Raw genomic sequence first — 48,667 nt, 5'->3', positions numbered from 1 at the left:
CGCGGCCTCACCAACGAAGACTTCGTAGTCCTCGATCAATGGCTGCGGGCTACTTGAAGATCCCCACGGTGATCCACAGGAATTGACAATTGCTCGCCTGGGGTCTGTGGTACGAGCTGACCGGCAAGGACACCGTCTTGAATGAGGAGACGCTGGAGGAGACCACAGTGCCGGTCGGCGTCTGGCACTTCGGCCGACTCAACGCCGACGGCTCCTTCTCCTCCGTCGTCTCAGACGAAGTCGCCGCCGTGGACAGCCCGGTCCGGCTGACCGGCGTCCACGACTCGGTCGACGGGACGATCAGCCTCTACCTCGGCTACGGGCAGAACGGTGACGCCAAGGTGTATACCGCCAAGATCGGCAGTGGTGACTTCGCCGTCGGCAAGGGCTACACCGACGGATCGTGGAGGCACTATCTGCCCTCCCGCGTCTCTGAGGTGCGCCTGTGGGCCGGTGCGATGGCGAGCCCGGAGCAGGTCGAGGTCCGCGTGGGCGACTGACCTTCGCGGAGGGGCGGTGCGGCGCTGCCGTTTCCGCGCCGCACCGAAGCACCACAGCACATCACTTGTCGGCCATTCGCGGCTCTGTCGGCCTTTCATGACGCGGAACAACGGGGTGGGAACGGACAATCATGGCTTTTGGCATAGGCACAACAAGAAGAGCATGGGGCGGGAGAAGGCGGCGCGCCGGGACGATGGTGACGTTCCTGGCCCTGTCTCTGATGGTCCCCGCAGGGCCGACCCAGGCGGCACAGGCCGCCGACAAGGGACTCGGCCGACCGGACGTTCCCGATCAGCGGGTGAGCAAGGTCAGGGAAGTCGACGGGCCCGGCGCGAAGGAAGCCCGCGCGAAGGTCGCCAAGGACAAGAAGGCCAACGCCGAACGCGCACGGCAAGCCCGTGCGGAGCAGAAGGCGGCCTGGCCCGAGCAGGGTGACGCGAGCGTCGAACTGGACGCCGGCAAACGCGTTCAGGCGGAGCCCGGCGGCCTTCCCGTCAGCATCGCTGCGGCCGGAGGCAAGAACGGTGCCGAATCCGGCATTACCGCACGGATCACGGTCCTCGACCAGAAGGCCGCCCGGGAAGCCGGCATCACCGGTGTGCTGCTGACCGCCGAGGCGGACGAGGCAGGGCAGGCCGAACTCGACATCGACTACAGCGGCTTCGCCTCGGCGATCGGCGGCGGCTGGGCCTCCCTGCTGCGCCTGGTGCGCCTCCCCGGCTGCGTCCTGGACACTCCTGAGAAGGCCGCGTGCCGCACCGCCACCCCGGTCAAGTCCGACAACGACCTCGCCGGCCAGACCATCACCGCCTCTGTCCCGCTGGCCGAGACCAGTGACGGCCCCTCGGCACAGCTGGCCGACGCAGCCACTGCGGAGACGGCGGTGTTCGCCGTGACGGCGGCCGATCCCGGGTCGGGCGAATCCCCGTCGGGCACCGGCGACTACTCGGCCACCGAACTGTCGGAGTCCTCCTCCTGGGAGGCGGGCGACAACTCCGGTTCCTTCACCTGGAACCACGACTTCAACATGCCGCCCGCGGCGGCCGGCCCGACGCCGGAACTGTCCCTGTCCTACGACTCGGCAAGCGTCGACGGCCGCACGGCGACCACCAACAACCAGGGCAGCGCGGTCGGTGAGGGCTTCAGCCTGACCGAGTCCTACATCGAGCGGTCCTACGGCTCCTGCGACGACGACGGCCACGAGGACGTCTTCGACCACTGCTGGAAGTACGACAACGCGCAACTGGTCCTGAACGGAAAATCGACCCGCCTGGTGAAGGTGTCCGGCACCTGGGACAGCACCTGGCGGCTGGAGAACGACGACGCCTCGACCGTGACCCGCTCCACGGGAGCCGACAACGGCGACGGCAACGGCGAGTACTGGACCGTCATCACCGGCGACGGCACCAAGTACGTCTTCGGCCTGAACAAGCTCGACGGCGCCGCCGACCAGCGCACCAACTCCACCTGGACCGTCCCGGTCTTCGGCGACGACTCCGGCGAGCCCGGCTACGGCAACGGCGACTCCTTCGCCGACCGCTCCGTGACCCAGGCGTGGCGGTGGAACCTCGACTACGTCGAGGACACCCACGCCAACGCCTCCACGTACTGGTACGCCAAGGAGACCAACCACTACAAGAAGAACAAGGCCACCACGGCCAACGCCGCCTACACCCGCGGCGGCTACCTGACAGAGATCAAGTACGGCTTGCGCAAGGGCGCGCTGTTCACCGACGACGCCGACGCCAAGGTCACCTTCAGCCATGCCGAGCGCTGCACCGCCTCGGACTGCTCGTCACTGACCAAGGACACCGCTAGGAACTGGCCCGACGTGCCCTTCGACGCGATCTGCACCGACGGGGACGCGGACTGCCTGGCAACCGGCCCCTCGTTTTTCTCCCGCAAGCGGCTGACCGGCATCTCCACCTCCTCGTGGAACGCCGCCACCAGCGCCTACGATCCGGTGGACTCCTGGGCGCTCACCCAGGAGTACCTGGACGGCGGGGACATCGGCGACACCTCCGACCACGTCCTGACCCTGAAGTCGCTGAAGCGGACCGCCAAGGCCGGTGACAGTGACATCGCCCTCAACCCGGTCTCGTTCACCTACCAGTGGCGGGAGAACCGGGTCGACGGCACCGACGACATCCTGCCCCTGACCCGGCCCCGCATCTCCACGGTCACTTCGGAGACCGGCTCGATCACCACGGTGACTCTGTCCTCGCCGGAGTGCGTGCGCAGCGAGGTGACGGGCGCGGCCGAGGACACCAACACCCGCTCCTGCCACCCGCAGTACTGGAACATCAACGGTTCCTCCGAGGCATCGGTGGACTGGTTCCACAAGTACCGGGTCGAGGCCGTCGTCGTCACCGACCCGGCGGGCAACAACGACGCGGTCGAGTACGCCTACGACTACGGCGGCGCCGCCTGGCACCACAGCGACGACCCCTTCACCCCGAAGGCCGAGCGCACCTGGTCCGACTGGCGCGGCTACCGCCAGGTCACCGTCTACACGGGCGCCACGAGCACCACGCACTCCAAGACCGTCTCGCTCTACATGCAGGGCATGCACGGCGACAAGAAGAAGGACGGCACCACCCGCTCGGTCACCCTCAGCCCGCTGGCATCCCCGTCGATCGGGGTCGCGAGCATCACCGACAGCGACCAGTACGCGGGCACGCGCCGCGAGCACGTCACCTACAACGGCTCGACGCCGATCACCGTCGAGGTCACCGACCCATGGTCGAAGGAGACGGGACGCCAGAGTGTGCCCGACGCCGCCGACCACGTGGCCCGCTACGTCCGCACGGCCAAGACCACCACCCACCAGTACCTGACCGCCACGCAGACCTGGCGTGCCCGCGCGATCGCCACGACATACGACGACTACGGCATGCCCATCACCGTCGACGACTCCGGCGAGGTCGGCAAGGGCGGCGACCAGACCTGCACCCGCACCTGGTACGCCCGCAACGACGCGGCCGGCATCACCGACCTCGTCTCCCGCACCCGTACGATCGGCCAGTCCTGCTCGGTGGCCGACACAAGCCTGAGCCTGCCGGCGAACTCCGAGACGCGCGGCGACGTCCTGTCCGACACCGCCACCGTCTACGACAACCCCTCCGCCACCACATGGTCCGCTTCTCAGACACCCACCAAGGGCGCGGCCACCTGGACCGGCCGCGCCACCGGATACGCCGCCGCGGCGGGCACGGACGGGCTGCGCGCGGCCGCGGGCTGGCAGACGACCACGACCACCACGTACGACACCCTCGGCCGCCCCGTCGACGTCACCGACGCCCACGGCAACACCACCAACACGGCCTACACCCCCGTCTCAGCGGGTCCGCTGACCAAGACGATCGTCACCAATGCCGAGGGTCACAAGGTCACCAGCTTCCTGGACCCCAGGCACGGACAGCCCCTGCGCGTGTACGACGCCAACCTGAAAAAGACCGAGACCACCTACGACGCCCTCGGCCGACTGACCGCGGTCTGGCAGCCCAACCGCAACAAGGCCGCCGGCTACAGCGCGAACACCACCTTCAAGTACCAGATCAGCAGCACCGAGCCATCATGGGTGTCCACCGCGAGCCTGAAGAAGGACGGCGAGACCTACAACACCAGCTACGAGCTGTACGACTCGATGATGCGCCCGCTGCAGACCCAGTCCCCCACACCGCTCGGCGGCCGGGTGCTCACCGACACCCGCTACGACACCCGGGGACTGGCCTACGAGACGTACGAGGACATCTTTGACAGCACGGCCACACCGAACGGCACCTACACGCGAGAGGAGTACGGCGAGGCGCCCCAGCAGACCGAGACGGTCTACGACGGCGCGGAACGGGCGACCACCAACACCCTGTACGTGTACGGCGTGAAGAAGTGGTCGACCACCACCAGCTACACCGGTGACTCCACCGCCACCACCGCCGTCCAGGGCGGCTCGGCCAACCGCACGATCACCGACGCCCGCGGCCGGACTATCGAGACCCGCCAGTACGCGGGCACGAGCCCGGCCGACCCGGAATTCGGCGGCGGCACGGGCACGGCCTCGTACACCACCACCAAGTTCCAGTACACGCTGGACGATCGGCAGTCCCAGGTCACCGGCCCCGACGGCGCCAAGTGGGCGTCCGGCTACGACCTGTTCGGCCGCAAGACCAGCGCCGACGACCCCGACAAGGGCCTGACCGAGCTCGACTACAACAACCTCGACCAGCTCACCAAGACCACCGACTCCCGCGGCAAGAGCACCCTCACCGACTACGACGAACTCGGCCGCGTCACCGGTACCTGGACCGGTTCGAAGACCGACGCCAACCAGCTCACCGCCCTCACCTACGACACTCTGCTCAAGGGCCTGCCGGACGCGAGCACCCGATACACCGGAGGCAAGAGTGGCAAGGCGTATACCGAGACCGTCACCGCCTATGACAGCCTGTCCCGCCCCACCACCACCGAACTGACCCTGCCCAGCACCGACCCACTCGCCGCGGCGGGCGCGGCCACCCTGCAGTTCGAGAGCAACTACAACATCGACGGCACCCTCCAGAGCACCAAGGAGCCCGCTCTCGGCGGCCTGCCCTCGGAGATCGTCGACTACGGCTACACCGGCACCGGCCAGCTCACCTCCATCGGCGGCAGCACCGGCTACCTGCTCGACGCCGACTACTCCGCCCTCGGTGAGGACCAGCAGCTCGTCCTCGGAACCGCGAACACCGAGGAGCACAAGAAGGCGTACGTCACCAACACCTGGGAGGAGGGCACAGGGCGGCTTCTGGGCAGCCATGTCACGGACCAGACCCACCCGTACAAGCTGCAGAACTTCGTCTACGCCTACGACCAGGCGGGCAACGTCACCTCCATCGCCGACACCAGCACCCTCGGCGGCACCGCGGCGGCCGAGACCCAGTGCTTCACCTACGACGGCCACCGGCGCTTGGCCGAAGCGTGGACTCCGGGACCGCAGCAGTGCTCCGACACCCGCAGCGCGAGCAGCCTGGGTGGCCGCGTCCCGTACTGGACCGGCTACACCTACAACGACGCCGGCCAACGCACCACCGAGACCGAACACACCAGCACCGGCAACACCACCACAACCTACTGCTACGAAGAGGAGGACCAGCCCCACGCCCTGACCGGCACCAGCGCCAAGGCCGACTGCGCCGCCCCGGACCGCGCCTACGAGTTCGACAGCACAGGCAACACCACCAGGCGCCCGGACGGCACCACCACCCAGGACCTCGGCTGGTCCGACGAGGGCAAGCTGACAACCCTCACCGAGATCGGCAAAGCCACCGACTACCTGTACGGGGCCGACGGCACCCTCCTGATCCGCGCCACCGAGGGCGGGGAGCGTGTCCTGTACGCGGGGGCGACCGAGCTGCACCTGCGGGCGAACGGCAGCACCTGGGCCCAGCGCCACTACAGCTCGGGCGACCTGACCGTCGCCGTCCGATCCAACGAGAGCGGCAGCAACGAGCTGAGCTACCTGGCCACGGACCAGCACGGCACTGCCAGCCTCGCCATCGATGCCACGGACCAGACGTACTCCCGGCGCTACATGACTCCCTTCGGCGCACCCAGGGGCAGCACCACGGGGACCGCGTGGCCCGACGACAAGGGCTTCCTCGGCAAGACCACCGACACCGCCACAGGTCTCACCCACATCGGTGCCCGCCAGTACGACCCCGAGCTCGGCCAGTTCATCAGCGTCGACCCGCTCCTGCAGACCGGCGTGGGTCAGACCCTCAACGGCTACAGCTACGCCGTCCAGAACCCGGCAACCGTCGCCGACCCCTCCGGCCTCGGCGTCCCCGAATGCAACGAGCCGCAGAAGTACGGCATCACCTGCCGGGGCGGCATTCCCGTCAGCACCGGCAAGAAGAAGGCCAGCAACAGCGGCGAGGGCCCGGTCCGAGCCTGCCGCTGCGGAGGACGGCCCACGCTCGTCAAGGGCATGAAGCCCACCGGCCTCGGAGGCACCCCGGGCCGCCGCAACCTCACCCTGCCCTCAACACCGGCACCCAAGGGCTGGCTCAAGACGACACCCTCCGAATCAAAGCTCAAGAAGGGTCCCGGCCCGGTGGAGAACTTCGTCGGCGGTATCATCCACAAGGCCCTGTCGTCGAATAACGGGTTTGTGGGTGGCTTGCTTGCCGACTTGACGGGATACGACAGGACACAGGGCGTCTGTCTCAATGGCAGTGCGTCCGCCGGATTCGGGTTCTCGGGGCGCGGCTGCCTCATGGTGATGCAAACCTCCCAGGGATACGAGGTCGGCTTCGCCGGGTCGCTCGGTCCGTCGATCGGCAGCCCGGGAGCGGGCATCACCCTCGACCGCTACTGGAGCAACGCGGACGATTACGACAACCTGCGCGCGTGGGGAGCCGGCGCCGAGGTCAGCGTGGGCGCTCCTATCAGCGGACATGCCGCCTGGGGAACGGGCGGTGCCCGCACCGCAGACGGAACGTTGGTGGGAGAATTCGAGCTCGGAGTCGGCGCCGACGTCTTCGTAGCTGACGTGTCGGGCGGACCGGCCTATACGTGGATCGGTGAATGGTGATGCGCATCTCTCTGGAGGAAAAGTGACCGATCTCGCCAAGGAGGAGCTCCCGGTAGGGGGCCAGCTGCTCCTGCTCTTCAGTGCTGGGCTCTTCTTTCTCGCGGTCGGTGTCTGGTTCCTGACCAATGCGACAAAACCCGGTGTGGTGAACAAGATGCGCTCACTGTCAGGGTTTTCTCATCGCGGAGAGAGGGAGACGCGGATCCTGGCGCGCATTTTGGGCGTGGGATTCGTGATCGGCGGTGCTGCGGCATTCATCGGTGGCGGCGTAGTCGCGTTCCGCTGAGAAGAGCCAGGGCGGTGGCCGTGAAGACGGTCCTGTGATTCGGCAGATGTGGCGTGTCAGAGAGACTCCGGCACGGCGCGTCTGCCGATCCCTATAAGCAGCTGCTGGGGCAACGCTGGTGCACTGTCTGGCAGAGGGTGTTGAGCAATGATGCGGGAACAGCTTCAGGCCCAGGACCGACGGCGCGTTCTACGTCGTCGCTCCTGGGCCATCCTGAGCTGGAGCGGAATCGGCTTTCTCTGGGCACTGCACCTTCTGGGGCTACTGTCTTCTCTGGCTCACGAGAACTACCGTGATGCGCTACTCATGGCAGCGGTCATCTCGGCGATCACGGCCCTTTCCCGGAGGATCGGAAGCTGCCGGATAGTCCTCCTGGACGGCGCGATTCTGGTCGAGAATCCCATCATGGCCTATCTGGTTCCCTATCGGGATGTGCGCGGAGTGCACACGGCTTCTGGCGGTGGGCTGGAAATCGAGACCCGCCGAGAGGGGAGTGTCCGGCCCTTCGTCTTCGGTGGCTCGCTGGTCGACGCCTTCTTCAAGACCAGTCAACGAGCTGCGGCGGAGATCCAGGTCGAGTTCGCAAGAAAGAGGAATCCAGCGGATTCAGCAGCGGAAGAGAAGACGACTCGGAGTATTCGCCCTTGCCGGTCGGCGGATTCTCTGCTTGCTTTGGCACTGCTTCTGGCCGTAGGCGCGGTCTCGTTCACCTGACGTCGGACGCATCAGCTCGTGGTGTGCCGGAGGGACGCTGGCACACCAGGTCCGCTGACCGGTCACTGCGCGTGCCGCGGCAGTGATCCGGAGCCTGTTTGGTCGTCATGGAGAACGTCACCATCTATGGATACATGCGGATCCCCTCGCGGAACTGCCGGCGCCCGTCCGACAGTCCGCCACCCTGCGCGTACCTCATGACAACGGCATACCGCGAGGATCAAGCCCTCTCAGCAGCTACGACAACCCGAGTTCAAGCTCAGTTGCAAGGGGACTTTCTGACTGCCCCGTGCGGCACGCCGGTGGTGAAAGCAGGCGTTCCACTCCGCCATTACGGAGGCCGCGTGCGTGCGGCTCAGCTGCAGTGCGATGGGTAGTCCGCCGAGCTGGAACGGGTGGCTCGCGAGGGTCCACGCGGCGCCGCCCAGCTCGTCCGGGCTCACGTACAGCTGGGTGCCGGGAGGTCGGCTCCATGCCAACCGAGGTTGGTGACGGTGTCGCGGATCGGTTCTGCGAGTTGGCCGTCGTCAACGGCCAGGAGGCGTCGGGCGATCCAGTACACCGGGTCGGGCCGGGATGTCGGCGGCGGCTGAATCTTGGCTGAGCCAGTTTTCAGGCGTCGGCGACACGGGAGGGATGGCTGGGATGGTGCGGGTAAAGGGGCGCCTCCAAGCTTGGGAATGGTGATTGGCCGTCGAGATGACTGGCTCACACGCGGTGAGACCGCGGCGCCTTGGCGACTGCAGCCCTTGGGGAAACCGCTGCTCACCCATCGCGCGATGCATGAGCGGACAGTGCGGCAGTATGTGAATTCAGCGGCAGGTACCGACGAACCCGCAAGTCGCTGATCAGGGGAAACGGGATCCAACGTGATGATGCGGCACCAGCCGCCACGACCCCGCGAGCCCACCGCCACCGATAACACGACCACGACCTACTGCTACGAGAAGGCGGACCAGCCACATGCCCTGACCGCCACCAGCACCAGCACCAGCACCAGCACCAGCACCAGCACCAAGGCGGACTGCACCGCTCCGGAACACGCCTACGTATCCGACAGCGCCGGTAACACCACAAGCCGTCCCGGCGGCACCGCCACCCAGGCTCTCGAATGGTCTGACGAGGGCAGACTGAACACCCTCACCGAGAACGGCAAGGCGACGGACTACCCGTACGGGGCCTGCGGCACCCTCCTGATCCGTGCCACCGAGGGCGGAGAGCGTGTCCTGTACGCGGGGGCGACCGAACTGCATCTGCGCGCCGACGGCAGCACCTGGGCCCAACGCCACTACGGCTCCGGAGACCTGACCGTCGCTATTCGCTCGAACGAGAGCGGCAGCAACGAACTCAGCTACCTGGTCGCCGACCAGCACGGCACCGCGGGCCTCGCCATCGACGCCACCGACCAGGCATTCTCCCGGCGCTACATGACTCCCTTCGGCGCACCCAGGGGCAGCACCACGGGGACCGCGTGGCCCGACGACAAGGGCTTCCTCGGCAAGACCACCGACACCGCCACAGGTCTCACCCACATCGGTGCCCGCCAGTACGACCCCGAGCTCGGCCAGTTCATCAGCGTCGACCCGCTCCTGCAGACCGGCGTGGGTCAGACCCTCAACGGCTACAGCTACGCCGTCCAGAACCCGGCAACCGTCGCCGACCCCTCCGGCCTCGGCGTCCCCGAATGCAACGAGCCGCAGAAGTACGGCATCACCTGCCGGGGCGGCATTCCCGTCAGCACCGGCAAGAAGAAGGCCAGCAACAGCGGCGAGGGCCCGGTCCGAGCCTGCCGCTGCGGAGGACGGCCCACGCTCGTCAAGGGCATGAAGCCCACCGGCCTCGGAGGCACCCCGGGCCGCCGCAACCTCACCCTGCCCTCAACACCGGCACCGAAGGGCTGGCTCAAGACCACCCCGCCCAACCCGGGCCCCGCACCCAAGGCAGAAGCCAACAAGAACTGGTATCAGCGAGCAGCCGCTCGCGTACCCGTCGAACGAGCCATCGCCCGTCTGAAGTGCTGGCGAATCTTCCGTCACACCCGGTGCAGCCCGAACCGCATGACGTCATCCATGAAGGGGCGGGGCCGGTCAAGTGGGGTGCTTGTCCGGGTCTTTCCTACTGTGCGTTGGGATGAGGGCGTGCTCGGCCGGGGGGACGGGCTGTTCCCGTTCCCGGGTATGGGCTGTGGGCCCGCCCGCGGGCGGGCTGTTGTAGGGGTGTGCTCTTCACCAGTGTGATGTCGAGGTGGCGGCGCTCCGGCTGCCGGTCATCCATCCGCCGCGCCCGCGTCACGCATGGTGCGTGGGGCGGCATGGTGTGGTTCGGCACACGGCCGGCGGGATCAATCAATCGCTCGGCCTCGCCGCGGTGCGGGGGCCAGACGTCATAGCGATCACGCGCCGGTGTGGGTCCGGATGCTGCTCACACCGGGTCCCGGCGGGTCAGGCAGCGGACCTCGCCATCGCGCAGCCCGTAGTAGACCAGGGTGAGCAGCTTGCGCGCTGCGGCGGCCTTGGCGATATTGCGTGCCCCGACGCCGCGGCGGGCCTCGATGCGGTCCTTGTGGGCGCGCATCGGGGTGCTCTCGGGGGCGTGCTGGACGGCCTCGACGGCCGCCCAGCGCACCAGTTTGGAGCCCTGTTTGGTCAGATGCCCGCGTCGGACCACCGTGCCCGACTCCCGGTGGCGCGGGGTGAGCCCGGCCCATGAGCACAGATGCTGCGGGTCGGGGAAACGGGTAACGTCGGCGATCTCGACGGTGAAGACCGCGGCCAGGACCGGACCGATACCGCCGATCTTCTGGATCGCGCGGTAGCCGGTGTCGCTGGCCAGGCGGGCGGCGATCTCCTTGTCCAGCATCCCGATCTGCTGGCCGAGTTCGTGCATCACCGCGCACAGCGCGCGCACCCGGGCCGCGTACCCGGCGGGCAGCGGCAGCTCGTCGAGGAACGCGGTGCCCGTGGTGCCGAACAGGTCACTCATCGGCACCTCGATGCCCAGCTTGCCCATCACGCCGTGAGCCTGGTTGCGGCAGCTGGTCCGCAGACTGACCAGCTTGTGCCGACCGCGCACCAGCTCCCGCAGTTCGCGGGTCTCGGGCGGAGCCAGCCAGGCTTCCGGCAGCCGTCCCAGCCGCAACAGGTCGGCCAGGTCGGCGGCGTCCCTCTCGTCGTTCTTCAGCCGCCGGTAGCTGAATGCCTTCACCCCCAGCGGATGGGCCAGGTGCACCTCGGCCCCGGCCTCGGCCAGCGCGTCGGCGGCCCAGTACCAGCCGAGCGTGGCCTCCAGCACCACCTTCGGCTGCGGCCCGGCCTTGGCGATCTCCCGCTTGAGCCGGGCCGGATCGTTGTTGAAGCGGGCCATCTTGCCCAGCCGCTGCCCGTCCGCCGCCATCCGCACTAGGACCGAGCGGCGCCGGTGCAGGTCCATTCCCACCCACTGCACACAGTCGTACGGTGAACTCATCGAAGGCCTCCCCGAGTTCGGACTCTCTGCCTGAGCCGAGCATCCTGCGCACCCGGCGGGAGCGGGAGGCCCCGCCCCTTCATCGCATCAATCACCAAGGCCGTCCTCACCCTGGAGCGGCACCGCTGAAAAGGCTCATTGACCAGGGCGTCGGCGTGGAGCTTGCCCGCCCGGGTGGTGATCTGGTGGTCGCAGGCGACGGCGAGTACGTAGCCGATCTCGCGTCTTTCCAGCTCGCTCCGCAGGTGTGGGTTGCCTCCGTAGACCTCATCGCCGGCCACCCAGGATGCGGCGACGCCGACGTCCAGGGCGCGGCGGATCGTGCGGGTTTCGTGGTGAAACCGACGGCGTCAGATATCCCAGCGGCCCGGCAACGGGCCGCATCCTCGGTCCAGGAACGCGGGACATACAGCTCCCGGTCGATCGCCGCGTGCCCGAGCGGAGTGGAGTAGGCGAGGTAGACGGCGACCTGGCTGTTCTTGATGCGTCCGGCGGTGCCGGTGTACTGGCGCTGCACACCCACCGTGTGCATGCCCTTCTTCAGGTCACCGGTCTCCTCCACGACCAGCACCGCGTCCTGGTGGTGCAGGTGCTCAACGACGAAGCTGCGGACGTCGTCGCGTACCGCGTCGGCGTCCCACCTGGCCCTCGACAGCAGGTGCTGCTGACCGTACGGGGTCGCGTCCCCGGCATGCTCGGCAAGCGTCCAGCAGTTCCTGCGCGGCAGGTCCGCCAACAGCCCGAGCGCCAACTGCCGTGCCCGGCGCCTGGGTTCGGCCTGGACGAACCGTCCCGCGATACGGCCCATCAGGACCTCGAACACTTCCTGCCAGCGGCCAGGATCTATCCTGTGGCCTGCGGCCACGGTCTGATCTTCTGTCTTCACACACCGATGATCAACGGTGGTCGCGCCTGTTCCCGGACCAGCCCCGACCAGCAAGATCGCGATCTACAGCTGGAGTACTGGAGGGAGAAACCTGCCTTCTTCCGGCCCGGAATGATGCGTCCGCCGTCCCGGGCGCAATCGGTGCGTGACCGGGCTCAGGGCGTCGCGAGAACGGCCCGGTCGAGGATGTCCAGGCCCTCGTCGAGCTCTGCCTCCCGCACGGTCAGCGGCGGTAGCAGCTTGACAACCTGCCCTTCGGGCCCGGAGGTCTCCAGGAGCAGGCCCCGTTCGAAGGCGCGGGCGCAGACGGCGGCGGCCCGTGCCGGGTCGTCGAACTCGATTCCCCAGACCAGGCCCCGGCCCCGGCAGGCGGTGCCGTCGTGTTCGGCGCAGAGGGCGAGGAGGCGTTGTTCGACCCGCTCGCCGAGGCGCGCGGTGCGCTTTTCCAGTTCCTGGTCCGCCCAGTACGTGTGGAGAGCCGCGGTCGCCGTGATGAAGGCTGGGTTGTTGCCGCGGAAGGTGCCGTTGTGCTCGCCCGGTTCCCACAGGTCGAGTTCGGGACGGAAGAGGGTGAGGGCCATGGGCAGCCCGTATCCGCTGATGGACTTCGAGACGGTGACGATGTCCGGGGTGATACCCGCCTCCTCGAAGGAGAAGAAGGCGCCGGTACGGCCGCAGCCCATCTGGATGTCGTCGACGATGAGCAGCATGTCGTGGCGTGCGCACAGCGCGGAGAGCGCGCGAAGCCATTCGGGCCGGGCCACGTTGATCCCGCCCTCGCCCTGCACGGTCTCGACGATGACCGCCGCGGGGTGGTTGAGGCCGGAGCCGGCGTCCTCCAGAAGCCGCTCGAACCAGAGGAAGTCGGGGATCCGTCCGTCCAGGTAGTCGTCGAACGGCATGGGTGTGCCGTGGACGAGCGGGATGCCCGCTCCGGCTCGTTTGAAGGCGTTGCCGGTGACGGCCAGGGAGCCGAGGGACATTCCGTGGAAGGCGTTGGTGAACGAGACGACCGATTCCCGCCCCTTGGCCTTGCGCGCCAGTTTGAGCGCGGCCTCTACCGCGTTGGTCCCGGTCGGCCCGGGGAACATGACCTTGTAGGGCAGGTGACGCGGGCCGAGGACGACTTCCTGGAAGCTTTCGAGGAAGTCGCGCTTGGCGGTGGTGGCCATGTCCAGGCCGTGGGTGATGCCGTCCCGCTCCAGGTAGCTGAGCAGGGCGCGTTTGAGGACCGGGTTGTTGTGGCCGTAGTTGAGGGATCCGGCCCCGGCGAAGAAGTCCAGGTAGCGGCGGCCGTCCTCGCACCACAACTGACTGCCGCGGGCGTGGTCGAAGACCACGGGCCAGCTGCGGCAGTAACTGCGTACCTCTGATTCGAGCAGTTCGAAGGTGCTCAGGGGTGTCTGGGACGTGGTCATGCGGATGGTTCTCCTTACCGGGTACAGCGACGATGCGGGGTCTTGTCCGGCCAGTGAGCGGTCGGCGCCGGGCGGTCCGCCGACGGGCACAGGGGGCCTGTACGGTGCAGCGCTTCCGGTGCCTGTGCGGCACCGGGGAACACCCCGCCTTGGAAGAGGACGGTCCACTCGGCATCCGCCCGGTGGCGCCGCACAGGCAGCGAACGGGGCGAGGGGCGCGGCGGCGTCCTGGGAGATGGGGACCTCCACCATGGTGAGCGGGCGCCGCGCGCTTACCCGTGCGGTGAGTTCGTCCAGGAGGGCGGTGTCCCCGGTGCACCTCGTCGATGGCGATCCGCCGGACCACGAGGGTCGGCGCACAGCTGGGCCGGAGGCAGCCGGTGACGAACGCGATCGGTCGCCGATCCTCTCGTGTCGGGCGACCACCCAGGTGTCCGCGAGATCGGGGCACCGTGCCATGAGTCCGTGTTCGGCCGGGAGCGGTGGGCCAGTGGAACCGGAGAAGCGCGCGGAGCGACGTCCTGGCCCACGGGCGGTGCGGGACCGGCGGTGGCGGGTCGGCGCCGAGAACGGCGCGAGGGCGCGGCGGCACTGCCTTGCGAGCCTCTCCACCAGGGTCCTCGGCGCCAAGGGCGTCGTAGGCCGGGACCGGTTGTGAACACGCCGCACCGCGGAAGAACCGGCGACCTCCACACCAGATGCGCATGCCCCGGATTTCGCGGCCAGGCCGAACGGCAGGAGAGAACGGTGGCCTCCAGCGAGAGGAGTACGGTCGTATCGCCCGGGCAGACGACCACGGGATGCCCCGGGCTTGAAGACTGCGAGATTCTGCCACCAGGAACTCCGCCCCGCGTCAGGCGTTGCACTGTCGCGCGGCCTTCAGCCCCGCCAGGGACATGCAGACGAATTCAGGCCGTACGCACCGGACAGGGCGACGGCCCCCTCGCCTACCGGCGTGAATTCCCGGAGTCTGACGGCGAAGGCATCCCCCTGAGACACGGCTCCCCGTACACAGACCCACCCTTCCCCGGCGGTGCATCCCAGCCAGGCCGCCGTCCACCGACGGCAGAGACCCGGTGGCGTCAGGGGCGTTGTCGCTTCTGGTGGTACACCCTCGCAAGACACCGGCCAGTACGAGGGCGTCGGCGCGTCCGCCCTTCACCACGTGGTCTCCGTCCTGCGGCACGGGCAGCGCCTTGAGAACGCTCCGCCGAGATGCCGAACCCCTCGGACCTGCGGGACGCAGCCGGCTGACCTGCTCAGGCCGCAATGCCGCCTGAGCAGGAGGACCGAAAGCATGACGGCAGCTCAGGACGGTCTGTCTGGCCATGGAATGAAGTCCCTCGGTTCGGCGCGCGCTGCCTCGTGCCGACTCGCCTTCCCGGACTCCGCGAAGTATGCGCAACTCCTTCACGGCGTTATGGGCTCGTGCCGTTACCGTTTCAACATCCTTACACAGAGCTACGTTTCAGCCGACTTCCGCCTGAAGCGTGCCGATCTCTGTCGGCGACGGGTGAATCGGGACCCGGTTCCGACGCTTGGGTTCTGGGGGTCCTGATGCCGGCGGCACTGTGGGGGGGTACGTCCGCACAGCCGAGGACGCCTGGCGACCGGCCGAGCCTCACTGATGGCCGACGAGGCGGTGCGCGAGTCGGCTCCACCAGCCGCGAAGGTGCGGGCACAGCGGGCCCTGGGCCGACAACGGTGCTGCCTCGCGCTCGACCGAACCTCCCATCACGTCCGCGCATTCGCCGAGTTGATGAACGACCGCCAAGGCAGGCACCTCGACCAGTGGATCGCCAGCGTTCAGGCCGATGACCTGCCCGCCCTGCACACCTTCGTCACCGGGCTTGGCCAGGCCCTCGACGCCGTCGTCGCCGGCCTCAGCCTCCGCTACAGCTCCGGCGCCGTCGAAGGCCACAACAACAAGATGCTGAAGAGGCAGATGTTCGGCCGAGCCAACGTCGACCTGCTCCGCAAACGCGTCCTCCTCACCGCGCGAGGCCGTTCATGATCTCGGTTTCGGTGACCCTCCGTGGCCCCGGCACTGAAAGTGATCCAGAACCCAGGTTCAGCCGCCGCCGACAGTGAGTAGCGAATTCGGCCAGTCCTACCAGCACGGCTCTGTGCAGAGTGATATGTACCCCAGAGTGACACGCCAGCCCTGTCGGGAAATTCAGTTCCCTGGGCTCGAAGGTTCCGATTGCGGCTCCGCGGAAGCCCTCACAGTGGCGAACGGTTGGATGGTGACAGCGAAGCGTACAGCGGCACGGGATATCTCGAGGTTCATCGAGTTCCTCGTTCGGTCTCTGCTAACGACGGGACCCGTTCCAGCGAGTGATCAGGAGCGCGTTCACTACAACTGCGGGTGCCCCCGCGACCATCAGATAGCTGGGCAGCAGCAGTGCTACGGCCGCCCATGCCACGAGCACGTCGAAGACGATCAGCGTCACGAGCAAGCCGCGGCCGTTGCGAAGCAGGCGTTCGACGATCTGCCATGCAGTCACTTCGTAGATCCCATCGGACATGATTGACCTGGGTCGAGGGGCGCCTCAGTGGCACGCCCCCTCGACCCACCGGGAGTGAGAGAACCTAGGTGGCATTACGGCCACTTTGCGCGGAATCCACAGTGTTTGAGAAGTTGTCTGATGTTTTGGGTGCGTCGTAATGGCCCGTGCGGCCGTCGCTGCAGGGCGGTCGCACGGGTTCGTACAGGTCATGCGGGGGCAGCGACGAAGGCAGCCGGGCAGATCCTCCTCCAGGCGTTCACGGCGTATGCATCCCGTTGAACCGCCCAGGGAGCGGAGGTGACCGACATACCTCCGCTCCCTGGGCTCCCGTGGCTCCCCTAAAGGTCACCGTGGAGCGTGCCCGGTGCCGTCCGTTGCTCCAGGGTGGACAGTAGCCGTTGCCGATCGGACAGGCGGACCAGCAGCAGCGGCATCTCCATTCGCTGCCCCTTGTTGCCTTCCAGTACGAGCAGGCTGGTGCTTCTCGACCGTCCTGTGCTGCGGCCGGTGACCGAGACCGAGGCGAGCTCGGTCCAGGGGATCCGCGACGTACGTCCGCGGAAGCGCACGGCAACGCCCTCCTGGTCCAGCCTGATCTGCATGAGCCGGGTCAGCAGCGGTACCGCGAGCAGTGCGGCAGTCAGACCGACCCACAGCAGCCGGCCTGGGAGACTGTGGCTGAGAGCCACCCGGGGCAGCAGAAGCAGCAGGCCGGGTGCGACCAGCAGCAGGCCGAACCGGAGGGCAGGCCGGACGACCAGGTCCGGCTCACGATGCTCCCGCAGTGACAATGGACCTTCCTCACTCTCTCTCATGCTCACTGCCCGCAGATCTTCCGCAGGTTGCTGATCAGCGGGTCGATGGGCGCGGACCGCATTCCTGGGAGCTTGCCCGTCGCCCAGCTTGTGCCGCCCACCGTCGCCAGGTCGGCTCCGAGGTAGAGCGAGGACTCTGCGCAGTCCCACCCCGAACCGTAGTGGCACTTGTCCACGGTGAGCGCGGCCTGGGTGACCGTGGTCACCGTCAGCGCCGTCCAGAACACGGCGGCAGCGATCGGTGGCACACGCCTGCGCTGAGGATGGTGCAGGCCGCTCCGACGGTTCCGGCGACCGCGGTGACCACGGTCGCGATCGCGTGACCGCGCCGACGGCCACGACACACAAGAGCAGGCCGGCGGCGATCAGGATCACGCCCCGCCGCAACGGGCGGACGGGCTGCGGCAGTTGGTGCCGTAAACCGGCGGCTCGCTCAATGACCAGGCGCTGTCTGGTCCGGTACGCGAACCGCTCGCGGGCCGTGGCCCACCCGAAGCCGAGCACCACGATCACGACGACGTTCGCGGCCAGCGACATCCACCCGGCCCCCGGCAACTCCACCCAGACCACGATGACCGCAAGAGCAGGCGCGGCGATCAACACCAGCTCCGGCAGCAGGGCCAGCCAGTACAACAGCCCCGCCGCCAGGCCCGTCTCCACCATGCCGACCCAGTCCGGGCCGCACGCCGCCACCTCGCTTCACGACGGATCCGGCTCCACCGCGATCGCCCACACCACGCTCAGCAACAACGCCAGGACAGGCCACAGCCGGCGCCGCGCCCACGGCACGGGGCGCGCCTGCATCCACTCGGCGGCGTCGACGGACAGCCACCGGCGGGAACGGCGCCCGGCGGGAGAGGAACGGGTATGTGGGACACGCCAGGATTGTGCGGTAGCCCCGCAGCCGGTCGAACGCGGATCAGCCCCCGTCACCCGGCCAGTGGGCCGAGACCGCTGCTGCACCCTCCGCCACCCCACCCCCACGCGGCTGTGGCCTGCGGCGATCGGGAAACGGTTTGTGGTGAGGAGGGAAGCGCAGGTGCTGACAGCAGGCCGATATCGGCTGCACCCCCTGGGGACGGGGTGCGATGGCGAGGTCCGGCGGTCGCGGGACGAGTCGGTGAACGCGGGCACCCGCTCATCCGTACCCAACTGAAGCCCGGCACGGGCCCGGCACAAGCGCATTGACGTCAGGGGGTGGTCGGATGCCCGGGGGAAGTCGCCACGGCGGAACGATCCCTGCGCGCCGTGCGACCGCCGTCCGCGGAGGGGCCGTCGATGCCGCGCGGCTGGCGCGGGCCGCGGTGTTCGCGGCCGTCTGTGTGGTGGCTACGTCCCTGGGGCATGCGCTGATGTCCGGTGACACGCTGCCCTGGTGGGCGGTCGTCTACGCGTTCGCCGGGGCGGTCGCGGGCTCCTGGTGGCTGACCGGCCGGGAGCGGGGTGCCGCCGTGGTCGTCGGCGCCACGGTCGTCACCCAGGGGCTGCTGCATCTGCTGTTCGAACTCGCCCATCGGCTGGCCCGTGCGCCGGCCGCCGCGACCGGTGTCCCCGGGGCGGAAGGCACGTCCGGCACGGAGCGCCGGTCGGCGGTCTCCCACACCGGCATGGTGATGCAGCACGCGGGATCGATGGGGATGCCCTCGGACTCACCGCTGCCGTCCGGCATGGCGCAGTTCGGCTTGGCCGGCATGGTTGTGGCGCACCTGCTCGCCGCCGTCGTGTGCGGGTTGTGGCTGTGGCGGGGTGAAGCGGCGACGCACCGGATCGGCCGGGCGCTGGCCGTGGCGTTGTTCGCGCCGCTGCGCCGGGTCTGGACCGTGCTTTTCTCTGCGATGCCCGGGGCCGAGGCACCGTCACGCGGACCGGCCTTCGGCACCGGGGAGCACCGCCCGCCGGCTCCCTCGCTGCTGAGGCACGCGGTGGTGCGCAGGGGGCCACCGCGGGGCCGTTCGCCAGTGAAGTCGCGTGTCTTCCGATCCGCTGCTCGCCGTACGGCCGTGATCTCGGCCTGATCCCGGCGGTGGCCGTGGCCGGAGGACAGGCGGACGGTCGGCGTGCATGTGCGTCGGCCCCCTCATTCCGGCCCGGGCTGTGCCCAGCCGTGTCGGCCGATCGGCACTCGTCGTACCGGCCGTCTGCCTCGGCACCGGCTCAGCCCCGTCATTGATCGGGAGTTCCATGTCCATGTACCACCACGCCTCCGGCCGTTCGCCCCTGCGCGAGACCGCGTCAGCGGTGCGGCCGGTGCCGTCCGAACCGCGCCTCGCGCCTCCGCGCCGTCCGCGCACCCGTCTCGCCGCCTGCTGCGCCGTCGTCGTCACGACAGCCGCCCTGCTGTCCGGCTGCGGCGGCGACTCCTCCGGCAGCACATCCGACAAGGCGGCCTCGTCCTCTCCCTCCGTGTCTCCGTCCAAGAGCATGGACGGCATGTCCGACATGAACATGTCGTACGGTGACCCGAAGGCCACCCCCGCCGACAAGGTGCCCGGTGCCGACGTGGTGAAGGGCGCGTTCCAGCTGCTGGACACCCGCCCGCCCGGCATGGACGACGTCAAGGGCACCGCCTGGCTCGCCCAGGGCTCCACGGGCACCACGGTGACCGTGTCCCTGACCGGCCTCGAGCCCGGCCACCACTACATGGCCCACCTGCACGCACAGCACTGCTCCGCCGCCGACGGAGGCGAGCATTTCCAGTTCACCAAGGGCGGCCCGGCCAAGCCGCCGAACGAGGTGTGGCTGACCTTCACCGCCGACAAGTCCGGCATGGGGATGACGACGGTGAACAACGCGAAGAGGACCGGCGAGGGCGCCGTCGCCCTCGTCGTCCACCCCGTGGAAGCGATGGACAACCGGATCGCATGCGCGGACTTCGACTTTTGAGGGCGTCGGCCGCCCTGCTGGGATGTCTGGGCGTGCTGCTGGTCTTCGGCGGCACACCCGCATACGCCCACACCGCACTGAAGGACGCGACACCGGCGCCCGGCTCCACGGTCGGCACCGGTACCAGCGTCATCGAGCTGACCTTCGCCCAGCTGAAGCCGGGCACCACTCCGAAGGTCGGCATGGTCGGTCCCGACGGTACCAAGGTGCCCGTCGGGCAGCCCGTGGTGGCCGACGGCGCCGTCACCTGCGCCACCGTCGAGCCCCTGCACGCGGGCGTCACCACGCTCACCTACACCGTCACCGCCGCCGACGGCGACACCCAGACGAACGCGTTCCAGTTCCAGGTCGCCGACGGCGCGCAGGCCGCGACCGCGCCCGCCGCCTGCAAGGGTCTGACCCTGTCCGCGCCGGCCGCGGCGCCGGGTGCGGAGACGGAGGCCGACGACACGATCATGGGACTCGACCGCACCACCGCACTCCTCGCCCTGACGGCGGTCGCCGTCGTGGTCGTCGGCGGGGTGCTCGTCGCCGTGCGCGCGAAGCGCGGGGTCCGACCGACCGGAAGGAGAAGGGCCGTCTGACAGGTCGGCAGGCCAGGCCCGGCGGACAGCCGGGCCTGGCCACCGCCGGGGAACCCGCTCCGGGCACCCCGGCGGTCACCGCCCCGTGGGCGACTGGAATAGTGGCGTGCGCCATGAACGTCCAGGTACGGGCTGCCACCGATCTGAGACTGCTGAGGGCCGCGGTGTTCTCAGCGGTGTGTGTGGCGCTGTCCGCGAGTGGGCACGCCCTGGCCTCGGGCGGCGGGATCCCGGTGTTGTCCCTGGCGGCCGGCTGGGCCGGGTTGGCGGGCCTGGTGGGGCCGTTGGCCGGACGGGAACGTTCGCTGCCCGGCATCGCGCTCACCCTGCTGGGCGGTGAGATCGGCCTGCACCTGCTGTTCTCCTTCGGGCAGGGCTCGACGACGCAGGCTCCGGTGAACCAATCCACGCGTGTGGTGACGCTGGCTGAACGGCTTCTCTGCGGCGCCGGTTCGGCGCATCTCACCCCGGAGAGTGCGGCGCGGATCCTGCGGCGGGCGCGGATCGATCCGGCCGGTGCCGTCCCCGTCGCCCACAGCACCGCGAGCATGGCCGGAATGGCCGGTCACGGCGGGCACACGATGATGCCGGGTTCGATGCTCACGCCGCCGATGCTCGCCGCGCACGCGGCCGCAGCCGTAATGACGGGCTGGGTCCTGTACCGCTGCGAGATCGCCGCGTGGCAGGCCGTCCGGCTGCCGGCGCTGGTCGCGGACCACATGGCTCGCCTCGTCCTGCTGTGGCGGCTGTGCGGCCTGCTCACCGCGGCCGCCTCGCTCCTGGTGCCGGTCGCGGCGCTGCTGAAGCTCCTGTGCATGCTCGTACCGCGCAGGGCGGAGGACCGTACCCGACGGGTGCGCTCCGCGGTGCTGCGGATGTGCATCGTCCGGCGCGGTCCGCCCGCGGTGGTCGCGGCGGCCTGAGTCTCCCTGCGCGCCTGTGCCGCGGGGCGGGCGAGGCCGCCCTGGTGCCAAGGGCGAGTCCCCTCTGTGTGTCGGGCCGTGCGGCCGTCGGTGACGGCCCCGGACCGCCCCCCCACCTGCGGTGTCCGGCTGCTCACAGAGCCGTCGGCGCGGCAGGGGTGTCTCGCCTCCCCGACCCCGCATGCGGACCGCACCCTTCATCCGGGGCGCGCCGTATGCCTCACCGCTTCGCATTCAGGAGCCTCACGATGCACACCTCTTCCGCGCGCCGCTCGGCCATGGCCACGGCGCTCGTCGCCACGTTCGGGCTCGGCCTGGCCGCCTGCGACGGCGCGTCCGACAGCCGGTCGGCCGTTGTCGTCTCCACTCCCGCCGCCGACTCCTCCTCCGTTCGTCCGGGCGCCGTCACCCTTGATCCGCCGGACGCCAAGCCCGCCCTGACCCTCACTGACCAGGACGGCCACTCCTACGACCTCGCCAAGCAGACCGCGGGACACCCGACGCTGCTGTACTTCGGCTACACCCACTGCCCGGACGTGTGCCCCACGACGATGGCTGACCTCTCCCAGGCCGCGCGCGGACTGCCGACGGCCGAGCGGAGCAGCCTGCGCGTGGTCTTCGTCAGCACGGACCCCACCCGCGACACCCCCCAGGGCCTCAAACGGTGGCTCGGCGCGATCGATCCCCGGTTCATCGGTCTGACCGGCGACTTCACCGCTGTTCAGCGCGCGGCGAAGAGCCTGGGCGTCGGCATATCCGCGCCGGTGAAGCACAAGGACGGCAGCGTGACCGTCAGCCATGGCGCCGAGGTGTTCGCCTTCTCTCCCAAAGACGACAAGGCCCACCTCTTCTACACCTCCGGAACCTCCGAGCAGCGGTACGCCGCAGACCTGCCGGAGATCGTCAAGGGAGAGAACCCGTGACACACCGTCCGTCCCGTCTCCGTACAGGGGCCACCGCCGTGCTCCTGCTCGGTACCGCCCTGCTGACCGGCTGCTCACACGCCCAGGCTCCGGCGGCCGGCGCCGCGTTCACGGGCAACGCCGTCCACGACGCACCGGTGCTGAAGGTGACCGGCGCCTACATACGGCAGCCGCCCACGGCCGACATGGCCGCCGGCTACCTCACCGTCACCGACACCGGCCGGCAGCCGGCCGAACTCACCGGCGTGACCAGCGACATCGCCACGAGCGTCACCATGCACCGGACCACGGCAGAGAACCAGATGGAGCCGGTGAAGGGGTTCACTATTCCCGCGGGCGGCACCCTGGTGCTGCGCGCCGGCGGCAACCACCTGATGCTGACGGGCCTCAAGAAGAAGCCGACCGCGGGCGAGACGGTCACCCTGCGCCTGCACTTCACCAGTGCCGACCCGATCACGGTACGAGCGCCGGTGGAACCGGCGACGTACCAGCCCTCGGCCTGACCCACGGGCAAGGGCTCCGCCGGGGCCCCGACGCGCCTCGGCGGGCCCGCGCCCCGCCAGACATCCGTACTCCCGAGTTCTCCCAAGGCTTCCACATGCCATTCGACACCACCCGCCACCACGACACGGGCGACTACCACGACGGGCCGCCCGCAATCCCCCACAGGCAGCCACCGGGCACGGCCGCCGCCAACGGTGCGGCGGACCCCATGGCCGGGGCGGCCGGTGGCACCGTCGCCTCCGCGGCGGGGCACCGTCCCACACGCCTCACCGGGTACGGCGGCACCGCCGTACCCTCCACTTCCACCGCGTCCGTCAAACGGGCGTCGCCACTGCCCTCCGGACCGTCGGTCGCCCCATGCGCTTCGTCCGTCACGAGGCAGGCACCGTCTTCGCCTCTTCCGGCGGAGCGGCACCGGGCCAGTACGCCGGCCGACACCTGTTGGAGGGATGACATGAACGGCATGGACCGCACCGGCGTGCACATGACCGGACCGATGTGGATGCCAACGGCACCCCCGACCCCGGAACGGCTGCTGGCCTGGCACCCCCAGCCACTGCCGGTCGAGCCCCTGGTCTGTCTGCTGGCCCTGGCCGCCTACGGCCTGGCCGTGTGGCGGCTGCGGCGGCGCGGCGACCACTGGCCCATCGCCCGCACCCTGCTGTGGACCGTGGGCGTGCTCACCGCCGGGCTGGTGACCTGCACCGGCGTGAACGGCTACGGCATGCGACTCTTCAGCGTGCACATGGTGCAGCACATGGTGCTGTCCATGCTCTCGCCGATCCTGCTGCTGCTCGGCGCGCCGATCACCCTGGCCCTGCGGGCGCTGCCCCCGGCCGGGCAGGGCCGCAGCGGCCCCAGAGAGGTGATCACCTGGTTCCTGCACAGTCGCGCGGCCCGGGTGATCTCCTCCCCGTTGTTCACCCTGCCGCTGTTCGTCGCCAGCTTGTACGGCCTGTACTTCACCCCGTTGTTCGGCCTCCTGATGCACAGTTGGCTGGGGCACGAGTGGATGCTCGCCCACTTCCTGGCGACCGGGCTGCTGTTCTTCTGGCCCATCATCGGTGCCGACCCGGCTCCACGCCGCCCCTCCCACCTGCTGCGGATGCTGGAACTGTTCATCGGAATGCCCTTCCATGCCTTCTTCGGCATCGCCGTGATGATGTCCAGCACCCTCGTCGCCACTTTCTTCGCCCACCCTCCGACCGCCTGGCACCTGAGCCCCCTCGCCGACCAGAACACCGGCGGCGGCATCGCCTGGGCCTTCAGCGAGATCCCCACGCTGCTGGTACTGATGGCCGTGCTCGTCCAGTGGGCCGGCAGCGATCGCCGCACCGCCGCCCGCACCGACCGCCAGGCCGACCGGGACCACGACGCGGAGCTGGCCGCGTACAACGCCTATCTCGCACGCCTCGCCGCCCGCGACAACACCGTGTGAGTGACCGGTGGCCATACCCGGAAGCCCCTTCTCGCGGCGGCTGAGAAGGGGCGGAATCCGGGAGCCGGGTAAGGAGGGACACCGGCCTTGGGCGGCGCCCGGCATCCCGGTGCGAGCGTCGTCCTGGAGGTACTCCGTCGTGGGCTGGAAAGCGACGGGCGTTCAGCGACGGACGCTGTGACGGACCGGAACGGAGCCCGCTGGATTCCCCGCCGGCCCAGGGCGACATGTCCAGCGCGTCCAGGGGAAGTCGGTGCCGCACGTGAAGGGCGGACTGCCATCCGACGATCGTCCGCGGGTACGGGTTCAGGACGGAGGATCCGCGGCCGGCCACCGGCGTCGGCCCGGCCCGCCTCCTGTCACGCCGGGTCAGGACGGCAGGAGGTGCGGCGCGTACTCGCGAACAGCGTCCATCAGTTGTCGCTTCGACGGGTTGACCATGGCGTGCCCGGCGACGGTGACGGTGGGCACCGTCTCGTTCCCGTCCGCTACGGAGCGTACGAACGCCGCTGCGTCCTTGTCCCGCCAGATGTTCCGCTTGGTGTAGCGCAGGCGGGTGAAGAGCAGGTTCAGCCGCAGGTTCATACAGAACACGCAGCCGGGCCGCCAGTACATCACTACACCCTCGTGTTCCTCGGACATGCCATTCCCCCATGCGGTGCTGCTGTCCCGGGCTCCTGGAACACCCAGCCTAGTGGACGCCCGGGACCGTACCTCGGGGCGTGGCCAGGCCCTTGGCGGGGAGAGCGGACCGAAGGGCGGTTCCGGCCGCGGCCCGCGTACGGGGAGACGAATCCCCCGGGGAGGGGTTGTCGCCGTCCGCCGTCGGCAAGCAACCGCGCGGGTGATTCCCAAGGGCGGGGCGGGAGGTTGCGGATCGCCCGCAGCAAAAGGCGGGCAGTGACGTCCGGACGCGGTGGCCTGTCGGGATTCCTGTCTCCGACTCGGCGACCACGAGGTCCCTCTCGACGCTCCAGTCTTTCGTAGGCTGCCCTTCTGCGGCACGGGGACGAGTTCACGCCACGGGCCGCTCGACAGCTCCCCCTCAGGCCAGAACGCCCACGTCGGCATCGCCTCTGCTGTCGTGGTGGAGAACACGAGTAGCTCGCTTGCCCATGCCACCGCGCGGTTGCAGGGCGACGGGCCACGTCTACACGCTTGTGGAGCGGGCGCGAGCCTCCGGTGCGTCATGGGCACTGTCCATGGCGCCGGTGTCGGCACCGTTGCCGGGCTCACCCGCGTGGCCTGAGGGGCCAGCCGGGCGTTGAGCGTGCAACTCGTCACGCAGGCGGCGGACTTCTTCTGTCAGGGCGGCGATCTCACCGGTCGTCTGGGCCTCGGTGGCCCGGAGTTCGGAGAAGCGGTCCATGAACCAGGACGCGAGGGTCGCGGTGACCAGACCCGCGAGCGCGATGCCGCCGACCATCAACGCGATGGCGATCAGCCGTCCCTGAGTGGTCGTGGGGTAGAGGTCGCCGTAACCGACGGTGGTGACCGTGGTGATCGACCACCACAGGGCGTCGCCGAACGTCGTGATCGAGGCGTCCGGGTTGCGCCGCTCGACGTCGAGGATCGTCAGGCTGGAGAGGAACAGCAGCAGGGCAGTGCAGGCAGCCACGTAGGTGCCCAGACGTAGCCGGACGCGGCCCAGGGTGGAGGCGTTGCGACGCACCACCATGAACACGACGGTCACCAACCGCAGGGGGCGCAGCGGCGGCAGGAGCAGGGTCGCCAGGTCGAACAGCCGTACCTTGACGAACTGCCATCGGCTGCCGGCCAGAGCGAAGCGCAGGACGAACTCGACGGCCAGCAGCGCCCAGATCACGAAGGTCACGGTCTCGGCTGCGTGACGCCAGGCGAGGGGCAACCCGGGGGCCAGGATCGGCACCGCGTAGGCCGTGAGATAGACCGTCGCGAGGGCGATGAGCCAGCCGCCGGTGCGCTGCTCCCAGCGTCGAAGCCGTTGGTCCCTGAAGGCAGGTGTGGCAGACATGGCACGCCATTGTGGCATCGGGCCCTGTACGGCAGTCACGGCGGTGCACCTGAGCCCCGGAGCGGTGCGCCCAGACCTGCTGCGCTGCCAGGCGCGCACCCACCCGGCAGGGTGACAGCGAGGTCAAACACCGTCGAACTCCGGCGGATCCTGATGTTCCGGTAGCTCTGCGCGTGGGCTTGGTCGGCCGGAAGGCCCACGGCCGCGCGGCGGAGCGGCGGAGCGGCCCGCGAGCCGAACATCCGGGGCCGGGGTCCGCGCCTGGGCAGGCGTTCGAGGGCTCGGCGCAGCGCCCTGTGGGAGGCCGGACTGGTGAGACCGAGGGACATGCCCCAGGCGTCGCGGACCAGCAGGACGCGTTGCGAGACACCGCTGCGGGAGAAGTAGGTCAGCAGCCGTACCCGCTCGATCCGGGACAAGTCCACGGTGCGCTCGCCGGCGAGTGTCCGCGCGGTCAGCAGGGTTCCGGAGTGGTGCTGCTGCCGCTTCTCCGTGTTCACCTCGGTGAACAGCATCATTCCGGCCGGTCCGGCGACCAGCGCCGAGGCGCTCACCGCACAGGTGGCGGCACGGCCACCCCGTGACCACGCTCACCGTCGCCCTCATGGAGCAGGCACCCGGCGATGTCAGGGCCCGCCGTGAGGTGACCAGAAAGTCGACGAGCGAAACCGGCCCGAACCGGATCTGCTGGTGCCAACGGCCGACTACGACGGAGACCGCACCTGGTTCACGCCGGACGAGGCGCGACTCGTCATCGAGGTCGTCCCGCCCGAGTCCGCACACCGGGACCGCACGGTCAAGCTGCGCAAGTACGCGGAGGCCGGCATCCCGCGCCACTGGTGCGTCGAGGGCGAGGACGGGTCCCTCGCCGTGCACGTCCACGAACTCGATGGGCCCACCCGCGCCTACGCACCCGCCGGCACCTTCCGAGACACCCTCCAGCGTCCGGCGCCCTTCGAGATCAGCCTGGATCTCGGCAAGCCCACACCGCCCCGAGCCGGCTGAGAAGCCGGCGCCGGGGCGACACGGACTGCGGGAAGAGTCGCGTGTCAGCGCTCCCGGGTCCGCCGGATCCCGCACCACACCCTGCCGGACTGCCACGAACGGAGACGCGTCTCGTTGGGGGCGGGCAGGGTGGCGCGTTCGGCGATGACGGCCTTGAGCACGTCGTCGTCGCCCGAACCCGCGTGGTTGGCGCGGCCGTTGCCGACGAGGTGGACGGTGCTGTCCTTGGCGATGACGCCGAGGCACAGCGGGCCGGGCAGGGCTGCGTAGCCGTCGCGGCAGATGTCCACGCTGGCCTGGTGCCCGAGGTGACGGTGTGGTGGATCATCACCCCGTTCACCGGGCCCCAGGCGCCCTTGTGGTTGCGGGTGCGCCAGCCGACGACCTTGACACCCTCGGCCTTCAGCGCGGCCACGACGCGGGCTGCGGACAGGGGTGTCGCCATGGAATCTCCAGACGCGGGACGGGAGACAAGGGGGTGTCAGGCCGTATGGCGTGTTGCTTCGGCGGCGTCGGTCTCCGAGGCGTTCTCGGCGGCCAGTAGTTCGTTCAGCACCTGGAGGGCGCCGCTGATGCGGAGCACGGTCTGCTGGAGGTCGGCCTGTCGGCCCTCCAGTTCGGTGAGCATCCGCTGACCTTCGCGGTACTCGGCCTCCAGTTCGGAGACGCGCTTTTCTATTTCGGCTCTCATGCCGGTCTTCCTTCACAGAGGTGCGTGGTCAGTCCTAAGCCAGGGGCTCGATAACCCAGCGGTAGGCGTCGTTGGACCCGGAATTCGCCCAGACGGTGTGGACGGTCCCACTTGTCGGAGAGCTGGAGACGAAGGCGTACTTCGCCCGCATGACGTGGAAGAGCTGGACGTTCAGCTGTCCTGCGGCGAGTCTCTTCAGCACCGCCAGCTCGGCCTCGCCGATGGTGACCGATCCGATGGTCAGTGACTCGGCATGGACTCCCCCGGCCCAGAGGTCGTTGTGGGTGTCAGAGCTCAGATTCCCGGTTTTGATGTGCAATCCGTCCGGCCTCCCCTCGACGCGGTGCCAGTACCTGCTGCTGTGGTGGAACCGGATGCTGGGGTAGACGTCTGCCTGAAGGGGATTCCCGTGACCCTGGAAGAGCTCCAGGAACAATCGTTTTCCGCCGGAGGTCGTGTCGTCCCGTTGCAGCCGTAGGTGAGGCTCCGCGGGTTCGTGGGTGTCGAAGTGCTGAGTGGTCCATCGGGCTGTGAACGGCCCACTGCCAAGAGAGATGTCACCGCCGGCGCCGATGGTGAGCCGGCTCGCTTGGCTGGTGACAAAGGTCAGCGGGCTGGTGGTCCCGGTGCCCACGATCATGCCCGCCGCCGCACCGAACACACCCGTGTCGTGTGCCATCACCCGCGCGTCCACCTTCGCGGTCCGCACCGACAGCTTGGTGCTGCCGGCGCCCACGACGTCGACGACCCGACCCCACTCCCCTGTGCCCGCGTCCGGCGTGTTGGTCCCGATGCCCAGATGGCCGGCGGCGGTGACGCTGAGCCGGGGCGCCCCCGAGGTGACCAGGGTCAGCGGGCTGGCGGACACGGTGCCCACGGCCATGCCCGGCGCCGTGCCGAACGCGCCCCCCTCGTGCGCCACCACGCGCCCCTCGATGTTCTCGGTCCGCACCGACAGCCTGGTCTTCGCGGCGCCCACCACGTCGAGGACCTGGTCCCACGCGTCCGTGTCGTCAAGGACGGTGGTGCCAATGCCGACATCGCCGTCCGGGGAGACGAAGAGCCTCGTCGTGCCGTCCTCGGGATCGTCGGGGCCGTACGTCCTGACGTGCAGGCCCACTCCCGCGACGGGCCGCCGGTCGTACTCGACGGAGTAGCCCTCGTCCGCGCTCTCCGACCCGGCCCGCAGCCGGATCCCGCCGCGGTGTCCGTCGCCGCCCGCCACCTTGAACGTCAGGTGCCGGTCCTGCGGGCTGTAGTCGCCGATATCCAGGTCGCTGCCGGGGTCGGTGGTGCCGATCCCGAGCGCGCCCGCGACCGAAAGGGTGGAGCGCTGCGCCGCGGTGAGGTCCACCACGACCTTGTCGTTCGCGACCGCGAGCCGGGCGAGCAGCACCGTGTGGTCGTCCAGGTCGCGCGGCGCGTCGTCCGGGGCGACCGTGGTGGTGCCGTCCGGGGCCACCACCACGATCCTGGGGCTCTCGTCCCAGCGCCGCGCCCCCGCCCCGCCGGGAGCCTCGTCGGGTGTCAGGTCCGTCTCGGTCTCCCGATAGGCGAGGTGCACCTCGATGCCCTGCTGGTCGGCGAAGTCCTCGTCGAGCTGCAGGGTCGTGCCGGACTCCAGGACGAGGTGCCGGCCCAGCGCGTCCACCGCCATGCCGGCGGCCACGGTGATCCGCAGCTCGGCGCCCGAGGTCACCGTCAGGCCGGTGGCGACGCCGGTGAGCCGCAGCAGTCGGCTCTGCCGGCGCTCCCGGTCGAGATGGAACTTCTGTTCGTCGATGAAGTCCTGGTCCTGCAGGAACTGCCCGTCGAAGAAGCGGACGCGCTTCGGTACGACGTCGGGTTGGCTGTAGTCCGCCATCGGGCTTCCTCCGAATGTCAAGATGTGTCGCTCGTGCCGAGCTGGGTGTTCCTACCGAGGAGGAGCGGCTTCGGTTCGCCGCCCTCGCGTGCGATCAGTTCCTCGGAGACCAGCCGCATCGTGGGCACCACGACCTTGAGCGCGTAGAAGGTGTGCGCCGGCTTCTCCCGGTCGATGATCGTCCTGGCGATCTCCTGGACCCGGCGCAGCTCCGCGGGGTCGGTCCTTCTGAGCGTCAGCCGGACCTGGAAGTAGTGGGCGGGAGTCTCGAAGTCGTCGACGACGAGCACGTCGTCGCGGGCTACGCCGCCGTCCCGCGGCCACAGGTAGATCTCCAGCATCCGGCGCAGCCCCGCGAGGGTGCCCCGCTGCCGGTACAGCGGCACGATCTCGCTGATGAACCCGCGCTTGACGTCCGGGGACCAGTCCGCGCGCAGGCTCAGGCCGACCCACCCAGCGAGCCACGGCAGGAAGTCCTCGCGGGCGTCCAGCGGGTCGATGTGGTCGGCGGAGCCGGTGATGAGCTGTTCGAGGCCCGTGACTCCCCCGGCGTCGTTGCGGCCGGTCAGTACGGCCTCGAACGCGAGCAGGAACCGGCCGGCGAACGGGTCCTCCCGGAACGGCGCCGGCAGGTGGTCGAGATAGCGGCTCATCCTGGAAGCCTCCAGGTCGACGAGTACGTTCTGCCGTAGTTGCCGTAAGCCGTCAGGTCCACCCCGGTCAGCCGCACCAGCTGGTGGACGTCGAGTGCGACGTGGTCCGCTCCGGCGTTGCCGTCCGCGTCGGCACGGGCGAGGCGGACGTTCTCGACGTAGTCGGTCGACGGCGACTGTTCGAGCACGCCGTAGACCTCTGAGGGGTGCACGCTCTGCCCGAAGCTCCGGCCGGCACCGGCGTCACCGCCGATGAACGGGTCGTAGAAGTCCTGCAACCGGTCCAGCGCGTCGGCGAGGGCGGCCTCCGGCACGGCGTCCTCGCGCAGCGCCAGGTCGGCCGCGATCGTGAGGTCGACGTACTGCGGGCCGACCACGTGGTGGCGGACCGTCAGGATCCGCCGGGGGTCGAGGAACCCGTGCAGGGCGGTGGTCAGGGCCTCCCCCGGCAGTGGGTGCGTGCCGCCGTCACCGCCCGGCTCGGGCAGGACGACGACGCTGACGTGCGCCGGGGCGTGCGCGTCCGGGTCGGGACCGGCGAGGTTCCGGCCCGGCACGCACCGCACCCGCCGTACCCCGGGCAGTCCGGCCGCCTGCGACTGCTCGGGCCAGGTCGTGCGGACCAGGTACTCGTAGTCGTCCGCGGTGGCGGCCCGGTACCGCTCGTGCAGCGTGGCCACGCTCTGGCGTACGGCCGCGTCGAGATCGCTGCTGCCCAGCGGCTCCCACCCGGGACCGCCGAGCAGCCGCAGGAACTTCAGGGTGTGGCTCTGCGGCAGCTGGTCGACCTGGTACAGCTGCATCTCGGTCAGCCAGGCCAGCAGTTCGACGAGGACGATGCCGGGGTCGCCGGGGTTGTGGTCGGTCCACTCCGGCAGCAGGACGGGGATGAGGGCCCGTGCCTCGCCGACCAGGTCGTCGAAGTCGAGGTCGTCGAGGTTCGGCAGCTCGATCGGCACGGAAATCCTCACTCTCCCAGGGTCACGGTGATGGCGTGCGCGCCGGAGTACACCAGTGCCCGCTCCAGCCATCGGGTCAGGTCCTCAGCCACCGGCCCGGCCGCGAGTTCGGCCAGCGAGCGGCCGAACAGCGCCTCCAGCCGCTCACCGAGTTCGTTGGAGTGCGCCACCGTCGTCACCGTGAGGGCGGGAACGTGGTCGACGCCGGCGACGGCGCCGATCAGCGCGTACAAATCCGAGCGGTGCGGTTTGCGGCCGAAGGCCCAGCCCGTGCCGTCCGGTCCCCCGGTCAGCGGGTGCAGGAAGCGCTCCAGGGCCTGCTCGACCCGTCCGCCGACCGGTCCGGCGGCGTCCGGGGAGGACGCCACCACCGTCGCGGCGACGGTCACCTCGATCCACTCCGGGCCCGCGACCCAGAGCGCGGTGGTCGGGCCGCACCGCGCCCGCAGGTACTCCTCGACCCGGCGCAGCAGTCCCAGGCCCGGTATCGGACGGGGCGCTCCGGAGTGCGGGACCACGACGAGCCCGACCCCGCCGGCGTCCGCCTCCGCCTCCCTGTGCTCCTCCCGCGGTTCCTCGGTCGCCGGGTCGAACCAGAGGGAGAACGGGTCGAACCCGCTGGGCAGTACCGCCCGGACCCGGGCCACCTCGGCCGAGGACTCGAACGCGAGGTCCTCGAAGTCCTGCGCCGTGACGGCCCGGTCGCGGTGGCGCAGCGAGCTCGGCCCCCTGGATCGCACCCGCTCCAGCGGCTCCCACTCGCTGCCGCCGGAGGCGGGCTCGTGATGGGTGACCGAGTCGACGGACGGGATGGCGGACTTCAGCGTCACGACGGTTCCCGCGGCGCGGTTGCCCTGCTCGCCGCCGCCCGTGCGGTAGGAGACGCGGATGTTGTTCTGCCCGGCCGGTGGTATCCGTCCGGCCCGGCCGTCGCCGAAGGCGATCTCTCCGGTCCGGGGGTCGACGGTGTAGTGGCGGTCGCCCGGACCGGAGCGGTGGAAGTCGGTCACCGCGTGCCAGCGCACCCAGACGTCCCCGAACTCCTCGTCGACCGTCACCGCGTCGGCGCCCTCGGTCTCCGTCAGTACGGCTTCCTCCGCCGCCGAGGGCCGTTCCGGCTCCCGTACCACCAGGCGCTGACCGGGCAGGACCGGGCTCTGCGCGGTGGTGAGCCGCCGCCCCGCCTCGCCGGTGCCCGATCCGAGGATCTCGTCGGTGACGGTGACGGCCTGGGTCGCCCAGGCCGTGTTCGGCAGGATCCGGCGCAGCCTCGGGGTGACCGGGAAGCTGCCCTGCCGCTGCCGGAGCCGCAGCCAGCAGCGGCTCTGTCCGAAGTGCTCCCGGGCGGTCAAGTCGGCCGGTCCGACGAACCTCACCATGCCCCGGTCGGTCAGTGTGGCGGTCTCGTCGACCGCGGCCAGCGTCCGCCAGCCGTCGGGGCCGCTGTACTCCCACACCAGTTCGGCGCGGTCGGCCGGCGCGGTCCCAGCGAGCCGGTCGGCCGTCACCTCGTCCGGTTCCGGTGGTTCGGCCTGGAGGTAGAGCGTGACCGGCCGGTTGCCGAACGGCCGGTCGAAGCCGAGGTAGAGGGCAGGGTCCTGCTCCGGGTTCGGGGTGAAGGGAGTGACGGACCACGGCGTTCCGGGGTCAAGGTGGTGGGTGACGAGGCGGAAGTCGTTGTGCGTGACGCAGACCGTAGCCGGGACGGGCGTCGTCAGTCCCTGCCGGGAACTCCACCACAGGGTCCTGACCACCGGTGGTGCGAGGGTGGCGTCGACGGGTTCGTAGGTGCCGTAGTCGCCGTCGATCAGGCGGACGCGCAGCCAGTATTCCTCGACGCCGTTCACCTCGGTGCGTGCGAAGCCCTCGGGCGGGGTGAGCACCAGGGTCGCGTCGGTGGTGAAGGCGTAGTCCGGGGCCTCCGCGTCCGGGTCCGGGTCCTCGGGGGTGGCGGTGACGGGGCGCCAGCGGGTGCCGTCCCATGCCTCCCACACGGTCACCGGGTGTCCCTCGGTGCGCACCGGCGGGACCGGGCCGTCGACGGCGTCCGGGCCGTTGGTCAGGGCCACGTCGAGGGTGAGGTCCGCGCCGGGCCGCACCAGGTTCGCGGGGCACGCCAGGTAGAAGGTGTCGTTGAAGCTCGGCCGTTCCCCGAAGGGGTGGAAGTCCCGGGTCACGTCCAGTGTGCTGCCGCCCGCGAAGGCGCCGGGCGGCGCCACCGGCTCCGGCTCCGTGGTGGTCCGTACGTCGATGCCGGTGACGGTGGGCAGGTCCCAGTCGTGGCCCACGGTCAGCGACTCCACCTGCGGAAGGGTGGCGTACACCCCGCCCTCCTGGACGAGCCGCGCCCGGAGCCAGTGCCCGGAGCGGGCCTGGAAGAGCTCGGAGGGCCAGTCGGCGGGGGCCTGGAAGCCGATCTCGCCGTCGCGGGTCATCGCCCGCGTGCCGTCGGTGAGGCCGGCGCCGCTGTCGCCGACCGCTTCCGCCGCCGTACTGGACTCCCCCAGCCGCCGCCAGAGGCCACGGTCGTAGTACGACCACTCCATGCGCACTGGGGCGGCCGGATCGGCGGCCGCTCCGGGGCGTGCCAGGGTGACGGCGATCCGGACGGTCGTTCCCTGCAGGGCAAGCGACGCGTCTACGCTCACGTAGAAGAACTGGCCCTGTTCCGTCTCCCCGAACGGGAACGCCCCGTCGGCGCTGTCCTGGGGCGTCCGGCTGCCGATCGCGACCGCGTCGGGCGGCAGCCCCCTGGTGCCGTGCGGCATGGGCAGGTCGAGTCGCGCGCGCAGCCAGCCGGCCGGGGTGCCGTTCACGTCGTGCGGGGTCAGCTGTGGCAGGCCGGTGAGGGTCACGGTCCACACGCCGTCCCCCGACGCACGGCCGACCTGCGCCGGTCGCCACCCGGTGCCGTCCCAGTACGACCACGAGACCGGCCATGCGGCGAGCAGCGCGCTGTCCGAGGTGGCGAGGGTCAGGGTGACGTCCTTGGTGCCCTCGGTGGTCAGCACCGGGTCGCAGGCGACGAAGAAGTCGTGGGGTACGGACCGGTCGCCGGTGAACGCGGGGAACGGTGCGTCGAGGCCGCCGGTCGCCTCGGTGGCGCGGTCGGCGTAGCTGTCGCCGGGGGCGTCGTCCACGAGGACGCTCACCAGCCGGGCCCGGTTCACGACCAGGTCGGTCGCGGTCTCGAAGACGACCTCGTCGTCCTCGCCGTCGAGCGGGTCGGCGGCGACCTGGGTGCCGGCCGGGACGAGCGCGTCGGTCCGGCTGCGTTCGGCGAGCTGGAAGGTGAGGGGGACGCGTGCGGGCAGCGGCGGCGCCGGCTGGATCCCGATCAGGTTGAGGAAGGCGAGGTAGTCACGTTCCGGTACCTGGTTGAGGCGCTGCACCACCAGTTCGGCGTAGCGGGCGAAGATGCCGATCAGGGCCTGGCCGGCGTCGGCGCGTCCGTCGGCGGGCGGCTGCCAGCCGCTGTAGCGCGTCGCCAGCTCGGTGGTCTGCGCGACCAGGGCCGCGCGGTCGCGGGGGTCGATGGGCGGGGGCTGTCCGGTCATGCGACGTAGAAGGGGTAGACGAGGTTGAAGCGGCTGTTGTTCGACCGCGTCCGGTAGTTGATCTCGATGAGCAGGCTGTGCCGGTCCTCGGGATCGGGTGCCGCGTGGACGTCCAGGACGTCGATCCGCGGTTCCCAGCGGGCCAGTGCCTCACGCACCGACCGGCTGACCCGTCCCGCGGTGGTCGCGTCGTTGGTGTCGAAGACGGCCTCGTGGATGCCGCAGCCGAAGTCGGGCCGCATCACGCGTTCGCCGGGCGTGGTGCCGAGGATCAGCCGGATCGACTGACGGATCGCCTCGGCGCCGCCGGTGAGCCGTATGCCCTCGGGGTGGTGGGGATCGGGGCCGACGGGGAACGCCCAGCCGGTGCCGAGGAAGCCGCTGTCCGTCACGCCGGTCATCCGATCGTCACCGTGCCCGTGGCCACGACCGTCCCGTTCGGGAGGTCCTGCGGGTCGTTGCAGGTGGTCGCGCGGTCACCGGCCCTGATGGCGGGTTTGCCGTTGATCTTCACCGTGGTGCTGCCGCCTTCGAGGGTGGCCGTGTTCGACGGCTGTTTCTGGAACGAGGTGCCCGGCGGCGCGGGCAGGTGCGGCGGGGTGTTCTCGGCGGTGGAGCCGGCCACCGCGGCCGGTTTGCCCATGATGCTGACGTCCGCGCTCAGCCCGTCGTTGATGATCCCGGTGAACGGGTGCGGCAGTGGTGTCGGCACCGGCGGTGTGCCCGGGACCATGACGATGTGGATGTCGGTGGCCGTGACCACGTCACCCTGCTTGGCGGCGAACTGCCCCATGGAATCCTGCACCCCCCATTAGTTGATGTTGACCTGGCTGCCCTTGATGTCCAGCCGTCCGCTGGACTTGACCGCGAGCGCGGACTTGGCCTGCACGTTGACGTCGGTCTTGGAGACGATCTCGACCCCGTTGCCGGTGAGCCGCAGCTTCCCGCCTGCGGAGATGACGACGTCCGCGTCCGCGGTGATCGTGATCCGGTTGTCCTTCGTGCTGATCACGATGCTGTTCCTTGCGCTCCTGTCGACGATCTCGATGCGCTCGTCCCCCGCGGTGTCGGTCAGCCGGATCAGGTGCCCGCTGCGGGATCTGATCGCCCGCACGTCGTTGCGGCCGTCGCCGTTGGTGAGCGGCGGCCTGTCCTTGCCGTTCCACAGCGCGCCGACGACGTAGGGGACCTCCGGGTTGCCGTGCTCGAAGGCGAGAAGGACCTCGTCGTCGACCTCGGGCAGGAACCAGAAGCCGCGTCCGGCCCCGGCCATCGGCACCGCCACCCGCGCCCAGTCGGTCTCGGCGTCGTCCGCCAGCCAGGGCAGGGTCACCTTGACCCTCCCGAGCCCGTCCGGGTCCCGGTTGTTGGTGACGATGCCGATCGCCACCCCCTGGAACGGCCCGTCCGCGCGGGCGTCCTGGCCTGCCGGCAGGTCGAAGAGCTCCGTCACGCGGCGTTCCTCCGCATCTGCAGGGAAGTCCGGAAATCGTCCCCCGCGGTCAGTGAATGGCTGACGGATGTGAGGTAGTAGGCGCCGCTGAAGAGGGTGCCCGCGCCCTGGATGTCGACCACCTCGCCGGCGTGCAGCCGGGGCTTGCCCTCGCATTCCGCCTCGCCGGTGATGTACGTCAGCGCCAGGTCGTCGAACTGGCCGCGGGCCATCCGGTCGGCGCGGTCCCGGTTCGGCACCGACAGGCCCGTGCTGACCGTTTCCGCCTTGCCGAAGGCCCGGTCGGCCGCGCGGGGGCCGGTGGTGGCGCCGCCCATGGTGGTGGACTCCCGGCCGGCGGTCACGGTGGAGACCACGGCCTGTTTTAGCGCCACGTCCCAGCCCCGCACGGAGTGCCGGCCGACCTGGGGCAGTGCGCGCAGCCGGGGCGTGAACTCGGCGATGTCGTCGCCGATGTGCAGGGTCGTCGACGGCTTACGGCCGTGCTGCGGCGGCCGGAAGTACAGCACCTTGTCCCGTACGTGGACCTCGTACCCGATCAGCCGCGCCCGCTTCTGGAGGAACTCAAGGTCGGTCTGGTTGTTCTGCACCACGTAGTCCGAGGCGGTACCGGTGTCGGTCACCTCGGCCCGCAGCCCCGCGTTCCGGGCCAGTTGGCGGGCGATGGCGCTGTCCTTGGTGCGGGTGAAGGTGCGGGTCTGCTGGGCCCGTGCGAGCCGGTGCCGGTGGTCGTAACCGCGGACGGTCAGCGTCGGCAGTCGGCCCGTGCTGAAGGTGGGTTCCAGGCCGGTGACCTCACCGGTCATCACCGGGTGCAGGTCGCCGCCGTACCCGAGGGAGATCCGCACCTCGGTGCCGACCGCGAAGAGCCGGGAGTCCGACCAGGGGAAGGACAGCCGTTCGGAGTCCCAGTTGTGCAGGGTCACGGTGAACATGCTCAGCGCGTGGAGATCGTCCAGGACGGTCACCGACTCGACGTCGGCACGGGCGTCCAGAGGCAGGGGACGGCCGTCGCAGCGGATCTCCAGGGCCGGGGCGGCCTCGTCGGCGTTCATCGCACAGTCCTCCGCTCAGCTCACCCGGGGAATGGTCAGCACCTGGCCCGGTCGCAGGTCGCGCGGGTTGACGATGCCGTTGGCGGAGGCGATGTGCCGCCACTGGCGCGGGTCCCCGTACTCGGCGGCGGCGATGCTGTGCAGGGTGTCGCCGCGCCGGACCGTCCACGTCTTGTCCACGTCGGACGAGTGCAGTTCGCCTTCCTTCAGCTGCGCGTCGGTGAGGGACTCGACGAAGCTGCACGAGACGGTGGCCCGCACCGGGGTGCCGTCGGGCAGGAACAGCGTGAACCGCTCGTCGAGTCGGGTGAGCACCCCGGTGAAGATCTCGGAGAACGCCCCCCAGGAGAGCGTGCACAGCGGCGGCCGGTGCAGTTCGGTGTCGACCTCGGCAAGCTTGGCCACCCGGGCGGTCAACGCGGTGACGTCGGTCGCGTCACCCGTCTGGAACGGGTTGGGCGGAACCACGAACGATGCGGCCGTGGCCCAGGCCGACGCACCGGCCCGCAACTCGTAGGTGTCGAAGAACAGCTCGACGGAGAGCGTCGCGGGTTCCATGGAGGAGAACTCCTGCTGCAGTCCCCTCCGGGTCCACTCGCTGCCCGCGCCCGCCGTCTTGGGCGCCTGCCACGAGACCGACCGGGACCGGCTGATCTCGTGCGGGTTGAACAGCGCCCTGATCGGGCCGTTCTCCTTGAAGTCCGTTCCGTCGTGGGAGATGGCCAGCTTCTGCAGACCGCCACCGCCGGGCCCGACGCCGAGCAGGGTGCTCGCCAGGGCCGCCTTGTTGAGGATCATCGCCGTACCCCCCGGCGTTCGGCCTCGACGGCCAGCCTGCGCACGATGCGCTGGTGCACCTGGTCCGTGATGTGGGCGACGTCCACCTGCGGGGCCTCCGGGCCGGGTGACGGTGGTGTGCCGTGGCCGGCGTGGGGTCGGTGGCTTCCGGAGTCTTCGGAGCCGGTGTGCGCGGGCGCCGCGATGTGCGCAGGCACCACGGTGTGTGCCGGGCCCTGGAGGGCGGGCCCCGGCGCCGTGGCGGGTGAGGGCCGGTCGTGCGGGGTGGTGCCGGCCGTCGTCAGGGGCAGGATCCGCACGGGTTGCGCCTGCGGCCGGCGCGGGGCGACCGCCTCAGTCGGCGCCGCCAGGGGTCCGGCGGCGGACGGCCCGGTGTACGACGCCGGCGCCCGATGGGCGACGACAGTGGGAGTTGCCGTCGGGACGGGCGGGACCCGGTGCCGAGCGTCGGCGGGGCGGAGCCTGACGACCGGAACCGATAGCGGTGCCTCGGAGTCGTTCGCCGGGGGCGCCGACGGCGCGGGCGCAGAGGACGTCGCCGCAGACGCGGGGCCGCGCCCGGGGGCCGTCGGCAGGTGCGTCATGACCGGGCCGTGTCCCTGGACGGGCGGCTTCGTCCGGGCAGTGGGCCCCGAGCCGGATGTCCCGGGACCGCCCCACCCCGCGAGCGGGCCCGGCACCCGAGGGGTCGGCGACGGCCCGGATCCCGCACGGGCGGGCGGACGCACCGGGGCGATCGGTAGAGCGGCGACCTTGCGCTGGATCGTTGGCGTCCCCGGCACGGACGGCGACGAGGAGCGTGCGGGTGCGCTGTCGGTGGCGGGCCGGGTCGGAGACCGTACGACGTCCACGGCGCCCGCCGTGTCCGTTCCCGTCCGGGCAACGGGGCGAGCCGACGCCACCGGGCCGTCCTCGGCCGCCGTCGCGGGCCGAGCCGGGACGACCGGCGTGGCAACGGTCGGCGCCGACGGGCCGGAGCCAGCCGCGTCCTCCCCCGTGGCAGGAGGCCCGGCCGGTCCCGGCGGCGCGGACCGCGCGTACACGATGGGTGCCGTAGCGTCGGCGTGCGGCATCGGGTCGACGTACCGTGCGGCCAGCCCGGCCAGCGGGAGCCCGGCCGTCATGTCGCCGTGCCGGGCCAGGGCGGACCGCGCCTGGCCGGGGTCGGTCACCCCGGGGCGCCGGGCCCGCCCCGACAGCCGGTGGACCAGCGTCGGGTCGAAGGTCGTGTCGTCGTGCATCTCGGACTTCCTGTCGGCGGTACCGGTCAGCGGGCCATGTCGGCGATGCCGTGCCCCAGTGCCAGGGCCTGGCCCAGCAGCGGTTTGGTCAGTCCCTCGTGCACCAGCTCCAGGGACTCGACGCCGACCTCGTCGCTGCCGGCGGTGAAGCTCGGGCCGGTCCAGCGCACGGGCAGCGCGTTGCGGAAGTTCCACCACATGACCGGGATCTGACGCCGGTCGAGCAGGGCGATCGTGCCGCTCTTGCGCTGGATGACACCGCGGGCGGTGTTGTCGTACCAGTTCCACAGCGAGTTGACCGCGGTCAGGCCGTGCTTCAGCACCAGGTTCGAGGGACTGGCCGCACCGGGCAGCTGGTGGGTGAAGCCGTTGACCCCGCCCTCCCGGTAGGACTCCATCTCGATCCGGCTCTCCAGGCCGCTGACCTCGGTGAACCCGCCGACGAGCAGGCCCTCGACCTCCACCGCGAAGTTGAAGGTCGGGAACGGGTCCGGCAGGCGCACGCCGGTCCAGTTGCCCACGGCGGCGGGCGCCCAGCTCAGGCCGAGCGGAATGCCGGTCGACGTCATCGCCGTACTCCTCCCTGCTCGTTGACACGCTCGTTGATGCGGGCGATCTCGGCGACCCAGCGCTGCCGTTCCCGGTGGTCGAGCTGCATGATGTCGTGATAGGGCCAGTGGAAGTGAAAGGCCACGTACGCTACTTCCTCGTGCAGCCGGTCAAGGGAGTAGCGCGTCATCCCCCCAGGCCGGGGGGCTCCACTTCGAACGATCCGTCGCAGTGCGGGCAGTCCACCTGGAGGCGGGCGTGCCCGCTCACGTTGATGCGCTGGTAGAAGTCCTGGAGATAGGCGAGGTCACCCGAGTACAGGTTCTCCACGGTGTGGGTGTTGACGTACTCCAGGCTGCCCAGCTTCGTGATCACCCGGGTCAGCAGGATGATCACCAGATAGCCCGGGTTCGACCGCACCCGCGGGTCCTTGATCGGCTCGATCTCGTCCAGCGCGGTGGACATCCGCATGGTGCCCTCGCGGTGCACCGTGCCGTCCGGCGTGACGAGACCGTGCGGCAGGGTGAACGGGAACTCGGCCGGGCGGGCCCGGGGAGCCTCGGTGACGCCGACGCCCGCTAGCTCCACTGGTCGACCTCGATCCGTTCGCAGGCGAGCGCGAGCTGCTCGACCGCGACCTCGTCACTGGTCGCGTTCAGGCTGGGACCGGTCCACGACTTCGGCCAGCACTCGAACAGGTTCCAGGTCACCCGGGGGTTGCCCTGCTGGTCGAGCAGCGTGATCGACACGTTGTGCCGCTCGACCGTGCCCTTCATCACCCGCTGCCGCCACTCCCACAGCTTGCTGTCGTTCGTGATGCCGCGGCTGAGGGTGATGTCGTCGTGGCTGTTCAGACCGGGGATCTTCCGCGGGGCCAGGTTCGCGTCCGTGCCCTCACGGTATTCGGCCTGGTTCTGGCTGCTCGCCAGCCCGGAGCACTCCCGGAAACCGGCCCGGGTCATACCGTCGAGCTCCACCGTGAAGTTGTAACCGAAATAGGGGTCGACCCTGTCCACAACCGCGCCTCCTTCTTGTCGAACCTCTGGTCGATCTGCTGGCCGACCTGTTTGTAGCCACTCGCCGCTGTTTGTCGCTGATTGTTGAAGCCGTTCACGCCGCGTCGACCGTCACTCCGCTCGCCCCGTGGATGACGCGCACAGTGATGAACTCGGCGGGCGCGGTCGGCGCCACACCGATCTGAGTCACCACCACCCCGGCCTCGACGGCCTCCGGGGGATTCGTCTCGTGGTCGCACTTGACGAAGAACGCCTCTGCCGCCGTCCGGCCCTTCAACGCACCACGCTGGAACAGCCCGTCGAGGTACGCCGTGAGCTCACGCATGATCCGCACCCACAGCCGGATGTCGTTGGGCTCGTGGACCAGGCCCGTCATGAACCGCTCGACCCACCGGCCGACGGTGCCGACCAGCCGCCGCGCACTCACGTCCCGCCAGGCCGGGTCCGTGGCGAGGGTCCGCGCGCCCCACACCCGCACACCGCGGCCGGGCAGCGCCCGCAGACAGTTCACCCCCTGCCCGTACAGCTCCCCCACCTCGGCGGGGCCGAGGCGCACCTGCAGATCGACGACGCCCTCGACCTCCGTGTTGGCGGGCGCCCGCTGCACGCCGACCCGCTGGTCGCCGGCCGAGTAGACCCCGGCCACGTGCCCGGACGGCGGCAGATGGCGCAGCACGCCGTCCCCGCCGGGCGCCCACAGCCACGGGTAGTACAGCGCCCCGAAGGAGCCGAAGGAGCCGTCGGTCCGGGTCAGCTCCGCGCGCTGCTCCGTGACCTTCGCCGTGTCCGTCGTGGGTATGCCGTCGAGCAGGGCGAACCGGTCGCCCCGTTCCCGGCAGTGCCGCAGCAGCACCCGCTGCTGACAGACGACCGGATGGAGGGAGCCGTCGGTCGGCCACGGCGCCGCCGTGACGATGTCGGGGGCGCACACGAGGTCGGCCTCGTCCGCCACACCGTCCAGCGCGTCCAGCGCGGCCTGCAGCGCCTCGACGGGCACCTTCGACTCGTCGAGCCGTACGACGTGGCACAGCAGCCCGCCGTTGTCGAAGAAGCCCCGGACCGCGTCGGCCAGGAAGCCGCCCGGTTCAGCGTCGTAGGCGGCCTCGAACTGCGGCCACAGCGTGAGCCGTTGCGGTGTGCGCGGTCCGTCGGCCGCACGGCCGAGGAAGACGGGCACCCCGGTGAGGAAGACCGGTGGCGGGGGCGGGAACACGTCCTGCCGGATGACGCCCGGTATCGGTGGCTGGGTCATGGTCTCGTCCGGTCGTCCGCGGCTACTGGATCCCGCCGGACCACTGGCTGATCCGGAACACCACGAACTCGGCCGGGCGCACCAGCGCCACTCCGATCTCGACGACCAGCTGGCCCGCGTCCCGGACCGCCGCCGGGTTGACGGTCTCGTCGCAGCGTATGTAGAAGGCCTGTTCGGGGGTGTTGCCGAGGAGCGCGCCGGACGACCAGACCGTGGTCAGGAAGGCGCCGACGTTGCGGCGGATCTTCGACCAGAGTTCCGGCGCGTTCGGCTCGAAGACCGCCCATTGGGTGCCCTCGTCGATGGACTCGCGCAGGAAGTTGAACACCCTGCGGGAGCTGATGTACCGCCACTCAGCCTGTGCCGCGCTCGCCATGGTGCGGGCGCCCCAGACGGTGATGTTGCCGTCGAACCTGCGGATCACGTTGATGCCGACGGGGTTGAGCCCGGCCTGGCCCTGCTTGCTGACCAGCTTCTCCAGGCCGAGCGCGCCACGGATCACCTCGTTGGCCGGCGCCTTGTGCACACCCCGTTCGGTGTCGACGCGGGCGTAGACCCCGGCGAGGTGGCCGCTCGGCGGGTGGTACACCGGGTTGCCCTCCGCGTCCTCGGCACCGATGTCGATCCACGGGTAGTAGATCGCTCCGTAGCTGCTGTCGCGGGTATCGCCCTGGACGTCGCCCTTGGTGGGGACGGGTACGTCGGCCCGCCGGCCGTCGAGGATCGCGAAACGGTCTTGGAGGTACTGGTTCTCGCAGTGGTCCAGGATGGCGCCCTGCACGGCGTCGCTCACCGCGCCGGGGATCGCGACCAGGGCGATCTCGTCGATGGCGGTGAAGGTGTCCAGCGCGGCGATCAGCCTCGCGTCCAGCTGTTCCGCACCAGTACCGGCGTCGGGATCGGTGTCCGTACCGGCGTCGGCACCCGTACCGGCATCGGGGTCGGCACCGCCGCCCTCTGCGTCGGGGGCGACCCGGGTGATCCAGCAGCGGCCGCCGCCGTTGTTGAAGAAGCCGTAGACCGCGTGGGCGAGCGTGCTGTTGCCGGACTGGATGTCACCGAACAGGGTCTTGAAGGTCTCCCAGCCGTCCACGAGTTGTGCCTGGCCGACCGGTGCCACCGTGGCGAAGTCGGCGGGCTCGCGGGTGCTGCCGTCGGCCTTCAGGCCGGACCGGCCGGGCAGCAGCGGCATCGTGACCGTGTCGGCGACGACGCCCACGAAGCCCGCGGTGCTGGTGCCCACCCCGGCGATCGGCTTGATCGCCGAGGGCACCTCTTCGACGTACACGCCAGGTGCTAGATACTGCGGCATCTGCGGGATCTCCCCCTCGTCATGACTCGTGGTCAACGCCGTGGCCGACCCGGACGACCGTCTCGGTCACCACGGGTCCGACGTCGGTGGATGCGAAGACGTCGACGCTGAGCGTGACGCTGTAGTGCAGGACCGCCTTGGGCCGTCCGCCCATGGCCTGCCAGAACTCGCCGATGCCCTGCAACTGGCTCTCCGCGGTGATCCTGGCCGGGAGCGGAGCGGGCTGTTCGGCCAACTCGCCCCGCAGATAGCTCGCGGGGATCTCCCGGTGGCGCAGCAGCACCTTCATCACCGCGCCGAGCAGGCGGTGTTCGTCCTGCGCCGGGTTGGGCGCGCTCTCGTTCGGCCAGGCGGTGACCAGATAGGAGCACAGGACCCGGGCGGGCGCGCGCTTGCGGGTGGCCATCCCGGACTCCGGCCGGGTGATCTCCCACTGGTTGGTGCGCAGTTCGTGGTTCTCCCGCACGTCGTACAGGAAGAACGCGACCGCGGGCAGGGTGACACCGGAGGGCGGGAACTGGTCGTCCGGGGTGGCGAAGCTGACGGTGATGCCGGACAACGGCAGCTCGGCCTCGACGAGCGCGGCGAGGGTGTCGTCCAGGTCCTGGAACATGGCTTCTCCCTCGCCTCCGCACCGATCGACTGGGCAAGGGTCTAGTCCCCTTGCGTCCGCTGAACGTCTCCGCGGGCGTCTGCGCGCACGTCTCAACGGAGCCGGGACAGCACCCTGGTGACGCCGCGACCTGCCACTCCACACCGAGGCGTGATGCCCATCACACCTCAGGGCGGGCTGTGACCGACACCCCGACCGCCGCCACTCGAACGACTCACCGGTGGCGGTGCTCGGGCGCGTCCCGGTAGCCTCCGTCGGCAAGCTCCTTCCTGGCGGGCGATCCGAGCCTCGACCAGTGCAGCCACCCGGACCGAGAGACACCTCACCGTCCCTGGTCGTCAGCCTTGCCCGGCTCCGCCGAAAAGCCGAGGCCAAGCACCCCGACGAAGGCGAAACGAGAGAGGAACCGTCCATGCGATCCCTCCAGCCCGAGGCAAACCCGGCGACAGCGCCCCGCACGGTCACAGCCCGAGGACGCGGCGAAGTCCGGGAGAGTGACCACCCCGGCGGCCGTCTGCAGGGTCTGCAGCGCCGATACGGCAATCGACGGGCACGGTCGATGATTCAGGCGAAGCTGAACGTGGGCCCGGTCGACGACCACTACGAGCGCGAGGCCGACCGGATCGCCCTCCTGGCGACAGGGGCGTCGGCACAGCGCGCGCCCGAGGCCGCAAAGCACGTACCGGGCGCCGCCGGAGGCGTCGCGGATTCCTCGGTCTCGCAGGCCGTCACCCGGGTCGGCGGCGCGGGACGGGAGGTGCCCGCCGGTGTGCGGAAACGAATGGAGCGGGTGTCCGGGGCTGATTTCAGCGACGTACGCGTCCACGTGAACGCCGGGGCCGATCGACTCAACGACGCACTCGGATCCAGGGCGTTCACCGTCGGCAGCGACGTGTTCGTCCGACGCAGTGAATACCGTCCGGGCAGCGCACGGGGTGACGCGCTGCTGGCACACGAACTGACCCACACCGTCCAGCAGGGGGGCGCCCCCTTGGCATCGTCGGAGGCGGCCACCGCGGTCACGCCCGTCGTGCAACGGGCGTTCGGTTTCGAGCTGGAACTCCCCAGTGTTCCCGTGTTCTCGACGAAGTCGGGAAAAGAGAACGAGGGGCTCAGGTTCCCACCCCTGTACGACGAACATCACAGCATCGGCAAAATCCAGAACGGGCACGACATACACTGCGACAAGAGTGACAAGCTCTTTAGGTGGATCGCTTTCGCCCAACCCTGGTGCCGAACGGAAAACCTGGACGAACTGCCGATCGTGGAGCTCGTCACCCCACCATTCCAGGAAAGCTGGTCGCGGGGCCGGGTCAAGGCCGAGATGCGGCCGCTGGTCGTGGCAGCGGAGCACATCAGAACAGTGATGGCCAACCAGTGCGAACTACCCGTCCAAGCCCTTTACGGTGTCACGAAGTCCGTATCGCCCGACAACCGGATCGGTTTCCCGAAAGCCGCCTACGAGGGATGGAAGGGCGGCCCCTTGGGCGACGCTCCACCCGTCGACGTCAGCGCACACGTACAGGCAACCTACGGACTACCGCTCCGCAGCGTGGGGAACGTCTTCCGGAAACGCGGCGAACGAGACAGGACGCAAGCCCCGGACACCGCACGGTTCACACAGATGATGCAGAACTCCCAGGACGACCTGACCGACGCGAACACCATCGCCACCAACTGCGTCAACGCGATGCGCGAAGACGCGAAAGGGAAGAAGTACCGGAAGTACAACCTTGACAACAACGCCTTCGCCGCCGCGCATGGATTCTTCGCCCTGATCGCCAACTATCTTTACTCCGCATCCCGGCAAAAGATTTCAGTAACCAAGGATCTCGGAAAGAACCGGTTGGGACTGTACTACTACAAGACATCTCTGGACACAGTACGGAACCAGCTCGGAGAAGCATATCCAGGTATCGGCCAGCTGCTGAAGAAAAACAACAAGAAGTACCATGACATCCTGCTGGCCAATACAAAAAGAAGTAACACCTGGTCGATGTTCGTCACAGGAAAAGACGCAACAGGCGAGAAGACAGTGAAATCGTGGGTCACGGCAGTCCTCCAGGGGAGTTCCGACTTCGTGTTCAGAGACACCAAGAACCCGTGGAGTGACGAACTCTTTTTCTCCGAGTCTCCCGGAGTGGTCGTCGAGAACCGTAAATTTGCCCAGACCGAGGGCCACGAGTACACGCACGAATATCCACCGACTGAGTGGCCCGAAATGGCCGCCCGGGTCTGGGACTTCCTGCAGAACAAGGACACGTGAGCGGCAGCGTCGTGTCCCGGCAGGCAGTGTCGTCGGCGACGCTCTGCTTGTCCGGGTGGGCCTCGGCCCGGTGGCAGGACGCCGGCCCCCCGCACACCCCAGAAGCTGCCGGTACCGCTCCAGAAGGAGTTTGAACGGGGTCTCGGTCTCGGGTCGCGCCGAAAGCTCAGCGTCCGGGTGTGATGTGCGGCCTCAAGACATAGGCGACAGAAGAGTCTCAGGAGAGGCTTGACGGCAGTCTCGGGACATTCTTGACGGCCGCGATCAGCTCCTTGATCCTTGACGTTGTGGCGGTGGGGGAAGATTCCGAACAGGGGCCAACGTGGCGGGTAGAGCAGCGATACCGCGCTGTCCTTGAAGTGCTCGACGGTTCTCCGGTCAGCGAAGTGGCCGTGCGGTACGGCGTGTCGCGCCAGACGATCTACACCTGGAAGTCCAAGTACAGCGCCGACGGGCTCGAAGGACTACAGGAGAAATCCCGGCGTCCCCGATCCAGCCCCACGCGGATACCGGCCGAGGTCGAAGCCCTGACTTGCGAGATGCGGCGGGCGAACCCGCGGTGGGGTGCCCGGCGGATCGCCTTCGAGATCGCTCGGACCAACCCGCCGCCGCTCCGTGACGGGCAACGGTGCATCGCGTTCTTGAACGCAACGGGCTCATCCGGCACCAGAAGCAGCAGCACCGCCGCAAATACCGGCGGTGGCAGCGCGAGACACCCATGCATCTGTGGCAGATGGAGCTGGTAGGCGGGATCTACTTGGCCGACGGCCGCGAGTGCAAGATGCTCACGGGGATCGACGATCACTCCCGGTTGCTCGTCGTCGCCACCGTCCTGGCGGTGCCATCCGGGCGGGCCGTCGCAAACGGATTCGTCCGCGCGATGCGAACCTACGGGGTGCCGGCGGAGGTCCTCACCGACAACGGCAAGCAGTTCACCGGCCGCTTCACCAAACCCCGCCCTGCCGAGGTCCTGTTCGAGCGTGTCTGTCGGGAGAACGGCGTCACCGCCAAGCTGATCAAGCCGTACTCACCGACCACGACGGGAAAGATCGAGCGTTGGCACCAGACTCTCCGCCGTGAACTCCTCGACGTATCCGGCCCTTTCGCTGTTCTACCCGCCGCCCAGGCTGCCGTCGATGCATGGGTGCACACCTACAACACAGCCAGGCCCCACCAGGCCCTCGACATGGCCACCCCCGCCAGCCGGTTCCGGCCGAACCCGCCGCCGCAGCCGATAGTTGTCGCCGCTGCAACCGCCCTCGAAGAGCCATCCATCGCGGCCGAGCCCGCAGCGCCGGTCACCCTGCTGATTCCGGCCTCGGCGCCGCCCATGGAGTTCGAGACCGTCGTCGCGGCCAGTGGCCTGGTCGGCGCGCGCCCCGCGTTCAGCGGGTGAGGCTCGGCAAGGAGTACGCGGGAAGCCGCGCACGAGTGTGGGCAGACGAGCAGACGGTGCACATCGTCATCGACGGCCAGCTGGTCAGGAGCGTCGCGTCGTGCCTCGACGCCGGCAACCTGTGCGAGCTTTCGATGCGCGGGGCTGTTCGGGCAGGGCCTCCACCAGCAGCCCCTGCCGCGGGCCGGCTGGGGCGCCTGGAACCCGGCACGGTGATCGAGGTAGACCGGAAGCTCGACGTGAACGGTGTTGCGAGCCTCGGCAAGACCGAGGTGACGGTCGGATACGAACTCGCCAACCAGCGCGTCACGTTCCGCCTGGACGGACACCTGATGCACGTCGTCCAAGACGGCGTGCTCGCCAAGACTCTGCCGTCACCGATCGATGCCGACCAGCGTGCTGGCCTTCGCGGTGCCAGAATCGCCTCGGGTGAACTACCAGTACCCGTGGCAGGCGCAGTTCACGTCGAACGCAAGGTTCTAAAACTGCCGATCATCGTTGACACCTGGGTCTCTGATCACTAGGAGATCCACATGTCGAAGACACCCCCGCTCGATCGCGAGGCCAAGCGGC

General features: G+C 69.7%; 41 protein-coding genes and 7 pseudogenes. 20 read left to right on the top strand and 28 right to left on the bottom strand.

The genetic code is table 11. From position 1 onward, the window contains the following. Positions 1 to 95: 95 nt before the first annotated feature. The 6 genes and pseudogenes from ACIP6U_RS47175 to ACIP6U_RS47150 all read left to right on the top strand — a co-directional run. A pseudogene (locus ACIP6U_RS47175) lies at positions 96 to 500 on the top strand (LamG domain protein jellyroll fold domain protein); the annotation flags it as partial. 194 nt (positions 501 to 694) lie between these two features. Continuing rightward, entirely contained in the window at positions 695 to 7,072 is a 6,378-nt protein-coding gene (locus ACIP6U_RS47170) for an RHS repeat-associated core domain-containing protein (protein ID WP_401729538.1), read from the top strand. A 22-nt stretch (positions 7,073 to 7,094) separates the two neighbouring features. Then, positions 7,095 to 7,358, top strand: coding sequence for a hypothetical protein (locus tag ACIP6U_RS47165; RefSeq protein ID WP_401729537.1), 264 nt, complete (start codon positions 7,095 to 7,097; stop codon positions 7,356 to 7,358). Positions 7,359 to 7,505: 147 nt separating this feature from the next. Beyond that, positions 7,506 to 8,072 (top strand): hypothetical protein, encoded by a 567-nt coding sequence (locus ACIP6U_RS47160; protein WP_401729535.1) that lies wholly within the window; start codon positions 7,506 to 7,508, stop codon positions 8,070 to 8,072. An 872-nt stretch (positions 8,073 to 8,944) separates the two neighbouring features. Continuing rightward, a pseudogene (locus ACIP6U_RS47155) lies at positions 8,945 to 9,733 on the top strand (RHS repeat-associated core domain-containing protein); the annotation flags it as partial. A 309-nt stretch (positions 9,734 to 10,042) separates the two neighbouring features. Then, positions 10,043 to 10,147: pseudogene (locus ACIP6U_RS47150) on the top strand (IS5/IS1182 family transposase); the annotation flags it as partial. A gap of 346 nt (positions 10,148 to 10,493) precedes the next feature. On the opposite strand, the gene ACIP6U_RS47145 reads toward ACIP6U_RS47150, so the two are convergent. From ACIP6U_RS47145 to ectB, 3 genes and pseudogenes are all read right to left on the bottom strand, one after another. Beyond that, positions 10,494 to 11,537, bottom strand: a complete 1,044-nt coding sequence (locus ACIP6U_RS47145) for an IS110 family transposase (RefSeq protein ID WP_401729534.1) — start codon at positions 11,535 to 11,537, stop codon at positions 10,494 to 10,496. Between the two features lie 134 nt (positions 11,538 to 11,671). Then, positions 11,672 to 12,345, bottom strand: a pseudogene (locus ACIP6U_RS47140) (IS701 family transposase); the annotation flags it as partial. A gap of 233 nt (positions 12,346 to 12,578) precedes the next feature. After that, positions 12,579 to 13,841 (bottom strand): diaminobutyrate--2-oxoglutarate transaminase, encoded by a 1,263-nt coding sequence (gene ectB / locus ACIP6U_RS47135; protein WP_401729533.1) that lies wholly within the window; start codon positions 13,839 to 13,841, stop codon positions 12,579 to 12,581. Positions 13,842 to 15,549: 1,708 nt separating this feature from the next. Here ectB and ACIP6U_RS47130 point away from each other — a divergent pair. Continuing rightward, a pseudogene (locus ACIP6U_RS47130) lies at positions 15,550 to 15,855 on the top strand (transposase); the annotation flags it as partial. A gap of 298 nt (positions 15,856 to 16,153) precedes the next feature. Here the strand turns inward: ACIP6U_RS47130 and ACIP6U_RS47125 are convergent. From ACIP6U_RS47125 to ACIP6U_RS47115, 3 genes are all read right to left on the bottom strand, one after another. Next, positions 16,154 to 16,348: a hypothetical protein gene (locus ACIP6U_RS47125; RefSeq protein ID WP_401729531.1), complete on the bottom strand. Its 195-nt coding sequence runs from the start codon at positions 16,346 to 16,348 to the stop codon at positions 16,154 to 16,156. 341 nt (positions 16,349 to 16,689) lie between these two features. Continuing rightward, positions 16,690 to 17,142 (bottom strand): hypothetical protein, encoded by a 453-nt coding sequence (locus ACIP6U_RS47120; RefSeq protein WP_401729530.1) that lies wholly within the window; start codon positions 17,140 to 17,142, stop codon positions 16,690 to 16,692. A gap of 26 nt (positions 17,143 to 17,168) precedes the next feature. After that, positions 17,169 to 17,414 carry a hypothetical protein gene (locus tag ACIP6U_RS47115; RefSeq protein ID WP_401729529.1) on the bottom strand — a complete coding sequence of 82 codons (246 nt, stop codon included), beginning with the start codon at positions 17,412 to 17,414 and terminating at the stop codon, positions 17,169 to 17,171. A gap of 188 nt (positions 17,415 to 17,602) precedes the next feature. Here ACIP6U_RS47115 and ACIP6U_RS47110 point away from each other — a divergent pair, with 188 nt between their 5' ends. The 8 genes from ACIP6U_RS47110 (at position 17,603) to ACIP6U_RS47075 (ending at position 24,421) form a co-directional block, all read left to right on the top strand. Then, positions 17,603 to 18,322, top strand: coding sequence for a hypothetical protein (locus ACIP6U_RS47110; protein WP_401729527.1), 720 nt, complete (start codon positions 17,603 to 17,605; stop codon positions 18,320 to 18,322). A 49-nt stretch (positions 18,323 to 18,371) separates the two neighbouring features. Continuing rightward, entirely contained in the window at positions 18,372 to 19,181 is an 810-nt protein-coding gene (locus tag ACIP6U_RS47105; RefSeq protein ID WP_401729526.1) for a hypothetical protein, read from the top strand. 166 nt (positions 19,182 to 19,347) lie between these two features. Further along, a complete protein-coding gene (locus ACIP6U_RS47100) occupies positions 19,348 to 20,049 on the top strand; it encodes a superoxide dismutase family protein (RefSeq protein ID WP_401729524.1) in 702 nt (233 codons plus the stop codon). Continuing rightward, the gene (locus ACIP6U_RS47095; RefSeq protein WP_401729522.1) at positions 20,028 to 20,633 is read left to right on the top strand and encodes a copper resistance protein CopC; all 606 of its coding nucleotides are present in this window, start codon (positions 20,028 to 20,030) and stop codon (positions 20,631 to 20,633) included. The genes ACIP6U_RS47100 and ACIP6U_RS47095 overlap by 22 nt, the downstream gene beginning before the upstream one ends. 113 nt (positions 20,634 to 20,746) lie before the next feature. Beyond that, the gene (locus tag ACIP6U_RS47090; protein ID WP_401729521.1) at positions 20,747 to 21,556 is read left to right on the top strand and encodes a hypothetical protein; all 810 of its coding nucleotides are present in this window, start codon (positions 20,747 to 20,749) and stop codon (positions 21,554 to 21,556) included. A gap of 248 nt (positions 21,557 to 21,804) precedes the next feature. Further along, positions 21,805 to 22,479: an SCO family protein gene (locus tag ACIP6U_RS47085; protein ID WP_401729519.1), complete on the top strand. Its 675-nt coding sequence runs from the start codon at positions 21,805 to 21,807 to the stop codon at positions 22,477 to 22,479. Next, positions 22,476 to 22,982: a copper chaperone PCu(A)C gene (locus ACIP6U_RS47080; protein WP_401729518.1), complete on the top strand. Its 507-nt coding sequence runs from the start codon at positions 22,476 to 22,478 to the stop codon at positions 22,980 to 22,982. Before ACIP6U_RS47085 ends, ACIP6U_RS47080 begins: the two co-directional genes overlap by 4 nt. Positions 22,983 to 23,446: 464 nt before the next feature. Next, positions 23,447 to 24,421: a cytochrome c oxidase assembly protein gene (locus tag ACIP6U_RS47075; protein WP_401729542.1), complete on the top strand. Its 975-nt coding sequence runs from the start codon at positions 23,447 to 23,449 to the stop codon at positions 24,419 to 24,421. Positions 24,422 to 24,790: 369 nt separating this feature from the next. On the opposite strand, the gene ACIP6U_RS47070 is transcribed toward ACIP6U_RS47075, so the two are convergent. The 3 genes from ACIP6U_RS47070 to ACIP6U_RS47060 form a co-directional block, all read right to left on the bottom strand. Continuing rightward, positions 24,791 to 25,063, bottom strand: coding sequence for a glutaredoxin domain-containing protein (locus ACIP6U_RS47070; protein WP_401729516.1), 273 nt, complete (start codon positions 25,061 to 25,063; stop codon positions 24,791 to 24,793). 508 nt (positions 25,064 to 25,571) lie between these two features. Further along, positions 25,572 to 26,414: a potassium channel family protein gene (locus tag ACIP6U_RS47065; RefSeq protein ID WP_401729514.1), complete on the bottom strand. Its 843-nt coding sequence runs from the start codon at positions 26,412 to 26,414 to the stop codon at positions 25,572 to 25,574. A gap of 35 nt (positions 26,415 to 26,449) precedes the next feature. Continuing rightward, on the bottom strand, positions 26,450 to 26,968 hold the full coding sequence (locus ACIP6U_RS47060; protein ID WP_401729513.1) for a hypothetical protein: 519 nt from the start codon (positions 26,966 to 26,968) through the stop codon (positions 26,450 to 26,452). Between ACIP6U_RS47060 and ACIP6U_RS47055 the strand changes: the two are divergent. Continuing rightward, positions 26,965 to 27,419: pseudogene (locus ACIP6U_RS47055) on the top strand (Uma2 family endonuclease); the annotation flags it as partial. The gene ACIP6U_RS47060 and the pseudogene ACIP6U_RS47055 sit on opposite strands and share 4 nt — an antisense overlap. Before the next feature lie 113 nt (positions 27,420 to 27,532). On the opposite strand, the pseudogene ACIP6U_RS47050 reads toward ACIP6U_RS47055, so the two are convergent. From ACIP6U_RS47050 to ACIP6U_RS46960, 19 genes and pseudogenes are all read right to left on the bottom strand, one after another. Continuing rightward, a pseudogene (locus ACIP6U_RS47050) lies at positions 27,533 to 27,864 on the bottom strand (N-acetylmuramoyl-L-alanine amidase); the annotation flags it as partial. A gap of 36 nt (positions 27,865 to 27,900) precedes the next feature. Further along, the gene (locus ACIP6U_RS47045; RefSeq protein WP_401729512.1) at positions 27,901 to 28,110 is read right to left on the bottom strand and encodes a hypothetical protein; all 210 of its coding nucleotides are present in this window, start codon (positions 28,108 to 28,110) and stop codon (positions 27,901 to 27,903) included. Between the two features lie 34 nt (positions 28,111 to 28,144). Then, a complete protein-coding gene (locus ACIP6U_RS47040) occupies positions 28,145 to 29,974 on the bottom strand; it encodes a hypothetical protein (RefSeq protein ID WP_401729510.1) in 1,830 nt (609 codons plus the stop codon). 17 nt (positions 29,975 to 29,991) lie between these two features. Further along, positions 29,992 to 30,627 carry a phage tail protein gene (locus ACIP6U_RS47035; RefSeq protein WP_401729509.1) on the bottom strand — a complete coding sequence of 212 codons (636 nt, stop codon included), beginning with the start codon at positions 30,625 to 30,627 and terminating at the stop codon, positions 29,992 to 29,994. Beyond that, a complete protein-coding gene (locus ACIP6U_RS47030; protein ID WP_401729508.1) occupies positions 30,624 to 31,598 on the bottom strand; it encodes a hypothetical protein in 975 nt (324 codons plus the stop codon). The genes ACIP6U_RS47035 and ACIP6U_RS47030 overlap by 4 nt, the downstream gene beginning before the upstream one ends. Beyond that, positions 31,595 to 35,143 carry a putative baseplate assembly protein gene (locus tag ACIP6U_RS47025; protein ID WP_401729507.1) on the bottom strand — a complete coding sequence of 1,183 codons (3,549 nt, stop codon included), beginning with the start codon at positions 35,141 to 35,143 and terminating at the stop codon, positions 31,595 to 31,597. Before ACIP6U_RS47025 ends, ACIP6U_RS47030 begins: the two co-directional genes overlap by 4 nt. Beyond that, the gene (locus tag ACIP6U_RS47020; RefSeq protein ID WP_401729505.1) at positions 35,140 to 35,544 is read right to left on the bottom strand and encodes a GPW/gp25 family protein; all 405 of its coding nucleotides are present in this window, start codon (positions 35,542 to 35,544) and stop codon (positions 35,140 to 35,142) included. Before ACIP6U_RS47020 ends, ACIP6U_RS47025 begins: the two co-directional genes overlap by 4 nt. Further along, positions 35,541 to 35,936 carry a PAAR domain-containing protein gene (locus ACIP6U_RS47015; RefSeq protein WP_401729504.1) on the bottom strand — a complete coding sequence of 132 codons (396 nt, stop codon included), beginning with the start codon at positions 35,934 to 35,936 and terminating at the stop codon, positions 35,541 to 35,543. Before ACIP6U_RS47015 ends, ACIP6U_RS47020 begins: the two co-directional genes overlap by 4 nt. Before the next feature lie 18 nt (positions 35,937 to 35,954). Beyond that, on the bottom strand, positions 35,955 to 36,596 hold the full coding sequence (locus tag ACIP6U_RS47010) for a phage baseplate assembly protein V (protein ID WP_401729503.1): 642 nt from the start codon (positions 36,594 to 36,596) through the stop codon (positions 35,955 to 35,957). Beyond that, positions 36,593 to 37,651, bottom strand: coding sequence for a phage late control D family protein (locus ACIP6U_RS47005; protein WP_401729501.1), 1,059 nt, complete (start codon positions 37,649 to 37,651; stop codon positions 36,593 to 36,595). The genes ACIP6U_RS47010 and ACIP6U_RS47005 overlap by 4 nt, the downstream gene beginning before the upstream one ends. A 15-nt stretch (positions 37,652 to 37,666) precedes the next feature. Next, positions 37,667 to 38,449, bottom strand: coding sequence for a LysM peptidoglycan-binding domain-containing protein (locus tag ACIP6U_RS47000; RefSeq protein ID WP_401729500.1), 783 nt, complete (start codon positions 38,447 to 38,449; stop codon positions 37,667 to 37,669). Beyond that, complete coding sequence (locus tag ACIP6U_RS46995) at positions 38,446 to 39,690, bottom strand: hypothetical protein (protein ID WP_401729499.1); 1,245 nt, start codon at positions 39,688 to 39,690, stop codon at positions 38,446 to 38,448. Before ACIP6U_RS46995 ends, ACIP6U_RS47000 begins: the two co-directional genes overlap by 4 nt. Before the next feature lie 26 nt (positions 39,691 to 39,716). Beyond that, positions 39,717 to 40,259 carry a phage tail protein gene (locus ACIP6U_RS46990; RefSeq protein WP_401729497.1) on the bottom strand — a complete coding sequence of 181 codons (543 nt, stop codon included), beginning with the start codon at positions 40,257 to 40,259 and terminating at the stop codon, positions 39,717 to 39,719. Next, on the bottom strand, positions 40,256 to 40,429 hold the full coding sequence (locus ACIP6U_RS46985) for a DUF6760 family protein (RefSeq protein WP_401729496.1): 174 nt from the start codon (positions 40,427 to 40,429) through the stop codon (positions 40,256 to 40,258). Before ACIP6U_RS46985 ends, ACIP6U_RS46990 begins: the two co-directional genes overlap by 4 nt. Beyond that, positions 40,426 to 40,827: a hypothetical protein gene (locus tag ACIP6U_RS46980; RefSeq protein WP_401729495.1), complete on the bottom strand. Its 402-nt coding sequence runs from the start codon at positions 40,825 to 40,827 to the stop codon at positions 40,426 to 40,428. The genes ACIP6U_RS46985 and ACIP6U_RS46980 overlap by 4 nt, the downstream gene beginning before the upstream one ends. Continuing rightward, the gene (locus ACIP6U_RS46975; protein ID WP_401729493.1) at positions 40,818 to 41,255 is read right to left on the bottom strand and encodes a phage tail protein; all 438 of its coding nucleotides are present in this window, start codon (positions 41,253 to 41,255) and stop codon (positions 40,818 to 40,820) included. Before ACIP6U_RS46975 ends, ACIP6U_RS46980 begins: the two co-directional genes overlap by 10 nt. Before the next feature lie 94 nt (positions 41,256 to 41,349). Continuing rightward, positions 41,350 to 42,507, bottom strand: coding sequence for a phage tail sheath family protein (locus ACIP6U_RS46970; protein ID WP_401729491.1), 1,158 nt, complete (start codon positions 42,505 to 42,507; stop codon positions 41,350 to 41,352). Between the two features lie 22 nt (positions 42,508 to 42,529). Then, positions 42,530 to 43,819, bottom strand: a complete 1,290-nt coding sequence (locus ACIP6U_RS46965) for a phage tail sheath family protein (RefSeq protein WP_401729490.1) — start codon at positions 43,817 to 43,819, stop codon at positions 42,530 to 42,532. Positions 43,820 to 43,838: 19 nt separating this feature from the next. Next, complete coding sequence (locus tag ACIP6U_RS46960; protein ID WP_401729488.1) at positions 43,839 to 44,432, bottom strand: DUF4255 domain-containing protein; 594 nt, start codon at positions 44,430 to 44,432, stop codon at positions 43,839 to 43,841. Between the two features lie 412 nt (positions 44,433 to 44,844). On the opposite strand from ACIP6U_RS46960, the gene ACIP6U_RS46955 reads away from it, so the two are divergent. From ACIP6U_RS46955 to ACIP6U_RS46940, 4 genes are all read left to right on the top strand, one after another. Continuing rightward, complete coding sequence (locus ACIP6U_RS46955) at positions 44,845 to 46,698, top strand: DUF4157 domain-containing protein (protein ID WP_401729486.1); 1,854 nt, start codon at positions 44,845 to 44,847, stop codon at positions 46,696 to 46,698. 287 nt (positions 46,699 to 46,985) lie between these two features. Then, positions 46,986 to 47,444: a helix-turn-helix domain-containing protein gene (locus ACIP6U_RS46950; protein WP_401729540.1), complete on the top strand. Its 459-nt coding sequence runs from the start codon at positions 46,986 to 46,988 to the stop codon at positions 47,442 to 47,444. Next, positions 47,417 to 48,094 (top strand): integrase core domain-containing protein, encoded by a 678-nt coding sequence (locus ACIP6U_RS46945; protein ID WP_401729484.1) that lies wholly within the window; start codon positions 47,417 to 47,419, stop codon positions 48,092 to 48,094. The genes ACIP6U_RS46950 and ACIP6U_RS46945 overlap by 28 nt, the downstream gene beginning before the upstream one ends. 56 nt (positions 48,095 to 48,150) lie before the next feature. After that, complete coding sequence (locus ACIP6U_RS46940; RefSeq protein WP_401729482.1) at positions 48,151 to 48,618, top strand: hypothetical protein; 468 nt, start codon at positions 48,151 to 48,153, stop codon at positions 48,616 to 48,618. The last annotated feature ends 49 nt before the right edge of the window (positions 48,619 to 48,667 follow it).

Origin of the sequence: Streptomyces sp. NPDC088794 (assembly GCF_044750545.1) — a bacterium.
Taxonomy (GTDB): domain Bacteria; phylum Actinomycetota; class Actinomycetes; order Streptomycetales; family Streptomycetaceae; genus Streptomyces.
This window is presented reverse-complemented; position numbering and strand designations above follow the sequence as displayed.

Excerpts from the sequence above, each read along its gene's own strand:
- ACIP6U_RS47170 (WP_401729538.1), top strand. The coding sequence starts at position 695 with ATGGTGACGTTCCTGGCCCTGTCTCTGATGGTCCCCGCAGGGCCGACC.
- ACIP6U_RS47085 (WP_401729519.1), top strand. The coding sequence starts at position 21,805 with ATGCACACCTCTTCCGCGCGCCGCTCGGCCATGGCCACGGCGCTCGTC.
- ACIP6U_RS47025 (WP_401729507.1), bottom strand. The coding sequence starts at position 35,143 with ATGACCGGACAGCCCCCGCCCATCGACCCCCGCGACCGCGCGGCCCTG.
- ACIP6U_RS46995 (WP_401729499.1), bottom strand. The coding sequence starts at position 39,690 with ATGCACGACGACACGACCTTCGACCCGACGCTGGTCCACCGGCTGTCG.
- ACIP6U_RS47075 (WP_401729542.1), top strand. The coding sequence starts at position 23,447 with ATGGACCGCACCGGCGTGCACATGACCGGACCGATGTGGATGCCAACG.
- ACIP6U_RS46990 (WP_401729497.1), bottom strand. The coding sequence starts at position 40,259 with ATGACGTCGACCGGCATTCCGCTCGGCCTGAGCTGGGCGCCCGCCGCC.
- ACIP6U_RS47005 (WP_401729501.1), bottom strand. The coding sequence starts at position 37,651 with ATGAACGCCGACGAGGCCGCCCCGGCCCTGGAGATCCGCTGCGACGGC.
- ACIP6U_RS47090 (WP_401729521.1), top strand. The coding sequence starts at position 20,747 with ATGAACGTCCAGGTACGGGCTGCCACCGATCTGAGACTGCTGAGGGCC.
- ACIP6U_RS47160 (WP_401729535.1), top strand. The coding sequence starts at position 7,506 with ATGATGCGGGAACAGCTTCAGGCCCAGGACCGACGGCGCGTTCTACGT.
- ACIP6U_RS47110 (WP_401729527.1), top strand. The coding sequence starts at position 17,603 with ATGACCAGGCGCTGTCTGGTCCGGTACGCGAACCGCTCGCGGGCCGTG.
- ACIP6U_RS47035 (WP_401729509.1), bottom strand. The coding sequence starts at position 30,627 with ATGAGCCGCTATCTCGACCACCTGCCGGCGCCGTTCCGGGAGGACCCG.
- ACIP6U_RS46965 (WP_401729490.1), bottom strand. The coding sequence starts at position 43,819 with ATGCCGCAGTATCTAGCACCTGGCGTGTACGTCGAAGAGGTGCCCTCG.
- ACIP6U_RS46985 (WP_401729496.1), bottom strand. The coding sequence starts at position 40,429 with ATGACGCGCTACTCCCTTGACCGGCTGCACGAGGAAGTAGCGTACGTG.
- ACIP6U_RS47020 (WP_401729505.1), bottom strand. The coding sequence starts at position 35,544 with ATGACCGGCGTGACGGACAGCGGCTTCCTCGGCACCGGCTGGGCGTTC.
- ACIP6U_RS46955 (WP_401729486.1), top strand. The coding sequence starts at position 44,845 with ATGCGATCCCTCCAGCCCGAGGCAAACCCGGCGACAGCGCCCCGCACG.
- ACIP6U_RS47015 (WP_401729504.1), bottom strand. The coding sequence starts at position 35,936 with ATGGGGCAGTTCGCCGCCAAGCAGGGTGACGTGGTCACGGCCACCGAC.
- ACIP6U_RS47100 (WP_401729524.1), top strand. The coding sequence starts at position 19,348 with ATGTCCATGTACCACCACGCCTCCGGCCGTTCGCCCCTGCGCGAGACC.
- ACIP6U_RS47070 (WP_401729516.1), bottom strand. The coding sequence starts at position 25,063 with ATGTCCGAGGAACACGAGGGTGTAGTGATGTACTGGCGGCCCGGCTGC.
- ACIP6U_RS46970 (WP_401729491.1), bottom strand. The coding sequence starts at position 42,507 with ATGACCCAGCCACCGATACCGGGCGTCATCCGGCAGGACGTGTTCCCG.
- ACIP6U_RS47105 (WP_401729526.1), top strand. The coding sequence starts at position 18,372 with ATGCCCGGGGGAAGTCGCCACGGCGGAACGATCCCTGCGCGCCGTGCG.
- ACIP6U_RS47040 (WP_401729510.1), bottom strand. The coding sequence starts at position 29,974 with ATGGCGGACTACAGCCAACCCGACGTCGTACCGAAGCGCGTCCGCTTC.
- ACIP6U_RS47065 (WP_401729514.1), bottom strand. The coding sequence starts at position 26,414 with ATGTCTGCCACACCTGCCTTCAGGGACCAACGGCTTCGACGCTGGGAG.
- ectB (WP_401729533.1), bottom strand. The coding sequence starts at position 13,841 with ATGACCACGTCCCAGACACCCCTGAGCACCTTCGAACTGCTCGAATCA.
- ACIP6U_RS47145 (WP_401729534.1), bottom strand. The coding sequence starts at position 11,537 with ATGAGTTCACCGTACGACTGTGTGCAGTGGGTGGGAATGGACCTGCAC.
- ACIP6U_RS47000 (WP_401729500.1), bottom strand. The coding sequence starts at position 38,449 with ATGATCCTCAACAAGGCGGCCCTGGCGAGCACCCTGCTCGGCGTCGGG.
- ACIP6U_RS47095 (WP_401729522.1), top strand. The coding sequence starts at position 20,028 with ATGCGCGGACTTCGACTTTTGAGGGCGTCGGCCGCCCTGCTGGGATGT.
- ACIP6U_RS46945 (WP_401729484.1), top strand. The coding sequence starts at position 47,417 with ATGCATCTGTGGCAGATGGAGCTGGTAGGCGGGATCTACTTGGCCGAC.
- ACIP6U_RS46960 (WP_401729488.1), bottom strand. The coding sequence starts at position 44,432 with ATGTTCCAGGACCTGGACGACACCCTCGCCGCGCTCGTCGAGGCCGAG.
- ACIP6U_RS47045 (WP_401729512.1), bottom strand. The coding sequence starts at position 28,110 with ATGAGAGCCGAAATAGAAAAGCGCGTCTCCGAACTGGAGGCCGAGTAC.